The sequence below is a fragment of the Roseateles sp. P1_C1_2 genome (assembly GCF_056406535.1).
Genome location: NZ_JBFUAB010000023.1, coordinates 57414 through 115084 on the forward strand (window position 1 = coordinate 57414; position 57671 = coordinate 115084).

Consider the following 57671-nt stretch of genomic DNA (forward strand, 5'->3'; position numbering starts at 1 on the left):
CCAGTCCCATCGCGCCGAACTCGCCCGTCGGCCAGGCGATGCTGAACACGGGCTGGTGCAGGCCGCCCGCAGCCAGCGCCATCGCGCCCAGGCCATAGGTCTTGCGCAGCACGACGGCGAAGAAGGGCACGCGCAGTGCGCCGGCGGTGACGAAGAGGCGGCTCACATGGCGCACCTGGGCCCGGGCTTCTATGTCGGGCCCGACCATGAAGCCCGGCGTGTCGATGAGGCTGACGATGGGCAGGCCATGCGCGTTGCAGAGCTGCATGAAGCGCGCCGCCTTGTCGGCCGCGTCGGCATCGATGGCGCCGCCCAGGTGCAGCGGGTTGCTCGCCAGCACGCCGACGGGTCGGCCTTCGAGGCGCGCCAGCGCCGTGTGGATGCCGGCGCCGAAACCGCTGCGCAGGACCAGCACACTGCCCGCGTCGAACAGCGCCTGCAGTGCCGCGCGGCTGTCGTAGACGCGCAGCCGGTTCTCGGGCACGACATGGCGCAGCGCGCGCGTGTCCGGCGCCGTCCACTGCGGCATGCGGCCCTGGAAGAAGGACAGATAGTGCTTCGCGGCGGCGACTGCGGCCGCCTCGTCGTCCACCAGCACGTCGATGACGCCGTTCGCATGCTGCACGCTCGCCGGGCCGATCTGCTCGGGCTTGAACAGGCCCAGGCCGCCGCCCTCCACCATGGCCGGCCCGCCCATGCCGATGTTGCTGGCGCGCGTGGCGATGATGGCGTCGCTGCAGCCCAGCAGGGCCGCATTGCCGGCAAAGCAGCGCCCCGCGGCGATGCCGACGACGGGCACGCGGCCGGACAGGGCCGCGTGGCTGGCGAAGGTAGGCACATGCAGGCCGGCGACGACGGGCATGTCGGTGTCACCTGGCCGGCCGCCGCCGCCTTCGGCGAACAGCACCAGGGGCAGCTGCTGCTCGGCGGCGATTCCCAGCATGCGGTCGGTCTTGGCGTGGTTGCGCGCGCCTTGGGTGCCGGCCAGCACGGTGGCGTCATAGGCCATGACGACGGTGCGTGACTTCTCCTCGCCGAAGGCGCCGCCATTGACTGCGCCGATGCCGGTGACGATGCCGTCGGCCGGCGTGTTGGCGATCAGATCTTCCGCGCTGCGGCGGCGCGACTGGGCGGCGACGGCCAGGGCGCCGTATTCGATGAAGGAGCCGGCATCGCAGAGATCGGCGATGTTCTCGCGCGCGCTGCGCAGGCCCTGGGCATGGCGTTTGGCGATGGCATCGGGGCGCGCGGCGTCCACCGTGAAGGCACTGCGATCGATGAGACGTTGCAGGTCGGGACGGACGTGGTCGGGGTCGCTCGCCGCCCTGCCCGCCTCGGTCGGCGTGGCGTCGTCGTCGTCGGGCTCCAGCACGATCAGGCTTTGACCGACCTCGACGATGGCGCCCACGGCCGCGGTCAGCGCGGCGATGCGACCGGCGCGCGGTGCGGCGATCACATGTTCCATCTTCATGGCCTCGACGATGCCCAGTTCGGCACCGGCCGCGACGCGATCGCCGACGGCGACGCTGAACTGCAGCAGCCGGCCCGGCGTGGCGGTGGTGACCGCATGCGGGTCGGCGAACTCGCTCTCGACAGTCGGCAAAAGTTCGGCCAGATGCTCTTCGAGCCAGCCGGTATGCAGCTCAAGCCCTGCCAGTTCGGGTCGCAAGGCCAGGCGCCGCAGCAGCTCGACATTGGTGGCCACGCCTTCGACGCGGCATTCGGCCAAAGCCCGCTGGGAGCGCCTGAGCGCGTCCGCGAAGCGCGGACCGCGCACGATGAGTTTGGCAAGCAGGCTGTCGTAGTTCGGCGCGGGTGACATGCCAGCGACGGCATGGGTGTCGACGCGAACACCAGGGCCGGCGGGCAGGTCCAGGCGTGACAGTCGGCCGCCGAGGGCTTCGGCATTGAGGCGCCACTGGATCGCAAAGCCCCGGGGCCGTGGCGCCGTGGCCAGGCCCAGCTCGGCGAGGCTGCGGCCGGCGGCGATCTGGATCTGCAGCTGCACGAGATCCAGGCTGGTCACTTCCTCGGTGAGGGTGTGCTCGACCTGCAGGCGCGGGTTGGTTTCGATGAAGGCGAACTCACCACGGCCCAGGTCGACGAGGAACTCGAAGGTTCCCAGGCCGCGGTAGTGCACCGCGCTAGCCATGCGCAAGGCCGCATCGCTCAGCCGCCCGCGCATGGCATCGTCCAGCACCGGGCTGGGCGCCATCTCGACGAGCTTCTGGAAGCGCCGCTGCAGCGTGCAGTCGCGCTCGCCGAGGGCCAGCACCGCGCGGCCGTCGCCGATGACCTGGATCTCGATGTGCCGGGCACTGCGCATCAGGCGCTCGGCATAGACGCCGTCGATGCCGAAGGCCGCGCGCGCTTCCGAGCGGCAACGCTCATAGGCGGCAGCGAGATCGCCGGCGCGGGTCACGGCCCGCATGCCTCGGCCCCCTCCGCCGGCGATGGCCTTGAGCAGGATGCCGTCACCGCCTTGGGCGTCGAGGAAGGCCTGCGCCTGTTCCAGCGTCAGCGCGCCTTCGCTGCCCGCCAGCACCGGCACGCCGCATTGCTGGGCCAGGGCCCGTGCACGCGCCTTGTCGCCAAAGAGTTCGAGCTGATCGGGTGTCGCGCCGATGAAGACGAGACCGGCCGCTGCGCAGGCGCGCGCGAAGTCGGCCCGCTCGCTGAGGAATCCATAGCCCGGATGGACGGCGTCGCAGCCGGTGCGCCTGGCAATGGCCACCAGACCATCGACATCGAGATAGGCCGCGGGGCCGCTGCCCGACAGCGCGACGACCTCGTCGGCCATCGCCGCGGCCGTGTCATCCACCGCGTGCACGGCCACGCCGCGGCTGCCCAGGTCGTGCAGGGCGCGCATCACGCGCAGCGCGACCTCGCCGCGGTTGGCGACGAAAACTTTCGTAAAGGCGGGCATGAGTGGAGCGGCCATGGACAGAGGGAAAACGGCTCGGGCCATCCTAGTCGGGGGGCTGGCGACGCCCTGTCCGCGGGATGACACCCAGGCGAAACCTCGCTTCGTGCCAGGACAATCCGCGCCCCATGAGCCGACTCCAACAACTCCAGGCACGCATTCCCGAAGGGTCTGCGGTGCTGTTCCTGATCCAGGTCTTCGCGACGCTGGGCTTCGCCGTCCTGCAGTTCACGCTGACGCTGTACACGACGCGCCATCACGGTTTCACCAGCGAGCAGGCCGCGTTGATCACCGGCGTGTTCGGCGCCTTCAACTACGGGCTGCATCTGTTCGGCGGCTACCTGGGCGGGCGCTTCCTGAGCAACCGCAACCTGTTCGTGGGCGGCATGCTGCTGCAGGTGCTGGGCTGCGGCACCGTGGCCGGCGGCAGCCTCGAAGGCCTGTACTGGGGCATGGCCCTGTTCCTGACCGGCTGCGGCCTGAACGTGACCTGCGTGAACATGATGCTGACGCAGCGCTTCAAGCCCGAGGACAACCGCCGCGAGGCCGCCTTCCTGTGGAACTACGCCGGCATGAACGTCGGCTTCTTCATCGGCTTCACGGTCTCGGGCGTGTTCCAGCTCAGCGAGGATTACTCGTCGCTGTTCTGGTTCGCGACGCTGGGCAATGCCGCCGCAATAGTCGTGGCGCTGATCTTCTGGCGCACGCTGGCCGATCGCAGCACGCCCCTGGCCCAGCGCCGCGGTGTCGACTTCTGGGGTCGCTTCGCCATCGGCTGCGCCGTGCTGGTGGGCCTGGTGCCCGTGTTGGTGTGGCTGTTGAAGCAGCCCGGCGACACCTCCATCGGCATGAAGGCTTTCTGCGCCCTGGTGGCCGTCGTCCTGATCGTCATGACCCTGCGCCATCCGGTGCGGGCCGAGAAGCAACGCATGCAGGCCTATCTGGTGCTGACGGCGGGCTCGCTGGTGTTCTGGTCGCTCTACCAGATGGCACCCAACGGCCTGCAGCTCTATGCGGTGGGCAATGTGCTGATGAATGTCTGGGGCGTGCCCGTGGCGCCGCAGTGGGTGCAGAACATCAACGCCTTCTCCATCGCCATCGGTGGGCCGCTGCTGGCCTGGCTGTTCGCCCGCTGGCGCGAGCGCGGCTGGCCGGTGGACATCCCGATGCAGTTTTCCGCCTCGCTGGTGCTGATGGGCCTGGGCTTTCTCGTGCTGCCCATCGGCATCCACTTTGCCGACGGCTCGGGCAAGTCGGACTTCTTCTGGCTCTTCCTCAGCTATGTGTTGCAGAGCGTGGGCGAGCTGCTGATCTCGCCCATCGGCTACGCCATGATCGGCCGCCTGGCGCCCCGGCAATACCAGGGCGTCATGATGGGCAGCTGGATGCTGGTGACGGGCCTGGCGTCGCTGTTCGCCGGCGACTTCTCGGGCGTGGTGTCCCAGCCGGTGGACGGCTCGCCGCTGACGACGAATGCGGCCTATGCGACGCTGTTCACGCAGCTGGCGGTGGGCAGCTTGATCACCGGGGTGGTGCTGTTCGGCCTGAGGCCGTGGCTGAGGCGTTTGATCGACGGCGACACCGCCCAGCCCTTGGCCGCCTAGCCTTCAGCCACCTGTCTGCGGCGCCGCTTTGACGCCCGTCAACTGATTTGCGCATTGCTTGCTTGAAACTGGGGTGTAACGTCAACAGGCAGCGCCGTTAGGCACGGCGCCAGCCCGATGCAGTCCGGACGGCGCAAGATTCACCAAGACGCTGCCTGACTGCGCATCCCAGGGGAGGCGCGTCATGAGGTTGCGGACCAGCTTCGAGGCCAAGGTGCTGCTGGCCTTCGGCATGGCGATGCTGGTTGTCGCCGCGCTGTGTGCCGTCACCTGGGAGCTCGCGAGCGAGGCTGGCGAGGCCGCGCGGCGGGTGGAACGCACCGCGGCCGTGTTGCATGAGCTGGCCCAGATCCGTTCCATGACGTTGCAGGCTGAACTCAGCACGCAGAGCTACCGCATTTCGGGGGACGAACAGCAGCTGGCTGAACGCGACGCGGCCATGACCCGGCGTGAGGCCGTGATGCTGGGACTGAGACGGCTGATGCAGGACAACCCGACCCAGCAGGCGCGCTGGACGGAGCTGCGGGCGGTCATCGACGAGCGCATCGCCCTGTCAAGGCAGATCGAGGCCATGCGCAAGGCCCAGGGCGTGGCGGCGGCCAATGGCCTCGTCGCCACCTTTCCGCTGAAGGAAACGCGGACGCGCACGCATCGGCTGCTGGACGCGATGGAGCAGGACGAGCGCGAGCGGCTCGACCGGCACAGCGCCGAACGCGAGAGGACGGCCCGGCTGATGCGCCTGTTCGGCGCCGGGGCGGCGGCCCTGCTGTCGGCGCAACTGATCGTGACCTATCTGATGTTGCGGCGCCAACTGCGCGAAGCAGCCTGGGGCCGGCGCCAGCTGGAAGAAAGCGAGGAAAGGTTGACCATCACGCTGCTCTCCATCGGTGAAGCAGTGATGGCCACCGACACCGGAGGGCTGGTCAGCCGCATGAACCCCGTGGCCGAGCGCCTGACCGGCTGGCCGGCGGCACAGGCCCTGGGCCGGCACGTGCAGGAGGTGTTCAGCGTCAGCGAGGAGAGCGGTGGCCCGCCGATCACCTGCCCGGTGTCCGAGGTGCTCAGCGGCGGCATGGCACAGAGCGGCGAGCGCGACGCGCTGCTGCTGGCACGGGACGGCAGCACCCGCCCCGTCTCCATGAGCGTCACGCCCAAACGCGACCTGGCCGGGCGGCTGCGCGGCAGCGTGCTGGTGTTCCGCGATGTGACACTGGAGCGGCAGGCCCAGCGCAGCATCGAGGCCCAGAACGAATGGCTGACCGAGCGCGTGCAGGAACGCACCGCCCAGCTGAGGCAGAGCGAGACGCATCTGCGCAGCGTGGCCAGCAATGTGCCCGCGCTGATCGCCTATGTCGATGAGAGCCAGCACTATGTCTACGCCAACCAGCAGTACCGTGATCGTTTCGCGCCGGACCGCGACGACATCGTCGGCTGCTCGGTCCGCGAGATCCTGGGCGATGCCCGCTACGCGATCGCCGCGCCGCTGATTGGCCAGGTGCTGCGGGGCGAGCCACTGACCTATGACTGGGAGCCATTCCCCGGCGTCTGGCAGGTCATCAGCTATGTGCCTCAGCGAGACACCGACGAGCGTGTGGCCGGCTACTACGTCATGGGCACCGACATCACGGAGCGCAAGCGCGCCGAGGCCCGCATCCATGCGCTCAATGACGAACTCGCCCAGCAGGTGCGCGACCTGGAACGTGTCAGCCGGGCGCTGCGCACCCTGAGCGCGGGCAACCGCACCCTGCTGCGCGCCCAGGACGAGGACGATCTGTTGCACAGCATGTGCCATGCCATCGTCGCAGGAGGTGGCTATGGCTTGGCCGTCATCTGGTATCGCGGCGACGCTGCCGCCCCGACCCTGCAGCCGGTCGCCGAATGCGGCTATGAGGGTGGCCTGGCCGCCCTGCGCCTGCTGAAGGTCAGCTGGGCCGACGACGAATTCGGCTCCGGTGTCGCCGGCGTGGCCACGCGCACCGGCGCCCTGTGCGTCGTGGGCGACATGCGACAGGACAGCGCCTATGCCGCCTGGCAACGCCATCTCGGCCCACACCGGTCCGCGATCGGCCTGCCGCTGCGCGTCGGCGAAGACGTCATAGGCGCCCTGGCCATCTACGACGCCGAGGCCGAGACCTTCGATGCCGACGAGGTCACGCTGCTGACGGAGTCGGCCGGCGACCTTGCCTTCGGCATCGCGACACTGCGCGCTCGAGTCGAGCAGGAGCGCACGCGTGCCGCCATGGTCCGGCTGATGCATTTCGATGCCCTGACCGGCTTGCCCAATCAGGCCAGTTTCTCTGCGGCGCTGGAGAAAGCGGTCCGCCGGGGTCAGCCCTTTGCCGCGCTGCAGACCAATATCGACCGGCTGAGGGAGGTGAACGATGCCCTCGGCTTCGCCCATGGCGATGCGATGCTGCGTGAGTTCTCGGCCCGCCTGCAGCAGGCCACACCACCGCAAGCCCTCGTGGTGCGGCTGCGCGGCGACGAGTTCGCCATCCTGCTGGGTGATGCCGACAGACAGGCCGCTTCGGCACTGGCGCGCCAGCTGGACGAGGCGCTGTCGCAGCCCTTTCATGTCGCCGACATCCCGCTTGACGTGTCCTTCAAGACCGGCATCGTGCTGTTCCCCGAGCATGGTTCGACGCCGCACGACGTCTTCCGGCACATGGACATCGCGCTGCACCAGGCCAAGCAGCGCGGTGCCAAACACGCCTTCTTCGACGCCGAGCGCAATCGCGATCAGCCCAGCCGGCTCAGCATGGCCTCGGAGCTCAAGCGCGCCATCGACAGCGATCAGCTGCGGCTGTATCTGCAACCCAAGGTCGACATGCGCAGCGGCCAGGTGTGCGGCGCCGAAGCGCTGGTGCGCTGGCAACACCCCGTCCGCGGCCTCGTGCCCCCCGGGGAGTTCATCGAACTGGCGGAACACACGGGCCTGATCAAGCCGCTGACCGAATGGATGCTGGCATCGGTGCTGGGGCTGAATCGCGGCTGGGCGCGCCAGGGTTGCGCCTTGCCCATCGCTGTCAATCTGTCGGCCCGCAATCTGCGCGACGACGATCTGCTGGACCTGATCCAACGCTTGCTGTCCGACTTCGGGACCGAGCGCGGGCTGCTGGAACTGGAGATCACCGAGAGCACCTTGATGGAGGACGCCTCCTTCGCGCTGGCCGTCCTGCATGATCTCCGCGAGCTCGGCATTCCCCTGCACATCGATGACTTCGGCACAGGCTATTCCTCGCTGAGCTATCTGCAGCGCCTGCCCGTCGAGTACATCAAGATCGATCAGTCCTTCGTGCGCGACATGTCGCGTAGCAAGGACTCGGCCACCATCGTTCGCTCGACCATCGACCTCGTGCACGACCTCGGCCGCCTCATCGTTGCGGAGGGCGTCGAGACCGCGGAAGACTGGGAGCAGCTGGCCCGGCTGGGCTGCGACACCGCCCAGGGCTATTTCATCGCCCGACCCATGCCGGCAGCCGAGTTCCAGGCGTGGCGGCAAGGCTTCGTGCCGCCCGCCACACGAGTGGGTTGATCACGCCTGGCGCGCGGCAAGCTCTGCCTATCAACGCATCTGCCAGCTCAGGCTGACGAACCAGCTGCGGCCGCGCGGGTCGGTGTAGGTCGGGTCGAAGGTCGACAGGAAGTAGTAGGACTGGTTGCTGAACGGCGGTGCGGTGTTCAGCAGGTTCTGCACGCCGGCGCGCACGCTGAACTGCCTGCTGAAGCGGTAGCTGGCGCTGGTGTCCCACAGCGAATAGGCCTTGACCTTGCGCGGCGCGGTGTCGGGCAGATAGCTGTCGTCGGTGTAGCTGGAGAAATAGCTGTTGCCCAGCGTCAGCGACAGCGGGCCGAAGTCCCAGTCGCCCGACACGCGGTGGCGCCAGCGCTGGATGACCTGGTCCTGCAGGAAGCGGCCGGCGTTCTCCAGGAAGCCCTCGGCCTGGCCGAACTGGCGCTTGTATTCGATGACGTAGGTGCCGCTGAAGTTCAGCCCCACGCGACCCATGTCGCTCGCGGCCGAGCGCCAGCGTGCATCCAGGTCCAGGCCCGAGGTCTTGAGCCCGCCCTGGTTCTCCTTCTTCAGGATCAGCGTCGGGTAGTCGTCGGCCGGGTCGCGCTGGATGTAGCTCGCATAGCGCGTCGGGTTCTCCAGGATGATCTTGCCGGACAGGTCGCTGATGACATCGGTCTTGGTGATGCGCCAGTAGTCCAGGCTGATGGTGCTGTCCTTGACCGGCTCGAAGACGATGCCGGCCGAGGCCTGCTTGCTCTTCTCGGGCTTGAGGTCGGGGTTGGCGACCTTCTGCGTCGGGTACTGGTCGAAGGCGTCATACACCTTGTCGTAGAGGAAGGCCGGGCTGGTGCCGTAGCTGGTCGGACGGTAGAGCTCGCTGAAGGATGGCGCGCGGAAGCCCGTGCCGGCCGAGGCGCGCAGCACCAATTGCTTGCTGGGCTGGTAGCGCAGGCCGAGCTTGGGGTTCACGGAGCTGCCGACGCCCTCGTAGTGGTCGGCACGCAGCGCTGCCTGGATCTCCAAGGTCTTGGTCACCGGCGCATTCAGCTCAACATAGGCCGACGCGATATTGCGGCCATAGCTGGTGGCGACCAGGGCTGGCGCCGTACCGGATGAATCGCGGTCGCCGCCGATGTTGTTGCCCACCAGCAGGGCCGAGGGCGCGAACTTCTGCGTCTCGCGACGCAGTTCGGCGCCCAGGGCCAGGCCGAGTTCGCCGCCTTCCAGCTGGGCCAGCGTGCCGGTGATCTTGAAGTCCAGGCCCGAGGTGGCGCCCTCGCCGCGGCGGGCGACGTCGTCGATGCGCAGCGACTGGATCAGCGCCTGGCTGCCCGCGGGCGAAGGGCCGAAGGGGTTGACCTTGCCGTCCTTGACCGCCTGCAGCAGCTCGTTGAACTTGAAGTAGCCGTTGACATAGCGGTCCTTGACCTCGTTTTTCGCATGGCTGGCGCCGGCCGTGTAGTCCCAGTCACCGAACAGCGTGCCCTTGGCGCCGACAACGAAGCGGCTGGCGTCGCTCGTCACCTCGTTGGTCCGGTTGCCGAGCTCGGTGGCGCGGAAGCGCACTTCGAAGCTGCGGCTGTCATTCACCGCCTTGGGCAGGAAGGGGTTCACCGCGGCCCAGGTCACGCCGCTCAGCGTCGTCGGGTTGGGCGACAGCACATAGGTCGTCTCAGCGCGCGCCAGCAGGGCTTCGGCAAACAGCTGGTGGCCGCCACCGACGTCCACCACGCCGCGCGTGACGAAGGAGGTCTTGTCGGACTTGGGATAGATCTCGGTGTCGGCCATGTAGTCATAGCCGCAGGCCTCGGCGCCGATCTGCGTGGGCGCGTAGACAGAGGCCGGCGGGTTGCAGGTCGGTGCGAACAGGTTGACCGTGCGCTGCGTATAGGGCTTGCCGTTGAAGAGGTAGCCGGCCGCGTTGATGGCGGCAAGCTGGGCCGCGCGTGTGGACGCCGTGCCCGACAAACGGATGTTGCCGGGGTAGGGGCGGCTGGACAGGTAGTAGGGCACCGTGCTGACCAGGGGGCGCTGCTGGATGAACTCGCGCTGCGTGGAGCGCAGGGCATCCAGGCGCTGCACGTCCAGCGTCGCGAAGACGTTGTAGCCATCGCGTGCCAGCTCGCCCACGCCACCGCTGACGGTGAAGGTCTTCTTGCCTGCGCCGCCTTCCTTCGTGCCGGAGGCGTAGGCGTTGACGTCGATGCCCTGGTAGTCCTGGCGCGTGATGAAGTTGATGACGCCGCCGATGGCGTCGGTGCCGTAGATGGCCGAGGCGCCGTCCTTCAGCACCTCGACGCGCTGGATGGCACCAGCCGGGATGCTGTTCAGGTCCACGCCGGCCGAGTCGCCGGGCGAGGCGAAGTTGGCGAGGCGGCGGCCGTTCAGCAGCACCAGCGTCGACGACACGCCGATGCCGCGCAGGTTGGCCCCGTTGAAGCCGCGCTGGCCGCCGGAGTTGTCGGTGATGGACGCACCGTCGCCCAGGTTGGCGGTGGCGGCACTGATGTTCTTCAGCAGCTCGGCGGCGGTGGTCACGCCGGACTTGGCGATGTCTTCGCGCTTGATGGTCTGCACCGGCAGCGCCGTCTCGGCATCCACGCGCTTGATGCTGGAGCCGGTGATCTCGACGCGTTCGAGCTTCTGGTCTTGTTGTGCCTGTGCAGGCAGGGCCACGGCGCAGAGCATCAGGGCGGCGTGTGCCAGCGGGTGCCGGATGAAGGAGCGGGTCATGAAGAAGGCCTCGTTTTGAATGGATGGGAGCGGATGCCATTCAGGTTAGGGAGGCGGTGCAGGGCTTGCCTATGGGGTTTCGGCGTGGCGGTCGCTTGCACGCAAATGCGCGTCGCTTCTCGGCAAACGAGGTGCGCAACGCCGCAACAGCGCTTGCCTACAAGCGACATGCAATTGCGTCCGCCGCGCGAGCCCGGTCCAACCCGCTGGTTCAGCCGCGCAAGCGCTGCCAAGATCGGGACATGAGATTCCTGACCCGCTTTCTGCTTGTCGCACTGTGGTGCGCCACCACCGCCCACGCCGGCACGGCCATCGTCATCGGTGGCGCCTTGAAGAACGACAACGAGGCTGTCTGGCAACGCGTCGTCGAGGAAGCCGGTGGCGCCGGCGCGCCCATCGCCGTGTTCGCCACGGCCGCGGCCAACCCCGAGCGCAGCGCCGGCCTCATCGTGGCGGCACTGAACCGCCACGGCGCCAATGCCGAGGCCATTCCCGTCGCGCCGCGCCAGAAGGACATCGACCTGCAGGCCAACCTCAACGACCTCAAGCTGATCGCCAAGGTCGCCGCGTCCAAGGCCGTGTTCTTCTCGGGCGGCGCCCAGGAATACATCGTCGACACGCTGCAGCCCAAGGGCGAGCCGACGGCCATGCTGAAAGCCATCTGGCAGGTCTTCGACGGCGGCGGCGTGGTGGCCGGCAGCAGTGCCGGCGCGGCCATCATGAGTCGCATGATGTTCCGCGACGCCGGTGACAACATGCAGATCCTCAAGGGCCAGTGGCGTGAAGGCCGCGAATACGACCGCGGCCTGGGCTTCGTCGGGCACGACCTGTTCGTCGACCAGCACTTCCTCAGGCGCGGCCGCATCGGCCGCATGCTGCCGGCCATGCGCGCCTTCGGCTACACGCTGGGCCTGGGCGTGGAGGAGAACACGGCGGCCATCGTCAAGGGCAGCGAGGTCGAGATCGTCGGCGCGCGCGGCGCCCTGCTGGTGGACCTGTCCGAGGCCACGGCCGACACCAAGCTGCCCGCCTTCAACCTGCGCGGCGCCCTCATCAGCTACCTGGACCGCGGCGACAAGCACAACCTCAAGAGCGGCGTCACCACACCCGCCGCCCACAAGCTGCGCGACCAGAAGATCGACCCGGCCGCGAGTGACTACAAGCCCTATCTGCAGAACGAGAACTACTTCCTCGACATCCTGGCCGACAACACCATCGTCACCGCCATGGCCCAGCTGCTGGACGGCCGCGCGCCCGAGGTGCGCGGCCTGGCCTATCGCGTCAGGCCCCGTCCCAACGACCTGTCGCCCGAGCTGGGCTTCGAGTTCCGCCTCTACAAGGGGCCGGGCCTGGTGGGCTGGTTCAGCGGGGCGCTCGGCGGCGAGGACTACACCGTGCTGAAGGCCCGCCTGGATGTCATCCCGGTGCGCATGGCGACGCCGCTGTTCACGCCTTTGACCCCGAACTGACATGCGCAGCGTCCACCACGAACTGCCGGCCGCCAGCGCCGGCACGCAGCGCCATGTCCGCAGCCTGCATTTCGGCCGCGGCGAGTCGGGGCGCAAGGCCTATCTACAGGCCTCGCTGCATGCAGACGAAGTGCCGCCGATGCTGGTCGCCCAGGCTCTCATCGAGCGTCTGGTGGCACTCGACGCGGCAGGTGCGATTGCCGGCGAGATCGTCCTTGTGCCCATGGCCAATCCCATCGGCCTCGCCCAGGACGTGCAGGGCTCGGCCTTCGGCCGCTTCGACCTGGGCACCGGCGTCAACTTCAACCGCCAGTTCAAGCATCTGACGGCGGCGCTGATCCCGCTGGTCGAATCGCAGCTCGGCGCCGATGCGGCAGCCAACACGCTCGCCATCCGAGCCGCCTGCCTTCATCTGCTTGAAGCCTGGCGTCCCAACAGCGAAGCAGAGGCTTTAAAGCGCCTGCTGCAGACCCTGGCCATGGACGCCGACCTGGTGCTGGACCTGCACTGCGACAACCAGGCCGTCATGCATGTCTACACCGGCACGCCGCAAATCGAAGCGCTGCGGCCGCTGGCCGGCTATCTCGGCGCCCAGGCGCTGCTGTTCAGCGCGGTGTCGGGCGACGACCCTTTTGACGAATCCATCTCGCGCATCTGGTGGGAGCTGGCCGCACATTTCGACGGCCGCTTTCCCATCGAGCCCAATGCCTGCCTGGCCGCCACCGTCGAGCTGCGCGGCGAGACCGAGGTCACGCATGAGCTGGCCGAGCACGATGCCGACGCGCTGATCGCCTTCCTGCGCCATCTCGGCCATGTCGACGGCCTGGCGCCGCCGCCGCCACCCACCTGCGAGCCCACACCGCTGGAAGGCGTGGAGCCCATCACCGCACCCACCAGCGGCATCGTCGTCTTCAACAAGGCGCCGGGCGACTGGGTGGAGGCGGGCGAACTGGTCGCCGAGGTCATCGACCCGCTGACCGATGAGCGCACGCCGCTGCACGCCCGCGCCAGCGGCCGCTGCTTCGCCCGCAGCGCCCGCCGCTTCGCCACCCGCGGCATGCGCCTGGCCAAGATCGCCGGTGCTACCGCCTATCGCAGCGGCAAGCTGTTGAGCCCATGAAGCTGCGCCTGCCCAACACCTATGTGCTGCTGTTCGCGCTGCTGGCACTGATCGCGGCGGCCACCTGGATCGTGCCCGGTGGGCGCTTCCAGACCGAGCTGGTCAACGGCAAGACATTGATCGTCGCCGGCAGCTTTCATCTCATCGATGCCAAGCCCCAGGGCCTGACGGCACTGCTGACGGCGCCCATCAAGGGCTTTGTCGAAGCGGCGTTGATCATCGGCTTCGTGTTGATCGTCGGCGGCGCCTTCGCGGTGCTGCAGCGCACCGAGGCCATCGACGCGCTGATCAAGTCCGTCGCCCGCGCCCACAGTCGTTCGGCCCTGGTGCGCTTGGCCGTCATCCCGGTCTTCGTCACGCTGTTCTCGCTCGGTGGCGCCAGCTTCGGCATGGCGGAGGAGGCCATCCCCTTCGTGCTGATCTTCATCCCGCTGGCACTGGCGCTGAAGCTGGACACCCTGACCGGCGTGGCCATCCCCTTCGTCGGCTCGCAGGTGGGCTTTGCCACGGCCTTTTTGAACCCCTTCAACGTCGGCGTGGCGCAAGGGATTGCCGGCGTGCCCATGTTCTCGGGTCTGGGTTATCGCGCGCTGTGCTGGGTCATCGCGACGAGCGTCACCATCGCCTTCCTGATGTGGTGGGCCGCGCGCATCAAGCGCTCGCCCGAGCTGAGCCCCAGCTACGTCATGGACCAGGAGCGGCGCAAGACGCTGGACCTGGCCCGCTTCGAGGCCTTCACCGGCATGAGCGGCCGCCATCGCGCGGTGCTGTGGCTGTTCGCCGGCACGCTACTGGTCATGATCGGCGGCGTCGTCGGGTTCGGCTGGTACATCGAGGAGATCGCCGCCCTCTTCCTCGTCATGGCCGTGGCTGTCGGTGCGGTGGCCAAGCTGTCGGCAGACGACTTCATGGCCGCCTTCCTGCACGGCGCGCGCGACCTGGTCGGCACGGCCTTGGTCATCGCGCTGGCCAAGGGCACCGTCATCCTGATGCGCGAGGGCCAGATCATCGACACGCTGCTGAACGCGCTGGCGCCGCTGGTGGCGTCCAGCACGCCGGTGCTGGCGGCGCAGAAGATGTTCGCCATCCAGTCGCTCATCAATTTCTTCATCCACTCCGGCACCGGCCAGGCCGCGCTGACCATGCCCATCATGGCGCCGCTGGCCGACCTCGTCGGCGTCACGCGCCAGACCGCCGTGCTGGCCTTCCAGCTGGGCGAGCTGACCACGCCCATCATCCCGACCTCGGGCATCACCGTCGGCGTACTGGCGCTGGCCGGCGTGCCCTTTGGCCAGTGGGTGCGCTGGATGCTGCCGCTGCAGGGCCTCTACCTCGTCATGGCCCTGGCCCTGCTGGCCTTCCCTGCACTGACGGGCTGGGTACAGTGAGCGCATGACGCCACCCGTCCGCCGCATCGGCCTGCTGCTGGAGCCGGGTTTCCCGCTGCTCGCGCTGGCTGCCGTGGTGGACAGCCTGGAGGCCGCCAACGAGCTGCAGGACGAGGCCCTGTACCGCGCCGAGGCGCTGTCGATGAGCGGTGGGTTGATCACTGCCCAGGGCGGTGTGATCGTGCAGGCCGGCTGCGCGGCGCCACCGGCCGACTGGCATGCCGTCTTCGTCATCGCCGCCGAGCCCACGCCACCTGATGCAAGCGCCCTCGCACTGCTGCGCCGCTGGGCCACTCACGGCGTCGCGCTCGGTGGCCTCGGCGCCGGCGCCGCCTGGCTGGCCGCCGCCGGCCTGCTCGACGGCCAGCGCGCCTGTGCCGACTGGCCGCTGCTGGACGGCCTGGCCGATGCCCACGCGGGCGTCGCCTGGGCCCAGGGCCTGTGGGACATCAATGCCGCGGGCGACCGGCTGAGCGCCGCCGGTGCGGCCGGCATGGACCTGTGCTGCGCCTGGTTGGCCGCCCAGCACGGCGAGCGCCTCGGCCAGGAGCTGCTGCAGGCGCTGGGCCTGGCAGGCCTGCGACCGCGCGACGAGCGTCAGCGCGGCGGCTACAGCGAACAGCGCGGCGCCGGCAGCCCCAAGCTGGCCGAGGCCCTGGCGCTGATGGAAGCCAACCTCGGCGAGCCGCTGCCGACCGAGGAGGTGGCCACGCTGGTGGGCGTGTCGCGCCGCCAGCTGGAGCGCCTCTTCAAGCAGCACCTGGACACCCTGCCGTCGCGCCACTACCTGGAGCTGCGCCTGGCGCGTGCGCGACGGCTGCTGCAGCAGAGCTCGCAGTCCATCCTGCAGATTGGCCTCTCCTGCGGCTTCTCGTCGGGCCCGCATTTTTCGAACGCCTACCGCGCCCACTTCGGCCGCACGCCGCGCGACGAGCGCAGCCAGCGCGCCCAGGCCTGGCGCGCCGAACCTCTTTCCGGAGACCGCCCATGAACACCCTGCTGCTGCGCCCCGTGGCGGCGGCCGACCTGCCCGACCTGCTGCGCATGGCCGCAGCCAGCGCCGACGGCATCAGCTCGCTGCCCAACGACGAGGCCAAGCTGCGCGCGCGCATCAGCGCCTCGCTGCAGTCCTTCGCCAGCCCCGACGACGCCAGCGGCGAGGAGACCTATCTCTTCGTGCTGGAAGACGCCGGCCGCATCGTGGGCTGCTCGGGCATCGCCGCCAGCGCCGGCTTCTTCGACCGCTTCTACAGCTATCGCAACGAGTTCGTCGTGCACGCCAGCACGGCCCTGGGCGTGTCGCAGCGCATGCACACCCTGCACCTCTGCCACGACCTGACGGGCACCACGCTGCTGACCTCCTTCTATCTCGAGCCCGACTACGAACAGGGCCCCGCGGCTCAGCTGCTGTCGCGCGCACGCCTGCTCTTCATCCGCGGCAACGCGGCGCGCTTCTCCGAGCGCATCGCGGCCGAGAGCCCCGGCATCACGGACGTGGCCGGCCAGAGCCCCTTCTGGGACGCCGTCGGGCGGCGCTTCTTCGGCATGGCCTACCCCGAGGCCGAGGCCATCATCGGCGGCCGCAGCCGCGCCTGCATCGCCGACCTGATGCCGCCCTCGCCCATCTACGTGGCCCTGCTGCCCGAGGCCGCGCAATGGGCCCTGGGCCAGCTGCATCCGGTGGGCGAACTGCCCTTCTCGGTGCTGCAGGACGAGGGCTTCGACGCCGACACCTATGTCGACATCTTCGACGGCGGCCCGACGGTGGAGGCGCCGCTGGCATCGCTGCGCAGCGTGAGGCTGGCGCGGGACGTCCTGGTGCAGGACGGCCCAAGCGGCCCTCGCGAGTGGGCCTTGGTGGCCTGCACGGAGCGCGCGCGGTTTCGCGCCGTGCTGGCCGAAGTCGGCCACGATGTGGATGCCGGCACTGCGGCCCGCGTGGGCGCCCAGCCCGGCGAGCGCCTCGTGATGACGCCGCTGCAGGCAGAGGTGACAGCATGAGCACCGTGCAAGTGACCCAGGAAGCCACCGGCCTGCGACTGACGCTGAACGGCGCCAGCGCCCTGCTCCTGCCCCGCATCGGCTTGAAGCTGCCGCGCTATCACTTCCGCCTCGGCCGCGTCGTGCATGCGGCCGCCGAACTGGACCTGTTCCGCGTGCAGACCACGCTGCTGCTCGGCAACGACCACACCGGCGCCGCGGAACTGACGCAGTTGCAGCCGACGCCCGAGTTGCCGCAACTCGTCGCCGCGGCCCAGCAGCTGCTGCGCGACCGACCCGCCGACTTCGGTGACACCGTGGTCTGCGAGCTGCCCGGCTGGCGCGACGCCCAAGGCCACTCGCCCTTCTGGCAGGCCCTGGGCGCACGCTTCTACCCCGGTGACCCGGCCGAGGCCGAAAGCCGCCTGGGCCCCGACTGGCGCAGCCATCTCGCGGCGCTGCTGCCGCGCCAGACGGTCTATCTGTCCTTTCTCGGCGAGCAGGCGGAAAGCCATGTGCTGGATGTGCCCGACACGCACAAGCCTGTATTGGCCGCGTTGAAGGCCGCGGGCTTCCAGCCGCCGGTGCATGCACGCATCGACGATGGCGGACCGGTGCTCGCCTGGCGTGCCACCTAAGGGCCCACCCGCTCGGGACATTCCCGGCCCCGGCACAGCGACGCAAGTCGGCGTCGCCCCGCTGCAAGTCACCGCCTTCCGCCGACACGCCCGCGTCACTACCGTGCGTTCAGGGTTCGAGGTCGCCATTCCGGCGCCACCCTCCTCCGCTTGGAGAGCACATGAAATCAGTCGTGGGCATCGTGTTGTGCGGCCTGTTGGCCGCGGCCTCCTTGCCGGCTGCAGCCGGCAAACTCTTCCTCTCCGGTGGCGCCTATGAAGACGCCAACACCGACCTCTTCGTCAACGGCCTGCGCAAGGCCACCGGTCGCGACACGGGCTTCACGCCCAACATCAACAGCACCAGCAACTGCGGCAGCAACTGGGCCACCACGGCCTGCCCGCGCATCGCCGTCATCACGGCCGCCAAGGACAGCTACGCCACCGGCCTGGACGCCTTCAACAACGACATCCCCGCCAGCGGCTCCACGCCGCTCAAGCGCGGCTACTACAACCTCTTCCAGACCCACGGCTTCAGCCCGAAGTTCATCACCGCCCACGTCGACAACTACGGCGTTCACACCAGCAGCAGCACGCCCGAGGGCCAGGCCAATATCGCCATCCTCAACCAGGCCGACGCGGTGTGGTTCGTCGGCGGCGACCAGGCCAAGATCATCCGCACCCTGCTGACCGACAGCGGCGCAGACACGGCCCTGGCCGCCGCGCTGCGCAGCCGCTGGAGCAATGGCGGCGGCAGCATCGTCATCGCCGGCGACTCGGCCGGCAACCACGCGCTCAACGTCAATATGCACGCCGCCGGTGTCAGCTACGGCTACCTCTACTACGGCGCCGACCTGCCCGACACCCCCGTCACCGGCTACGCCACGCTGGGCGACACGCGCGACGGCACCAGCGCGCTGCGCTACCTGGAGAACGGCGCGACGATGAAGGCCCTGGGTTATCTGCCCGCCGGCATCCTGAGCGACACCCATTTCGACAGCCGCTCCGGGCGCCTGGGCCGCCTGGCCGCCGCCTTGCGCGACCTGGGCGTGGCCCAGGGCTTCGGTGTGGACGAGAACACCGGCGTGGTCGTGGACACCTCGGCGCAGACAGCAACGGTCTACGGCACCAACAAGCTGCTCGTCATCGACACGGCCGGCGCCAGCGTGCAGACCGGCAGCTACTACAAGGTCAACGGCCTGCGCGTGAGCCTGCTGACGCCGGGCGACAAGTACAACTGGTCCAGCAAGGTCGTCACCAGCAGCAAGAGCGCCATCGGCACGGCCTACTACAGCAGCGCCTACAACTCGGCCAACATCTTCGCGGCGCTGGAGACCTCCAAGTCCCTGACCCGCACCGTCGACCAGACACCGACGGTCAACACCGGCACCGCGCCGGTGCCGGTCTACGGCAGCGGGCCCAACTACCCCGGCGGCGCGCCCGTCATTCACCTGCGCTTCACGCGGGATGGGAGCAGCAAGGGCTACTACGGCAGCGGCAAATACACGGTGGACAAGGTCAAGGTCGACATCTACTGAGGACCGCCCGCCGCGGGCGAATGCAGGGTAGGCTGCATGCATGACGTCCGCCCGCTTCGGCACCCGCCTGCTGCGCCGCTCGATGCTCGGCTTGCTGGCCGCCGTGGCCGCGAGCGCGGCGATCGCACAACCGATCGAGGCGGGAACGGCTGCTCCCAGGCGCATCGTCTTCCTGGCCCAGGACTTCCGCAACGGCGGCATCACCACCGTCTATCGCGGCTTCGAGCAGGCCTGCCAGGAGCTCGGCTGGGCCTTGCGCATCGCCAACGGCAAGGGCGACAAGGCGACGATCCGGCGCCTGTTCGATGAAGCCCTGAAGGACCGCGCCGACGGCATCGTGCTGGGTGGTTTCGACGAAGGCGACATCGCCGACCGCCTGGCGGCGTCCTCGGGCCCGAAGCCCGTGCTGGTCGGCTGGCATGCGGCCGCGCGCCAGGGGGCGACGCCCTATCTGTTTGCCAACGTCAGCACCGATCCCCTGGTCGTGGCCGACATGGCAGCGGCCCTGGTCACGCCGGCGCCTGGTGCCCAGGCCGGCGTCGTCATCTTCAACGACGGCCGCTTCGACATCGCCAACGTCAAGACGCTGCGCATGCGCGAGGCCCTGTCGCGTTGTGCCCATTGCGAGCTGCTGGCCGTCGAGGACCTGCCGATCTCCAATGCCGGCAAGGAGATGCCGGCCGCGCTGGAGAAGCTTCAGAAGCGCTTCGGCAGGCGCTGGACCCATGTGCTGGCGATCAACGACGTCTACATGGACTCCATGCACTTCCCGCTGCAGGCCCTGGGCCGTGGCGACATCGTCGGCATTGCCGCCGGCGACGGCTCGCGAACGGCGCTGAGCCGCATCCGCTCCGGTCGCTCACAGCAGCTGGCCACCATCGCCGAGCCCACCGGCCTGCACGGTTGGCAACTGGCCGACGAACTGCGGCGGGCCTTCGCCAAGCAAGCTCCCAGCGGCCGCGTCGCCCGCCCCATCACCGTCACGACCGAGCTGCTGCGCCAGCTGGGCCAGCTGGAGGTCGACGACCTGCTGCCCTATCGGGCCGAGTACCGCCAGCAATGGTCGGCCAGCCCGCCGAGCGCGGCGAAGACGCCTTAACCGGGAACGGTTGCCCGCCGGCTGGCATTCAAGCAGCTCAAAGTCCTACAACGGCGCGCCTGCGCCGTAGGCATCGTCTGGGGGCGCTCACCGTTGAGCGCCAAGGCCCCAGGGACGAAGTCATCGCCGCACCCATGAGCTTCTGGATCTCCACCCCCTTTTCCCAGGAGCCGCGGATCGTCCTGGTCCGCTGGCGCGCATGGGAGGTGCAGGTGCCCAACTACGACGCGCCCACCTGGCACCTCGTCGGCTACCTCGAAGACGAAGGCTGCGCCAAGGTGTCTTCCGCCGCGGCCTTCGTGCACATCGATACCGAAGAGGTGACGACGAAGACGGGGCGCACCTATGTGCTCAGCGGTCCCTCCAGCATCGACGCCGATGCCGCCCGGCTCTGGGACAGCTGGCGCAAACAGCATGGCGCCGTGGTGCTGCGGGAGGTCACCACGGACGTGCTCGACGGGCGTCAGCCGATGGCTGTCAACCTGATCAGGCAGCCCGATTGATGGGTCGCTCTGCAGCTCCATGGACTCAGGCGGCCCGCGCTGCGTGACGGGCTTGCATGTGCTGGCGCAGGGCAAGGGCCTCGCCCGTGCGGCCCGTCGCCTCGGCCGCGCGGATGGCGAGCGCGTAGGCGCGCCGCGTCGGCCGTTCGCGCAGATTGGCCTGGGCCCAGGTCCAGGCGCGCTGCGGATCGCGGCCCGCGCCGAGGTAGAACTCGGCCGCATGGTCGGCGAAGGCCTCGGGATGGCGGGCCAGCAGGCTCTCGTAGCGGCGGCGTGCGCCGTTGATCTCGTCCTGGCCGCGCGCCACCTCGCCCCGTCGCACATGCAGCTCGCCCAGCAGGGCCATGGCCTCGGGCTCGTCGGTATAGATGACAACCTGCAGCAAGCGCGCCTCGGCCGCGGCCTCATCTCCTCGCGCCAGCTCGATCTCGGCCAGATGGATGCCGGCTGCCGCGTAGCCGGGCAGCAGGCGCAGGGCCTCGGCGTAGAAGGTCGCGCCGCGAGCCGGGTCGCCGCCCTGCTCGGACCACATCAATCCGCGGGCGAAGGCAAGGGCGGCAGCCGGAAAGGGCAAGGTCGTGTCCAGCTCGCGCAGGGCCTGGGCGTAAAGGCGGTCGGCCTCCTCCAGCCGGCCGACGGCGGCCAGGCCGCGAGCCAGCGCGCAATGGCTGGTGAAGCCGGGCTGGCGTTCGGCCTCGGCCTGCAGCGCGGGCAGGGCCTCGGCGGCATGGCCGGTGGCCACCAGCAGCGTGGCACGCTGGGCCGGCGTGGCGCCGGCGGCGTCGAGGTCGACCCGGGCGTCGGCAAAGCGATGCGCGGCCATGCGGGCCCGTGCACGGCGCAGGCGATCGGCAGTGCTGTCGATGCTCGCCTCGGTCATTGCGGCGGCGCGGTCCAGCACCCGGTAGTCGGCCAGGAATTGCAGGCGCAGCAGCCACAGCTCGAGCGCGGCGGGATCGTCGGCCTGGCGCTGCAGCTGATCGTCGAGGTTGGCCAAGGCGATGGCGCCCTGGGTGGTGGTGGCTGGCGGCGTGGCGCAACCGGCCAGCAGCGCGGCGGTGGCCAGGGTCAGAAGGGTGGTGCGGATCATGGTGGGGACAGGAAAGGAAAGGCCGTGGTGGAGTGCTCGTGGTCGTCCTGCGTGACGCCGTCGTCGGCGACATCGGGCGTGCCACGGATCAGCAGCGAGCGGAAGACGCCATTGACGTTCTGCAGCGGGGTGCGCCCGCCACAGTCGCCCAAAGGCGGCGCGCCGAAGGCGTTGCGCTCGACGGCGAGGTAATGCAGGCAGCGTGTCTGGCGGCTGTCGACCCAGAGGCGGTCGTCGGCCAGCAGCTCGGCCAGGCGCTTGTAGCGGGCGGGCGTGCCGTCTTGCGGATCGGCCAGCCACTGGTTGCCGGCCACGCCGTCGAAGCTGTCGTAGAGGGCCAGGTTGCGGCCGATCTCGGTGGCGAAGCCTTGCCAGCCGGTGGAGTCGGCGCGGTTGTAGGCTTCCTTCAGCAGGTTGGCGATGTCGTCGTCGCCGACGGTGGCCAGCAGGGCGTTGCCGGTCAGCGCGCGGCCCATGCGGTCGATGGGCGCGCCGGGAGGCGGCGGCTCGCCGGCCGGCACGGCCTGGCGGCGCTCGGTGCGGCCCCAGACGGCCAGCAGCGGCCCGCCGCTGTTGACGAGGTCGAGGTCGACCGACACGACGATGGCCGAAGTTGTCCAGCCGGCCAGGAAGTTGCGGGCCGGGCCGCCCTGGGTCTGGCTCCAGAGCTCGGGGATGCGCTTGAGCGTCTGGGCATCGAAGCGGCGGAAGCCACTGGCGTCCTGCGCGGCCTGGCCGCTGCGGATGGCATCGCCGGCCGCGTTCAGCGCGCTGCGCGTGCCACGCACATTGTTGAAGTAGGGGTCGTCGCGCAGGCCGGCGAAGACGCGCAGGCGCCCGCTCCGGCTCGCCAGGCCGTCGGGGCTGCCCGCGTCGCCCTGTAGGCGGTCGGCACGGCCGGCCCAGCAGCTGGCGGCGCCTGCGGCGTCGAACTGGCAGACCAGGCGCGTGCTCGCGGTGGTGCGGCCCAGGGCTTGGCCGCTGTCGACGTGGAAGACGTACTGGACCTGGTCGGAGAAGCGCTTGCCGACGATGTCCATGACGAGATTGAGGCGCTTGCCGTCGGCCGCGGTCCAGGCGAAGAGATCGCCGATGTCGGCGGCCGGGTCGGCGATGAGGGTGGGCGTGTCCAGGTGGTCGGCGGCAAGGGCGGGTGCGGCGGCCAGCATGGCCAGCCAGGCGAGGCGGGAGAGGAGGTGTTTCATGGCACGAAGCCTAGGGAAGGCGGCCGCAGAAAACTTGGCAAAAACTGCGATGCCTGCTGACAGGACCTGCACACCCGCCCTCCTACGATGCGGCCATGTCCCTGCCCCAGACCGCCCCGCCCCAGGCCGAACGCCGCTACCGCCCCGTGCAGCGCGGCGCCGGGCTGCGGTTGATGCATTGCCAGTGCCGCGCCGGCCGCGGCGAGCGGGCGGTCGACGAGGCGCATCCCGCCTTCTCCATCACGCTCGTCGAGCGGGGCCAGTTCACCTATCGCACCCGCGCCGGCGGGGCCCTGCTGAGCGCAGGCTGGCTGATGCTGGGCAACGTCGGCGAGGGCTACGCCTGCTCGCACGAGGACAGCGATGGCTCAGGGGACGACTGCACGGTGCTGTCGCTGTCGCCGGCCCTGCTGGAGGAGTCGTTGGGCGCCCTCGGTGTCGCCCGGCGGCCGGGCCACTTCACCCGGGCCTGCCTGCCACCGTTGCCGCGCGTCGCGGGGATCTTCCATGGGCTAGCCGCCGACGGTGACGAGGGTTTTGCGCTGGAGGAGGCGGCCCTGGCCATCGTGGCGCAGGTGCAGCGCGCCCTGGTCGACGGCGAGGCGCCGGCCGCCCTGCCGCGGCAGGACGAGCGCGCACGCGCGGCGGCGCATTGCATCGAGACGCGCAGCGCCGAAGTACTGACCCTGGATGAGGTCGCCGAGGTCGCCGGCTTGAGCCCCTTCCATCTGCTGCGGGTGTTTCGCCAAGCCATCGGCGTGACGCCGCACCAGTACCTGATGCGCATGCGGCTGATGCATGCGCTGCGGCTGCTGCGCGACACGCGCCAGCCGGTGACGGAGGTGGCCTACGACACCGGCTGGGCCGATCTGTCGAATTTCAACAAGGCCTTCCGCCGCGAGTTCGGCTGTTCGCCGCGCCGGCTGAGGAGCGCGGACCGTCGACAGCTGTTGCTGCAGGCCTGAGCCAGCCGGTTGCCAGCGGATGCTGCCTGGCTTGACCCACGTCAAGCCACCACATGCCACGCCGCCCGACTGCGTCCTAGGCGCCGCCGAGCTCGTCGAAGAAGCGCCAGGTCTCGGCCCCATCGAACTTGCGCACCTTCACCGCGGCGACCAGCGCCGGGTCGAAGTTCGCCAGATTCACGCCGTGCTTGCCGCCGGGGGTCGGTTCCACGGGCTCCCAGTGCGTGACGCAGCCACAGGTGGCGCAGCGAATGGTCCGCAAGGTCCTGTCGCCCCAGACGTAGGCCATCGTCGCCTCCGGGTGGCCCGTGATGGCCACGGTGCCGAACTCGAAATAGGCCCAGATGCCGCCGACCCGGCGGCACAGCGAGCAGTTGCAATCGGTGGCCACGGTCGGCGTGGACGGCAAGGTCAGGCGGACGGCGCCGCAGTGGCAGGAACCCTGGTGCATCACCGCCCCCTCAGCCGCACTGGCCCACATAGCCGCAGGCCGTGCAGAAATCGCAGCCATCCTTGTGGATCATGGTCGCGTTGCCGCACTCCGGGCAGGGCTTGCCGGCCTGGACCTGCAGCGTGCCGGCGGCCGCGGCGAGCTTGGGCGCCGGCGTCTGCAGCAGGCCCATGTCGGTCAGCGGCTGGCCAGCTTCGTCGAGGATGCCGAGCATGGCGTAGCGGTGGATGACGAGGCGGGCCACATAGGCCACGGTGGACGGCCAGATCTGCTGGCGGCGTTCACCGCTCAATGACGGCACCGGCGCCATGAAATGGCCCAGCGGCTCGCCGACATTGAGCAACTTGCGCAGTTTCATCGCGATCCAGCCCGGGTCCATCACGCGCATGTCCAGCGACAGCAGGCGCGCCAGGCCGTCCAGGGCCTTGGGGTAGTTGCCCGAGAAACCCATGGCGCAGGGGCGCGTGACACTGCCACCGTCCGGTGTGGGCAGCACCACTTCCTTCAGCGTCAGCGTGAACTGCTCGTTGGTGGCCGGGTTGTCCACGTCCACCGCCCAGGCCAGCGTGCCGGACACACCGGTGCGCGGCTCGTTGCGGCTGAACATGGCATCCACGACCGGCGTGGCGCCGCCCTCCTGCAGGGCGCCGAGTTGCTCGCAGCGCCAGCGGATGACGGCAGCCGTCGCGGCGACGACGCCGGGGAAGAGTCGCTTCTCGCCGCTGGGCGGCATGGGCATCTCGAAGGCACGCTCCTCAGCAACGGTGGCGAGCGCGTCGAGCTTGAGGCGCAGCCAGGCAGCGTCGTTGGTGCGCAGGTCCATGGACAGCGTCTTGGCCAGGGCCGACAGGCCGCGCGGCTGCTCGGCGCCATTCACCCAGACCTCGAAGGGCAGGTTGCGGCCGAACAGGCCACCGTCCGGGCCGTCCAGCGGCAGCTCGCCAATGAAGAGGGCGAAGTCGCCATGCGGGTGCTGGATCAGATAGCTCCAGGCTGGGTTGCCGCCGGGCATCTCGGGGCGGCCGGGCCAGCGCAGCGACGCAACGACGGCATTGGGCAGGCGCTCGACGCGCAGGCGCTGGTTGGTGCCATCCACATCGGCCCGCAGGGGCTCGGGCTGCTTGACCTCCGGCGTCACGCTGAGCACCGAGCCGAGCACGCTGTTGGGCCGGTAGGTGGCCAAACCCTTGAGCTTGCTCTGCCAGGCCTGGATGTAGAGGTCCTGGAAGTCCTCGTAGGGATAGTCGGCCGGCACGTTGACCGTCTTGCTGATCGACGTGTCGATATAGGGCGCGACGGCCGCGACCATGGAGGCGTGGTCGGCCGCACTCAACTCCAGCGCGGTGACGAAGGCCTCACTCAACGGCGCATCGGCGCCGAACAGGTGGCGATACAGGCGCCAGGCATGGTCCTCGACCTGGTACTCCTTGAAGCCGCCGCCCTCGGTCTGCGGCAGGCGCTTCTTGCGCGTGTAGGTCCAGGAGAAGGCCGGCTCGATGCCATTGCTCGCGTTGTCGGCAAAGGCCAGGCTGATGGTGCCGGTGGGCGCGATGGACAGCAGGTGGGAATTGCGCAGGCCTTGCGAGCGGATCTTGTCCTTCAGCCCCTGCGGCAGGCGCGACGCGAAGCTGCCGCCGGACAGATAGAGGTCGGCATTGAAGAGGGGGAAGCTGCCACGCTCGGCGGCGAGATCGCTGGACGCGGCATAGGACGCATCACGCATGAGCTCGCTGATATGGCTGGCCATGTCGCGCGCGGCCTGCGTGTCGTAGCGCAGGTTCAGCATGACGAGGGCATCGCCCAGGCCCGTGAAACCCAGGCCGACGCGGCGCTTGTTGCTCGCCTCCTGCGCCTGCGCGGGCAAAGGCCACGGCGTCACGTCGAGCACGTTGTCGAGCATGCGCGTGGCGACGGCCACGACCTCGGCAAAGCCGGCTTCGTCGAACACCGGCTTGGGCGAGAAGGGGTCGCGCACAAAGCGCGTCAGGTCGATGGAGCCAAGGCAGCAGCAGCCGTAGGGCGGTAAGGGCTGTTCAGCGCATTGCCCAGTGACCAGGCCATTGAAGATGACGGTGTTGCCGTCGGGCTGGGTCGTGTCGTAGACCGGCTCGACACCGACTGCTTCGATGGACGCGATCTTCGCTGCGAAGCGCTGGCTCTTCAGCAATGCCTTGCCATGAACCCAGGCCTCGTACTTCTCACGCTTGGCTGGCAGCAGGAAGCCGACTTCGCGCATGAAAGCCTCGCGCGACTCGCCATCGATGATGAGTTCGTGCAGCGTCTGGCAAAGATAGTCGCGCCGGCCGCCATAGCCGTCCGGCAAGCTGCGCGCGCCGCCCTGACGCCGTTCATGGATACGAGAGAACACACCGAAGTTGGCCAGCAGCACCTGTACGTCCTGCAGCAGACGCCGATGAAGGGACGACAGCCGCACCGAGCAGCTCTGGCTGAACGACGACACATTGACCGTGCCGTCGGTCTGGAACAGCCCGCGCAGATAGCCGCGCATGCAGTCCTCGCTGCCCTGCCAGACGACTTCGGGCACGGCCAGCTTGGTCTTCGCGTTGAAGCCATAGCCGTCCAGCACGCGGGCCAGCATGATGGAGCGGATCATCACCAGATTGCGTTCGGCAATGGCGACCGGCTTGACGTGGTACTCACGCGGCGCCTGGGCGATGCCAGCAATCAAGGTGTTGACGAAGCTGGCGATGCCGTCGGCGAGCTGGCGCTCTTCGTTCCACAGGTTGACGACTGCGGCCTGCTCGCCCTTGCCGCGGTTCGTGAAATGGCCGTCGCCGGTGATCAGGCCGAGCAGGGTGCCGAGAGCCTCGCTGCCCTGGGCACCAAACTGGCCCTTGCCGGACTGCACCCACAGCTCGTCGCCCGGCTTCAACTCGGACAGCTTGAGCTTGCCGCGTGCTGTGTAGAACTCATGCCAGGCCGTGGCCTTGATCTCATAGCCTTCTGCCGTCGTGACCTTGAAGACCTCGGCCTGCCCGGCGCTCAGGAAGGCCGGCACGGCGGGGCGAACCACGGTGCCGCGCTCTTCGGCGCCCAGCGCGCGTCGGTCTACCGTGCAGTCCAACGCTGCGCCATTGGCTTGCAGCCAAGCGATGGGCACAAGGCCGTGCTGGGTGGCCAACCGCGTGTCACCGGTCACGCATGGGTTGGTCGCCGCAATCGTCTCGCAGTAGTGCAGGTTGTTGTCGGCATTGATGCGGTCCAGGAAGAGCACGCCCGGTTCGGCGTGGTCGTAGGTGGAGCGCATGACCTGGTCCCACAGCTCGCGGGCGCGCACCTTGCGGTAGACCCATTGGCCGTCACCGCGCTGGTAGGCGCCGGCTTCGATCTGCTCGGCGCTCGGTTGCGCGCGGTGGGCGAGTTCCACCGTACCGTCGGCCTGCACCGCCTCCATGAAGGCGTCGGTCACGCCGATGGAGATGTTGAAGTTGCGCAAATCGCCCTGGTCCTTGGCGTGGATGAAGGCCTCGATGTCGGGGTGGTCGCAACGCAGCACGCCCATCTGCGCGCCACGGCGGCTGCCGGCGCTTTCCACCGTCTCGCAGCTGCGGTCGAAGACGCGCATATAGCTGATGGGGCCCGAGGCGTGGCTGCGCGTCGAGCCCACCCAGGCGCCCAGCGGGCGGATGCGGCTGAAGTCGTAGCCGACGCCACCGCCGCGGCGCATCGTTTCGGCGGCTTCGGTCAGCGCCGTGTAGATGCCGGGCACGCCGTCCTCGGGCGTGGCGATGGAATCTCCCACCGGCTGCACGAAGCAGTTGATGAGGGTGGCCGACAGCTCGGTGCCGGCGGCGGACATGATGCGGCCGGCCGGCACGAAGCCGCGTTGCTGGGCCTCGAGAAAGGCGGCCGCCCAGCGCGCGCGGTCGGCGGGTTTCTCGGCCTGGGCGAGGGCCCGGGCGACGCGTTCGCGCAGCTCGTCGGGTGTCTGCTCGCCCCCCTTGGCGTACTTCTCGATGAGGACTTCGCTGGAGATGTCCTGTACGGACAGTTCGTTGGTGGTGCTCACACTAGGCCCCGGAAAATGCTGTACAAAAATACAGTCTACGCCTGCCGGCGCGGACGCTCAGAACGGATTGATGCTCTTCTCGCGCCGGTAATGGACATAGCCGACGCTGGCCCCCGCGCGCAGGCCCACGCCCAGGCGGATGGGCGCCAGCGTGATGCCCTTCAGGCGCTGGTAGTTGATGCCGGCGCCACCGATGTAGTAGAGGCTGCCGTCCACGCCCGGGAAGCGCTGGTAGATGGCGCTGGCCTTGGGCAGGTGGTAGATCAGCGTGAAGACCTTGGACGCATTGCCGCCGACGTCGAAGCCTATGGACGGGCCGGCCCAATAGACCTTGGACGACCCACCGCCCTTCATCAGCAGTTCACCGTCGCCATAGCGCAGGCCGACGGTTACCGCACCGCTGGCTTCCTCGCCCCTGATGTAGGCATTGGGCCGGCCCTGCTCCTTGAAGGCCTTCTCGATGACCTTGGCCAGGCCTTCCGTCGTCTGGCCGAAGAAATCGGTTGCAGCCTTGAGGACGGACTCCTCGTCATAGGTGCTGTCCTTGTCGTCCGCGGCAAAGGCAGGCAAGGCCGCTGCGGACGCCAGGGCGGCGAGGTGTTGCAGATGCTGGCGTCTATCGATCACTGCAGCGCTCCTGAGGGCCCTCATTGAGGGGTCAGCATAAACAAAGCAGCGTGAAGTTTGGCCGCCCGTTGCCCCTGCACACAACCTAGACTCGATGGTCATGTCGTCCAATCCCGACCTCCAGCGGCTCTCCGCCGCCCTCGAATACGCCGACCTCGCGGCCGGCCTCTATCTGGCGGGCGGCGCCGACCAGGCCGCGCGCCTGCTGGCCGCCGCGGCCGAGCAGCAGCTGGGCGACCTGGTGCGCCTCATCGACGCCCCCAGCGCGACGGTCGACACCCGCGAATTGCTGGCCCGTATCGCCCGCGCCCACCGGCCGGCCGTCGTCGCGCCGCGCCAGTCCCAGGACCGCAGCTGGGACGACTCCCCGGTCGAGGTCGACGGCACGCGCGACGAGATCGTCGCCCTGCTGCGCGCCGCCTGGTTCATGCTGGAGGCCATGGGCCTGGCCTCGCTGGCGCCCGACCGGCTGCAGCAGGCCGTGGACCACAGCACCGTCTTCAGCAGCAGTGCTGCGCTGGAGCCTTTCGTCTAGGATCAGCCGAGGTTCATCGCCTCCGCCGCCGGGAGATCATCATCAGCAACGAACGTCGCCAATTCGCCCGCGTCGCCTTCGCCTCAGGCGCCGAGCTGATCACGACCCAGGAGCATCTGCTCTGCCAGGTGCTCGACATCTCGCTGAAGGGCGTGCTGCTGCAACTGCCGACCGGCCACCCGCCCCAGGTCGGCATGCCCTGCCTGGTGAAACTGCCTCTCGGGGCGGGGGCCACGGCTGACGTCGTCATCTCCATGGCCGGCGAGCTGGCTCATGTCGAAGGCAGCCACGCCGGCGTGCTGTGCCGCAGCATCGACATCGAGTCCATCACCCATCTGCGCCGCCTCATCGAGGTCAACCTCGGCGACCCGCTGGCGTCGGAGCGTGAACTCAAGGCGCTGATTGCCGCAGCCGGCAGCCCCTGAGGCCAGTTCGTCGCATCCCACCCCGGGCGGCGGTGGCCCACCGAGAATCGCCCGAATGGAGGACCTCAGCCCGCTGCAAGCCTTTCGCCGTGTCTGCAATCTGCGCATGCTGGCCGGCGTCTACTATTTCTGCCTGCTCTATGCCATCTCGCGCGCGCTGACCTGGTTCGGGGAAGGCGATGGCGGCCTGGACGAAGCCCTCTTCGATCTGATCCGCTTCAGCCGCCAATGCCTGCTGACCGGCCTCTCCCTGCTGCTGATGGTGGGCCTGGCCGAGGCCCTGCTGGCCGGCCGGCGCTGGAAGCTGCCCGCCGCGCTGACGGTGCAGGCCCTGGCCGTCGGCCTCGGTGCGGCCCTGGGCACCTGGCTGCGCTATGCGGTCTCTTCCATGGGCGACCCCAGCAACAAGGTCAAGGCCGGCTGGGTCATCTCCACCATCTCGCTGTGGGCCCTGCTCGGCGGCATCGCCTATGCCTTGCTGCTCGTCAGCCGCGCCCAGCGCCAGGGCCGCGATGAGCTGACCCGCCTGTTCCGCGAGCGCGAGGCCCTCAAGACCCAGCAGACCGAGGCCCAGCTGTCGGCGCTGAACGCGCAGATCGAACCCCACTTCCTGTTCAACACGCTGGCCAACGTCAAGCGCCTGTACGAGACCCAACCCGAGCGCGGCCGCAACATGCTGGTGGCTCTCATCGCCTATCTGCGCGCCGCCCTGCCCGGCATGCGCCGGCATGAGTCCACGCTGGCCGACGAACTCGAGCTGGTGCGCCACTACCTCGCCATCCTGCAGATGCGCATGGGCGAGCGACTGACCTTCGACATCACCGCAGCGCCCGACTTGCTGGAGGCCCGCCTGCCGACGCTGGTGCTGCCGACCTTGGTGGAGAACGCCATCAAGCACGGTCTCTCGCCCCTGCCCGAGGGCGGGCGCATCGTGATCCGCGCCAGCCATGCGGCCGATGGCGGCCTGACCGTCGAGGTGGCCGACAACGGCCAGGGCTTTGGCTCGGCCAGTGGCGGCGCTGGCGTGGGCCTGGCCAACACCCGGGCCCGGCTCGCCGGCCGCTTTGGCGACGCCGCCACGCTGGAGCTGGAGGCCGCCCAGCCGCGCGGCGTCATTGCCCGCGTGCACCTGCCGTCAGAGGCCCTGGCATGAAGCTGCCCCTCGTCCAGTCCTGCGCCGCTGCACACGGGCAGGCCCAGCCGGTCTTGCAGACCGCGCAGCCGACGGAGCGGCTGCTCTTCGGCTGGCACGACAAGTCCTCAGGACTTGCCCTGTCCGGCCTCAGCCCCCGAGGGGACGGCGATGCTTGCCGGATCAACGGGCAAGCACATCGCCAGACGGGCCGGCTCGGGAGCGGCCCAGCGCTCGGCCCGCGAAAGCAGCTGGAGTCCACGAGATGATCCGGCATGTCTGGCAATCCTGGCGCTCGTTGCGCTGGCCTGAAGCCCTGGTCTTCGTCAGCGCCGGCCTGCTCTTCGGCGCCATCGACCTGACCTCCCTGCTGGAGCTGCGCGTCGGCGACCAGCTGCTGCCGGTGATCGCCCGCCAGCTGAGCCTGCCCCTGGTCAGCTGCGCCGTGCTGCTGCTGTGCTGGCTGCCGGCCGCGCGCAGCCACCCGGCGCACCCGGCGCGGCGCCAGCGCCTCGTGGCGGCCACGGCCCTGGGCGCGGTGCTGTCCATGGGCGTCATCTACCCATTGGCTGGCGCCCTGCCCTGGCCGTCGCTGTGCGACGTCTATGCCCAGACCCACGGCAAGATGAAATGCTCGTTGTTCCGCATCAACGCCATCGTGGGCGACACGCTGTGGGTCTTCATGCCGGCGCTGATGATCGTCGGCGTGCTGGAGTTCCGCACGCTGCGGCGCCGCCAGGACCAGGCCGCCCAGGATCTGCTGCGCGAGCACAGCCAGCTGCGCCGCCATGCGCTGGCCTCGCGCCTGGCCGCGCTGCAGGCCCAGGTCGATCCGGCCCTGCTGTTCGACGCCCTCGTCTCCGTCGAGCAGGCCTATGGCCGCGAAGACACGACCGCCAGTGCCCGCCTGGAGCGGCTGATCCGCCACCTGCGCGTGGCCCTGCCGCGGCTTCGCGATGCCGGCGCGACGCTCGGCGGCGAGGCCGAGCTGATCGCCAGCTACCTCGACCTGCTGCGCGACCTCAACGGCGACCCACCCGCCTTCGACTGCGAGCTGGGCTCGCGCGGCGCCACCCAACTGCCGCCGATGCTGCTGCTGCCGCTGGTGCAGCGGGCGGTGCGCCTGGGCCACCCCAGGAACTGCTGGCTGCGGGTCGATGGCAGCATCACGCTGGGCTTCGACCAGGACGGCCTGTGCAGCGATGACGCCGACCTCGCCTCACTGCGCGAGCGCCTGGCCGTGCTCGGCGCGAAACTGCTCTGCCGCACGAGCGCCGACCGCACCGAATTCATCCTGGACTTACCCGCATGAGCCTTTTTGCACCCACGGCTGTGGTGGCCGAGGACGAAGCCGCGCTGCGCGGCGAACTCGTCGAGCAGCTCGGCAAGCTGTGGCCTGAGCTCAGCATCGTCGGCGAGGCGGCCGATGGGCTGGAGGCGCTGCGCCTGCTGGACCGGCACCAGCCCGACATCCTTTTCCTCGACATCGAAATGCCTGGCGCCACCGGCATCGACGTGGCCCGCCAGGTCAATGGCCGCGCCCATGTCGTCTTCGTGACCGCCTACGACCAGTACGCCATCGCCGCCTTCGACCAGGGCGCCGTCGACTACCTGCTCAAGCCGCTGGCCGGCGCGCGCCTGTTCACGGCCATCTCGCGGCTGAAGGCGCGGCTGGGCCAGGCACCGGCCCAGCTGGGGGGCGTGCTGGATGAACTCGTTGCCCGGCCCGCGGCCACGCCCTCGGCGGCGCGGGCGCCGCTGCGCTGGATCAATGCGTCGGTGGGCCAGACGCTGCGCCTCATCACCGTCGACGAAGTGATGTTCTTCCAGAGCGACAACAAGTACACGCGGCTGGGGCTGAAGGACGGCGAGGCGCTGATCCGCAAGCCTTTGAAGGAGCTCATCGACGAGCTCGACCCGCAGCAGTTCTGGCAGATACACCGCTCGACGCTGGTCAACGTGAACTCCATCGCGTCAGTCAGCCGGGACTTTCGGGGGCGCATGCAGATCAAGTTGAAGCACGGCACCGAGATGCTGTTGGTGGCGGAGAGTTGTGCGCATCTGTTCAGGCAGATGTGAGGTTTGGTTTGGTTGGGTTGCTTTTGCGTAGAGCGCTGTTGCTCGATGCATTGCCGGGAGTCCGTCCCGGCGGCCGGGTAACTTTCTTCTGCGGGGCCAGAAGAAAGTCACCAAAGAAGAGGCCCTGAACCGCACACGATCGCGGCGCCGCCACCAGCGGCGCGCGAAAACAGCCCAATGCAGCGCCGCCCGAGCGGCGCGGCTGTTCGGTATTTGCCGGGCGCCGGCGTGCAGCCGCGACTTAAGCGGCGTGAAGGTCCGAGCTGCGGTGGTCTGGACAAGTGGTGGGCGAGAGCGCAGCGGTTCGCGTCGAGGTGCGGCCCGGTTCGAGCAACGCGAGCGCCTCATCCCGCTCGAGTGCGGATTGCATTGAGCGCTCCTCTTTTGGTGACTTTTCTCTGGCGCGTCAGAGAAAAGTTACCCGCCCTCGCGGGGCGGATTCCCGCGGCACTGCACGCGAGTCATGAGGACCGCAGCAAAAGCATCCCACACAACACAACGCGGGCATGATGGGTCATGCCCAGCCCCCAGCAGCTCCGCGGCGCCAGCCGCCTCGCCATCGACGCCACCACTGGCGTGACGAATCTCGTCGAGGCCATGCATGCCGAGATCTCACGACTGCCGCTGACCAAGCAGCGCGAGAGAACCTCCGGCATCACCGGCCTTGTCTACCGCAGCGTGCGCGGCGTGACCCAGTTGGTCGGCGGTGGCCTCGACCTGGCGCTCGGCGCGCTGACCCCACTCATCGGACAAGCCGACGCCGACCGCGCCAACGCCGTGCAGGCCGCCTTGAACGGCGTGCTGGGCGACTACCTCGAGGACGCCGCCAACCCGCTGGCCACGACGATGAGCCTGCGCCCGCTGGTCGACGGCGCCACCGGCCCGCCTCTCGTCATGCTGCACGGCCTGTGCATGAACGAGGCGCAATGGCGCCGCGACGGCGCCGACTTTCCCGCCGCGCTGGCCGCCCTCGGCTACCAGCCGCTGGGCCTGCGCTACAACAGCGGCCGCCCCATCTGGCGCAATGGCAAAGAGCTCGCCCAGCTGCTCGACGACGTGCCTGGCCCGCTGACGCTGCTCGGCCACAGCATGGGCGGCCTGGTGATCCGCAGCGCCATCGCGCAAGCCGGACGACGGCGCTGGCTGAAGCGCCTGCAATGCCTCGTCACCTTGGGCACGCCACACCAGGGCGCGCCGCTGGAACGCGGTGGCCAGCAGGTGCAGCAGTTGCTCAACGTCAGCGCCTATTCGCGCCCGCTGGCCCTGCTGGCCGCGCGGCGCAGCGCCGGCATCCGCGACCTGCGCCATGCCAGCCTGATCGAAGCCGATGCCGGCAAGGCCAGCGTGCTGCCGCTGCCGGAAGGCGTGGCCTGCTATGCCGTGGCGGCGACGACCTCCAAAAAGCCCAGCGGCTCGCCCGCCCGCTGGCTGGGCGATGGCCTCGTGCCCGTGGCCAGCGCGCTGGGCCAGCACCGCTCGCCGGCCCGCCGCCTGGCCTTCACCGACACCGCCCTCTTCACCGGCCTGGGCCATCTGGCCCTCCAGACCGATGCCGCAGTACTGAAGCAACTGCAAGACTGGCTGCAACCATGCGATTGATCCCGCGCCTGCTGATGAGCCTCGTGCTGCCCATCGCTCTGTCGGCGTCCGCCCAGACGCTGAGCTTCCTGCAGATCCTCGACCGGCCCGACCGCCCGCAGCCCGATATGCGCCTGGCCTATGGCGATGCGCCGCAGCAGTTCGGCGAGCTGTGGCTGCCCAAGGGAAAAGGCCCGCACCCGGTGGCGCTGATGATCCATGGTGGCTGCTGGCAGTCCAGCCTGCCGGGGCCCGAGCTGCTGGCCTTCCAGGCCGATGCGCTGCGCGCCGCCGGCGTGGCCGTGTGGAGCATCAGCTACCGCCGCGTCGGCCATGCGGGCGGCGGCTATCCCGGCAGCTTCGATGACGTGGCCCGCGGCACAGACCGGCTGCGCGTGCTGGCCCAGCGCTACCCGCTGGACCTGAAGCGCCTCGTCGCCACCGGCCACTCGGCCGGCGGGCACCTGGCGCTGTGGGCCGCCGCCAGGCCGCGAATCACCGCAGGCCCGTTGAAGGCCGAGGCGCCCCTGCCCATTCCCGCCGTTGTCGCCGTGGCCGGCATCCCCGACCTGGCCTTTGCGTCGCGCACCAAGCTCTGCGGCGCGTCGGTGGATCAATTGCTGGGCGGTGCGCCGACCCCAGCCCTGCTGCAGGACACCTCGCCACTGGCCCTGCTGCCGCTGCACCTGCCACAGACGCTGATGCAGGGCGCGCAGGACCGCATCGTGCCGCCCGCCGCCAGCGACGACTACCGCGCCAAGGCGGCTGCACTGGGCGACAAGGTGGAGGTCGTCACGCTCGACGATGCAGGCCACTTTGAACTCATCGCGCCATGGACACTGGCCGGCCGCCAAGTGGTGGAGCGCATCGTCCGGGCCCTCCCCTAGGACCTCGCGGCCATACCAGTTTCGGCGGCCCCACAATGCCGCTCGCTGGCCATCAACACCCCTTGCCGCCATGACGCTCTCCCCGATCAAGCCTCCGCCCCGGCCCCGCCCTGCGGCCCTGCTCGACCTGTCGCCCGACTGGCTGCTGTGGCTGGCTGACAACCGGCTCTGGGACTGCGCGCCCGCCTCCATGCTGGACACCATGGTCACGGCCGGCCAGGACACCGAGACCGCCGCCGCCGCCATAGGCCAGATCGACCAGGACCCGGTCTTCCAGGCCGCGCGCCGCCATCAGCAGATGCTGCGCAAGCTGGAGTCGGTCTGCAACAACCTGCAGAAGGTCTGGCAGCAGGACCCGGGCTATGCCGTCGTCGAGAAGCGCCGCGGCGTCGTGCGCGACGAGTTCCTGGAGAAGTATGTCTACGGCTGCCGGCCCGTCGTGCTGACGGACGTGGCCGAGGACTGGCCGGCCATGAAGCGCTGGTCGCCGGCCGACCTGAGCAAGCGCTTCGGCCATCTCGAGGTCGACGTGCAGGTGGGCCGCAACACCGACACGCTGTTCGAGCAGAACAAGGAAAAACTGCGCCAGCGCATGAAGGTTTCGGAGTTCGCCGACCTCGTCGTCAGCGGCGGCGCCACCAACGACCACTACCTGACGGCCAACGACGAGATGCTGCGCCGGCCCGAGTTCATGCCGCTGCTGCAGGACATCGGCCGCATGCCGCCCATCTGCGACCCGGCCCTGCTGCACACCGCCGCCTCCTTCTGGTTCGGCCCGGCCGGCACGCGCACGCCGCTGCATCACGACACGCTGATGCTCTTCCACACGCAGGTGGTCGGCCGCAAGCGCTGGCGCTTCGTGTCGCCGCTGCAGACGCCCCTGCTCTACAACCGCATGGGCGTCTACAGCCCCATCGACCTCGACGCCCCCGACTACAACCGCTACCCGCGGCTGCGCGAGGCCGTCGTGCTGGAGACGGTGCTGGAGCCCGGCGACACCCTCTTCCTGCCGCTGGGCTGGTGGCACCAGGTGTCGTCGCTGGAGATGAGCATGTCCTTCTCGTACACCAACTTCGACGCCGGCGTGCCCAACGAGTTCAGCTACGAGAACCCGGCCATCGGCAACTGGTAGCTCAGGGGCGTTCCGCGCGAGGAAAGCTGCACGCATCCTTTTTTCCAAAGACAACGGCAGCGGTGCGCGGCGGCGGGCGGCACCATAGACTCTCCCAGCGGGGCAGCCCAAGGCATCGAGGGCGCGCATTCGCCGGCTATGGCGCAAAGACATCTTCGAACGGACCGGTCTCGCATCGGAAGGACTGCGATGCGATCCGCTGCGCGGCTTGCGGCCGCCGTGTTGGCCGGATGCACGGCCTTCGGCATGCCGGTCGCCGGCCTGGCTCAGGCGCCTGCGGCGGCAAGTGCGGCTTCCGCTCCCGGTGCCCAGGCGCCCGCCCTGGACATCGCCGAGCTGAAGGCCAGGATCGCCGCGGACGATCGCCGGCGGCCTGCCGCTTCGATAGCACTGGCCCAACAGGCGCTCGCCGCAGCCGGGCTGGCGCCCGAGGATCGCCGCTGGCTGCGTACGCGCCTGGTGCGCGACCTGGAGCGCCTGGACCGGACGGAGGAGGCCGTCGCCCAGGCCGGCATCGGCCGGCGGGAGGCCCGCGACGAGCAGGAACGGCTGCATTTCGACCGGTTGGAGATGATGGCGCTGGTGGATGCGCACCGCCACGATGACGTGCTCAAGCGCTACCAGCGCGTCGCGCCCCGGCTGCCAGCGCTGGCGAGGGACGCAGCGGATGCCGACGCGCGCCTGATAGCGGCGGACATCTGGCGGCTTGCCGGCATGGCCACGTTCGGCGTCGGCCGGCTGCCCGAGGCCACGGAGCTGTTGACGCAGGCCTTGCGCATCCTCGATGAGCGCCCCGACGCCGTCTACGAGTTCGCGCAGGCGCTGACTTACATGGCCCTCGTGCATTCGCGTTCCGGTCGCGTCGACGAAGCGTTGCGCACGGTGCAACGGGCCATCGACGTCTCGGAGGCCGCAGGGGATCGCTCCGCCCTGTCCAGCTACTACCTGCGCAAGGGTTATTTTCTCGGCCTGCTCGGGCGCCCCGACGAACAGCACGAGGCGCTGCTCAAGGCCCGGGCCACCGCGCGGGACGAATTGAGGAACTACAACCTCGCCGTCGCAGCGACCAACCTGGCCGACGTCGCCCTGCAGAAGAAGGACTACCGCGCCGCGCTGAGCTATGCCGAGGAGGCCATGCCCCTCGTCGAACGCACCGGCGACAAGGAGTCACTGTGGATCTGCTGGGTCAACAAGGGCATTGCCCTGAACCGGCTGGGGCGGCCCGGCGGCCTCGATTGGATACGCAAGGCCATCGCCGCCTTCACCGCCACACCCGGCATGGCCACCAACGCGGCTGACGTCCAGGGCCTGCTGGCCGAGGAGCTGGCCTTCGCCCACGACTACCCGCAAGCCTACGAGGCGGCGATGCAGTTCAAGCGCCTGAGCGACGAGGTGCGCAAGGCCGCCGACCACAAGCGCATCGCCGAGGCGCAGGCCGCCTATGAGGCCGACAAGCGCCAGCGTCAGATCCAAGCGCTGGAGCATGAGCAGCAGTATCAGCAACGCTTCCACTGGCTGCTGGCGCTGGCCGCCGTGGCCGGGCTGGCGGCGGCCATCGTCGCGGCCGTCAGCCGCCATCACGTCAAGCGGGCCTACCAGGCGATGCGCGATATGGCGTTCTCGGACCCCCTGACCGGCCTGCGCAACCGCCGCCACCTGGTCAGCAGCGTGCAGGACGACCTGGCGCAGGCACGGCGCCTGCGCGCCAACGCGGGTGACGCGCCGGCCAACGCCGACGTCGTCTTCATGATGATCGACATCGACCACTTCAAGGCCGTCAACGACGTGCACGGCCACGCGGCTGGCGACGCGGTGCTCAGGCAGTGCGCCACCGTGCTGCAACGGCAGCTGCGCGAGTCCGACACCCTCGTGCGCTGGGGTGGCGAGGAGTTCCTCGTCTTCGCCCGCCAGGCCAATGCCGGTGAGATCCACGTACTGGCCGAGCGACTGCGCGCCAGCATCGCCGCCCACGACTTCGTGCTGGACGATGGCCAGGTGCTGCGCAAGACCTGCTCCATCGGCTACGCCTGCCACCCCCTGCGACAGGATGTCGAGGGCGCCGCGCCGGCGGACTGGAACGACACCGTGGCGCTGGCCGACCAATGTCTCTACGTCGCCAAGGCCAGCGGCCGTGACCTCTGGGTCGGCATCACCGACCCGGATGCGCGAAGAGCCCGTGAGCACCCGGATTTCCGGGAACTGCGGGCCGGGATCGACGCCGGCGTCTGGACGCTGCGGAGCAGTGACGGGCGCGAGATCGTCTGGCCGGCGTCGTGAAGCGCGGAGTGGAGCCCCTCGAGGACCTGGCGCCGCGCGGTCAATGACCTGTCGGGTCATGTCGCCGGGTTGACGCCAGGGCTAGTCTTCGCGCCGCAGAATCGGCCGCAAACCACGAAAGACCAGCCATGCCCGAAAGCCACTACCGCATCTGCCCCCTGTGCGAGGCCTGCTGTGGCCTGGAAGTGAAGACCGAGGGCGCCAAGGTCATCAGCATCCGCGGCGCCGACAACGACGTCTTCAGCCATGGCTATCTCTGCCCCAAGGGCGTCAGCCTGAAGGACCTGCACGAGGACCCCGACCGCCTGCGCACGCCGCTGATCAAGCGCGACGGCAAGTTCGTGCCGGCGAGCTGGGATGAGGCCTTTGCCGAGATCGAGAAACGCCTGCTGCCCGTCTGGCGCGAGCACGGGCCCGACTCGGTGGCCATGACCATCGGCAACCCCGCCGCGCACAAGGTGAGCCTCCTGGCCTACACGCCGCGCCTCGTGCGGGCCCTGGGCACGCGCAATGCGTTCAGCGCCTCGACGCTGGACCAGATGCCCAAGCAGCTCAGCGCCGGCCTGATGTTCGGCCACTGGCTGTCCATCCCGCTGCCCGACATCGAGCGCTGCGACTACCTGCTCATCCTCGGTGGCAATCCGATGATCAGCAACGGCAGCCTGTGGACGGTGCCCGACTACCGCGGCAAGGCCAAGGCCATGCGGGCGCGCGGCGGGCGCATCGTCGTCGTCGACCCGCGCCGCAGCGAGACGGCCGCGGCGGCCGACGAGCATCTGGCCATCCACCCGGGTGGCGACGCACTGCTGCTGGCCGGCATCGCGCACACGCTGTTCGACGAAGGGCTGGTGAAGCTCGGCCGCCTGGCAGAGCACATCAACGGCCTGGAAGAAGCCCGCGCCGCCGTGCTGCCCTTCGCGCCGGAGGTGACGGCTGCGGGCTGCGGTATCCCCGCCGAGACGCAGCGCCGCATCGCCCGCGAGCTCGCCAGCGCGCCGCATGCCGCCGTCTATGGCCGCATCGGCACCTGCACGACGCGCTTCGGCACCGTCAACTCCTGGCTGGTCGATCTCATCAATGCGCTGACCGGCAATCTCGACCGTGAAGGCGGCGCGATGTTCGCGAAGGCCGCGGCCTTCGCGCCCAACACCCAGGGCAAGCCGGGCAGCGGCAAGGGCATCACGACCGGCCGGCGCCACAGCCGCGTGTCCGGCGCGCCCGAGGTCTTCGGCGAGCTGCCCATCACCGTCATGGCCGAGGAGATCGAGACGCCAGGCGAAGGCCAGATCAAGGCGCTGATCACGATCGCCAGCAACCCCGTGCTGTCGGCGCCCGGTGGCCCGCGCATCGCCAAGGCCCTGGACAGCCTGGACTTCATGCTCAGCATGGACATCTACGTCAACGAGACCAGCCGCCACGCCGACGTCATCCTGCCGGGCCTGTCGCCGCTGGAGGATCTGCACTACGACGTCGCCTTCCCACAGCTCAGCCACCGCAACCACGCGCGCTTCTCAGGCCCGGTGTTCGATGCGCCGGCCGGCACGCCGCAGGAATGGCAGACCATCCTGCGCCTTTGCGCCCTGCTCGAAGGCCGCGGCGTCGATGTGGACGTGGCCCAGCTTGACGACGAAGCCATCGAGGCCGATGTGAAGCGCTTTGCCGGCGACCAGACACCCGCCGTGCTCGCCGCGCTGCAACCCTGGCGCGGCCCCGAGCGCCTCATCGACCTGCAACTGCGCGTCGGCCCCTATGGCGACCAGTTCGGCCGCAAGCCGGATGGCATCAACCTGGCCAAGGTCAGGGCCGCCAGCACGGTCGAAGGCGGTGGCATCGACCTCGGCGCCTTGACCGCCCGCATCCCCGAGATCCTGCGCACGCCCAGCGGCAAGATCGAACTGGCGCCGCCCTCGGTGCTGGCCGACCTCGCTCAGGTCAAGACCGAGCCGGCGCCCGAGTTCAGCCTCATCGGCCGGCGCGACACGCGCTCGGGCAACAGCTGGATGCACAACCTGCCGGTGCTGGCCAAGGGCCCGGACCGCTGCACGCTGCTGGTCAACCCAGGCGACGCGGACCGCCTGGGCCTGGCCGAGTTCGCCAAGATCAAGAGCGCGGTCGGTGAGCTGATCGCGCGCGTCGAGCGCAGCGCCGACATGAGCCCCGGCGTCGTCAGCCTGCCGCATGGCTGGGGGCATGACCTGGACGGCGTGGTGCTCGGCGTGGCGCGCGAGCGGCCCGGCGTCAACATGAACGAGCTGCTGGACGACGCGGCGCGCGACCCACTGTCGGGCAACGCCGTGCTGTCCGGCGTCGCTGTCGAGATCGCGCCCGCATGAGCTGGTTTTTGTGTCCCCTGTGACACAAAGCAACGACACGGCAGTAACTCACGAAACCCAGACTGGCGGGGTCGAAAGCTCACGCCGCCCGCCGAGGCAGAAGTCACGTACGCACCGCACCGAGGCGCGCGTGCCGACACCCCGGCGCCTAGACTGAACCTGTTTCACAACCCTGAGGGCAAACCCGTCGAAAGGCGGGGACGCAAAGCCACCGGCCTACAGCACTTGCAGCACGCAAGTGCCACGGCAGCGGGGCCGCCAAGACCCAAGGTCTTGATCGGCGTGGCCCTCTTTCGTACGAGAACCCGGCCATGCGCAGTACCCGTCACCTCTCCTGGACTCTCAGCCTGCTGACCGCCGCGGCCCTGACCGCTTGCGGTGGCGGTGCCAGCGACAGCCCGACCGTCCAGGTCAACGAGGCGGCCTCGGTCATCAATCTGAGCGTGGACCTTGACGAAGGCGCCGCAGCCGCCGCCAACGTCGTCGCGCAGCCGACCTTCCACACTGCCGCCGTCGACCTCGAAGAACCCGACAACGGCGCCGCACCGCATCGCAGCCACGCGCTGGCCAGCATCGCCACCAAGGGCCTGACGCGCGACCGCCTGGATGACACCATGCGCCCCCGCGCCTTCTCGGCAGGCGCAGGCGAGGCCGCGCCCATGGCATCGTCCACCGCGGTGACGACCTACACGCCGGCCCAGATCCGCGCGGCCTACGCCCAGCCAGCCCTGCCGGCCAGCACCGCCGGCCTGACGGCGGCCCAGGCCGCCCAGCTCGGCGCCGGCCAGACCCTCTACATCGTCAACGCCAAGCACGACCCCAACATCGCGGCCGAGCTGGCCGCCTTCAACGCCAAGTTCGCGCTGCCGACCTGCTCCTCGCGCACGCTGGCCGCCAATGCCAGCCTGCCGCTGGCCAGCGCGTCCAGCACCAGCTGCGAACTGGTCATCGCCTACAGCACCAGCGCCGGCGCCCTGACCGCCACCGCCCCGGCCTACGACAGCGGCTGGGCCACCGAGATCGCACTCGACGTGCAATGGGCCCACGCCACCGCACCGCTGGCCCGCATCGTCCTCATCGAAGCCCCCGACGCCGGCGTGGCCAGCCTGTCCAAGGCCGTCGCGCTGGCCAACAAGATGGGCGCGGGCGTCGTGTCCATGAGCTTCGGCGCGGCCGAGGGCAGCTGGACGTCGAGCTACGACAGCGCCTTCGCCGGCACCGGCATGAGCTACCTCGCCGCCACCGGCGACGACGGCGCGGCTGTGTCCTGGCCCTCGGTGTCGACCCGCGTCGTCGCCGTCGGCGGCACGACGCTGAGCTACAGCAGCGGCACCCGCAGCGAAACCACCTGGAGCGGCACCGGCGGCGGCACCAGCGCCTATACCGCCCTGCCCAGCTACCAGAGCGGCACCATCGGCGGCTATGCCAAGCGCGCCGTCGCCGACGTCGCCTTCAATGCCGACCCCAACTCCGGCCAATACGTCGCCCTGATCAGCCCGGGCACGGCGACGACGCGCTGGGTCAGTGCCGGTGGCACCAGCCTGGCCACGCCGCAATGGGCCGGCCTGCTGGCCGTCGCCAACGCAATGCGCGCCGCGTCAGCCAAGGCCCTGCTCGGCCAGCCGCACGCCGCCCTGTATCAACAGATCGGCGCTGTGCCGACGACCTACGCCGCCGCCTTCAAGGACGTGGCCACGGGCAGCAACGGCAGCTGCACCAACTGCACGGCCAAGACCGGCTATGACACCCAGACCGGCTGGGGCACGCCCAACGTCAGCGCGCTGTTGACCAGCCTGAGCGGCGCCAGCGTGTCGACCTCAACGACCACGACGACGACGACGACCAGCGCGCCCAAGCTGACGACCACCAGCCTGAGCGGCACCGCCGGCAAGGCCCTGTCCGCCACCATTGGCTACTCGGCGCCGGGCGCTACGTCCTTGAGCATCAGCATCAGCGGCGCCCCCAGCGGCATGAGCTTCTCGGGCAGCAGCAATGGCATCGCGGTGAACTGGGCCAGCCCGGTGGCCGGCCGCAGCAACCTCGTCATCACGCTGAAGGACAACCTGGGCCAGACGACGGCCGGCACGGTGGCCGTGACGATCAACGCGCCCTGAAACAGCCCCTAGCATGCGGGCTCCTCATCCAGGAGCCCCCATGCGCCGTCTGCTGATCGCATCCCTGCTCGCCGTCGCCTTCGCCGCGGCGAATGCCGACACCACCTCCGCCGGCCACACCTACTCCCCGCCGGAGGCCTTTGCCACCAGCGCCACCGGCGCGGTGCTGAAGTTCAGCGCCCCCGAGGGCGACGCCAGCGTCATCGTCGTGGACCTGGCCGCCGCCAAGGACGCCCCCGACGCCATCGCCCAGGCCTGGGCCCAGGTCGATCCCGGCTTCAAGCGCACGCTGCGCCTGGCCACGCCGCGGCCCAGCCGCAATGGCTGGGTCGACCAGCAGGTCTACGACTACGAGACCTCCCCCAACGAGAAGCTGGTGCTGCAGGCCATCGCCCGGCGCGCCAGCACCGGCGACGGCAAGGCCTGGGTCGTGCTGCTGCTGCAGGCCTCAGAGGCCACGCTGGAAAAGCGTGGCGCGCCCGTCGGCAAGTTCTTCGCCAGCCTGCGTCCCAAGGGCTATGAGCGCGAAAGCTTTGCCGGCAAGCCAGCCAAGCCGCTGACGCCCGAGCGCGTCGAGCAGCTCAAGGCCTTTGTGGCGGAAGGCATGAAGCAGCTCGACGTGCCCGGCGTGGGCCTGAGCTTCATCAACGCCAACCAAGTCGTCTGGGCCGGTGGCCTGGGCGTGCGCGAACAGGGCAAGCCCGCCCCGGTGGACGGCGACACCCTCTTCATGGCCGCCAGCAACACCAAGGCGATGACGACAGCGCTGCTGGCCCGCGCCGTGGACGCCGGCAAGCTGCGCTGGGACCAGCCCGCCGCCGAGGCCTATCCGGGCTTCAAGCTGGCCGACCCCGAAGTCACCAAGAGCGTGCTGGTCAAGCACCTGGTGTGCGCCTGCACCGGCATGCCGCGCCAGGACCTGGAGTGGCTGTTCGCCAGCGGCAAGGCGCCGGCCACCTCCACCTTCGACCAGCTCGGCGCGATGAAGCCGACCAGCAAGTTCGGCGAGGTCTTCCAGTACAGCAACCTGATGGTGGGCGCCGGCGGCTATGTCGCGGCCAGCGCGCTCAAGCCCGGCAAGGAGATCGGCGCGGCCTATGACGAGGCCATGCAGGAGCTGCTGTTCGGGCCGCTGGGCATGAGGAGCACCACCTTCGACTACGCCAAGGTGCTGCGTGGCAACCACGCCATGCCGCACGGCGACGCGCTGGACGGCAGCACGCGCCGCGCCAGCATGGACCTGAACTACACCATCATCCCGGCCCGCCCCGCCGGCGCGGTGTGGACGACGCCGCGCGACTTCAGCCGCTGGGTGCTGATGGAGCTCAACAAAGGCAAGACACCCGAAGGCCAGCCGCTGATCGGCGAGGCCAACTGGGCCGAGCGCTACAAGCCCCAGGTCATGGTCGGCGAGGACGTCACCTACGGCATGGGCCTCATCGTCGACAAGCAGTACGGCATCACCGTCGCCTCACATGGCGGCGACATGCTGGGCTTTCACTCCAACATGATCTGGCTGCCCGAGTACGGCATCGGCGTGACCATTCTGACCAACGCCGACGCCGGCGTGCTGCTGCGCGGGCCGCTGCAGCGCAAGCTGCTGGAGGTGCTGTTCGATGGTCGACCGGAAGCCGACGACAGGCTCAAGGTCTCCATCGCCAACCGCAAGGCCGAGGCCGCCAAGCTGCGCGAGCTGCTGACGCTGCCAGTTCCCGCCGCCGCGATCAAGCCACTGGCCACCAGCTATGTGAGCCCCGAGCTGGGCCGCATCCTGGTCAGCAAGAAGGGCGGCCAGGTGCGCTTCCAGTTCGACCACTGGAACAGCGAGGTCGCGCTGCGCAAGAACGAGGACGGGACGCAGAGCTATATGACCATCGACCCGGGCATCGGCGGCATCGAGTTCGTGCGCGACGACAAGGCTGCGAAGCCGACGCTGATCCTGCGCGACGCGCAGCACGAGTACCGTTTCGTGGCGGCTAAGGCCAGCTGACCCGGGCCACGAGGCCGCCGCCATCGCGCGGCAGCAGGCTCAGCCGAGCGCCTTCGGCACGCGCGATGCGCTCGACGATGGCCAGGCCCAGGCCCGAGCCCGGCTTGCCACCGCGCGACGCGTCGCCACGCTGGAAGGGGCGCTTGAGTTCATCCACCCGGCCCGGCGCGATGCCGGGGCCGCGGTCGCGCACTTCTATCCACGCTGCACCACCCTCCTCGCCGCAGGCCAGCTCGATGGGCGGTGCGCCGTGGTTCTGCGCATTGACGATGAGGTTGAGCACGAGGCGGCGCAGCGCCTGCGGCCGTGCGCGCCGACGCACCGACTGCCCTTGCGCCAACAGCGGTTGCGGCAGGCCCGGCGCCAGTGCCAGCGTTTCGGCCAGAAACTCGCGCAGCTCGATGTCCACGGCCGGCAGTTCCCGCTCGGCTGGGTGGGCGGCGCGCGCGTAGTCGAGGAACTGCGTCAGCAGGCCGTCCAGGCCGTGCAGGCTGCGGTCCAGGGTGTCGAGCAGCTCCTTGTCGCCCTGGCCGCCCTGATCGAAGGAACTGCGCAGCAGCTCGCTGGCGAGGCGTATCTTGGCCAGCGGCGTGCGCAGGTCGTGCGACAGGCCGGCCAGCATCAGCAATCTCTCCTCCTCGTCGCGCGCCAGGGCCTCGGCCATGTCGTTGAAGCCGCGTGCGAGCGCCGCCGTCTCGGCCGGGCCATCGGTGGGCAGCAGCAGGCGGCGCTGGCCGGCGCCCACGGCCTTGGCGGCATCGACGAGGCGTTGCAAGGGCCGGTTGATGCGGCGCTGGATCAGCCAGGCGCCCAGCAGGGCTAACACGCCGCTGACGCCGCTGGCGATCAGCCAGGTGCGCGCAAAACGATGGGCCGGCTGCACCGAGGGCACGACAAGCCAGAAGGACTGCATGTGGACAGCGATCAGGCCGTTGGCTTCACGCCGCCATTCGAGACTGGCGGGCGCCTGGCCCAGTTGCGCGGCCAGCTCGGCCAGGAAGGCGCGCTCCATCAACGAGGTGCGCTCGGGCATGGCTTCGGTCGGGCCCGAGGCCGCGCGGGCATTGAAGCGCGCGACGAAGCCGGCACGCTGCTCCTCGGGCAGCAGGTGCAATCCTTCGGCCACGGCCTGCAGGCTGCGCGCCGTCGCCTCGGCCGACTGGCGCAGCCGCGGCTTGGCGACGAGTTCGCGATAGGCCAGCGCATTGACGATCTGGCCGACGACGATCAAGCAGACGATGAGCCAAAGGTTGCGGCCGAACAGCGTGGCGAGGCCGAACTTCATCGCTCGCCCGGCTCCACGATGAAGACATAGCCGAGGCCCCACACGGTCTGGATGTGCCGCGGCGCGCTGGGGTCGTCCTCGATGAGGCGGCGCAGCCGCATGATCTGCACGTCCAGGCTGCGGTCGCTGACGCCATGCTCTTCGCCATGGGCCAGCACCAGCAGCTTCTCGCGGCCCAGCGGGCGGTTGGGCTGGCTGGCGAGAGCCCGCAACAGGTTCAGTTCGACGGTGCTGATGTCAACCTCGGCGCCATCGCGCTCCAACCGGCGCTGCGTCGGGTAGAGCGTGAAAGCGCCGAAGCACACCGCCTCCTCGCCAGCCGGGCCAAGGTGGGCGCCTAGCTGTTGCTGGCGGCGCACCATGGCCTGGATGCGCGCCAGCAACTCGCGTGGCGCAAAGGGCTTGGCGAGATAGTCGTCGGCGCCCATCTCCAGGCCCAGCACGCGGTCGACGAGGTCGCCGCGCGCCGTCAGCATCAGGATGGGGATGGTCTCGCCCTGGCCGCGCMGGCGGCGGCACAGCGACAGGCCGTCCTCGCCGGGCATCATCAGGTCCAGCACCAGCACATCAAAGCGCTCGCGCGCCAGCAGCTGCGCGGCTGCGGCCGCACCCGGCACGGCGCGCACCGCGTGGCCCTGCTCGGTCAGGTAACGCTGCAGCAGGCCGCGCAACTCGGCCTCGTCGTCGGCGATCAGGATGCGACTCATGTCCGGATGTTAGGGAGGAGGCCGGCCCCCACCTTGCCGGAAAACGATGACAAATCCTTGCAAGCCGCGGATGGCGTCAGACCCTGCAAGCACTGCAACCCGGGCCGCAACCTTTGCGCTGCCAGCGGTGGGCAGCATGGGTCCACCTCAAACGGAGAACGCCATGCGCCCCATTCCCCTGGCCCTGTTGATCGCAGCCCCGCTCGTCGCCCACGCCGAGCCGACGCCACTGCAGCGCGCCGGCGCCGCGCGGCTGACGGCCGAGAAGTCCGCCGCCTGCGTGGCCGCCCAACCCTTCTACTGGGAGATCGGCAACGCCACCCAGCCGCTGGTCGGCGGCAAGGCGGGCGACAACGCGCCCGAGCGCAGCACCGAGATGGCGATCGCGTCGGCATCGAAATGGATCTACGGCGCCTTCGTCGCCGAGCGCCGCCAGGGCCAGCTGACAAGCGAGGACGTCAAGTTCCTGCACTTCCAGTCCGGCTACACCTATTTCCATGTCTGCCGGCCCAACCAGAGCGTGGCGGCCTGCCAGGAGGGCCTGATCAACGGCCGCGGCCGCCAGAACCCGGCGACCGAGGGCCGCTTCGACTACAACGGCGGCCATATGCAGAAGCACGCGGTACTGATGGGCCTGGGCTCGCTGGGCCCTGATGGCCTGGCAATGGCGGTGCGGCAGACGCTTGCGCCCGCCTTGGGTGCCGACTGGCGTTTCGACTACAGCCAGTCTCAACCCGCCGGTGGCGGCAAGACCTCGGCGGCCGACTACAGCCGCTTCCTGCGTGCCCTGCTCGACGGCAAGCTGCAGCTCGGCCCCTGGCTCGGCAAGGAGGCTGTCTGCACCAACCCGCAGACCTGCCCGCGCGAGGCCGTGAAGACGCCCATCCCCGAGACCGAGAGCTGGCACTACAGCCTCGGCCATTGGGTGGAGGACGACCCGCAGGTCGGCGACGGCAGTTTCAGCAGCCCGGGCGCCTTCGGCTTCTATCCCTGGGTCAGCGCCGACAGGCGCTTCTACGGCATGGTCGCGCGCGAGCAGCGCCACGGCGTCATGAGCGGCGACCCGGGCGACAAGCCGGCGGTGGCTTCGGTGAGCTGCGGGCGCGAGATCCGCGCTGCATGGATGGATGGGCAGCCGCGCCGGTGAGCATGGACACAAGCGGTCTTGAGGACCGCTTGTGTCTCGCGCAGGCCAAGGCTCATGGCCTTGGCCTCAGAGCTTGCTGTCAGCGCTGTCACTTGATGCGGTCGGTCTCCAGCGCGACGCGATCGACGGTGCCGTCGACATTGCGATACAGGCGCAGTCGACGCATGCCGTCGGCGCTGACGAGCAGCTCGGCGTTCCGGGCCTGCCAGGTCTCGAGGGGCGCCTCGTCGAGGCCGACGCCCAGATGGCGAATGCCGACGACGACGCGCAGGGTGCGGCCGTCTTCCAGCACGTATTCGCCGTGGGCTTCGCGCAGCACGGTACGGCCGACGACGCCAGGCACGGTGGGTTCCTGGGCACTCGCGGGCGCGGTCAGCGTCAGGGTTGCGAGCAGAGCGGCCGACAGGGTGAGGGGTCGCAGATTCGTCCAGGTCTTCATGGTGAGGTACTCCTTAGGTTCCCCGAGGCCAGTCGCCTCGGCAATCTCTCTTTTGCAAACGCCATGCCAGGCTGGGAGCGCAAACAACTTCACGCTTTGACGTCGTTTCAATCAGGGTTCGCCCCAGGTTTGGGCTTGTTCGCCCCGCATCGCGACACCGTGCATCGCGATGGCGCGGGGCTTGACCCTCACGCAACGTCAGGGTCCATGATCCGGCCCGTCGTCAAGGAGAGCCCCGACATGGACTACACAGTGGGAGAGCTGGCCAAGCGCGCCGCCCTCACGGTGCGCACCCTGCACCACTACGAAGAACTCGGCCTGCTGCGCCCCTCGGGCCGCAGCGAGGCGGGCTATCGCCGCTATGGCGAGGCCGACGTGCTGCGCCTGCACCGCGTGCTGGCCCTGCGCGATGCCGGCCTGTCGCTGAAGGAGATTGCACCGCTGCTGGACGGCGAAGCGCCCCAGCCGCTGGCCGCGGTGCTGCAGGCCCAGATCGAACAGGTCGAGGCCCAGTTGCAGGCGCAGGAGAGTCTGCTGCTGACGCTGCGCAATGCCGCCAAGCGGCTGGAGCTGCAAGGCGACGGTGGCGATGCCGTGCAGGTGCTGCTGGATGCGATGGCCATCCGCCGCGTGCACGAGCGCTGGTTCAGCCCCGAGCAGCTGCGCGCGATGCGCCGGCAATGGGAGGCCATCCCCGAGACCGAACGCGATGCCGTCGAGCTGGAGTGGCCGCGGCTGATCGCCGAGGCTCGGGCGGCCATGGAGGCCGGCGTGGACCCGGGCATGCCCGAGGTGCAGTCCCTGGTGCGGCGCTGGCTGCTGCTGCAGAAGCAGTTCCTGGACGTCGCGCCCGGCATGAAAGACACCATGCAGCGCATGTATGCCGCCGAGCCCGAGCTGGCGCGCCAGTCCGGCGTGACGCAGGAACTGCTCGCCTATCTGCGCCGGTCCAAGGAAACACTGCCCCCGCAGGAGAGGTCATGAGCAACCCGCGCCGCGAGCTGTTCCGGAACGCCAACTTCCGCTGGATCATCGGCGGCGGCCTGCTGTCCATGCTGGGCGACCAGTTCACGCTGCTGGCCCTGCCCTGGCTGGTGATGGCGCTGAGCCGCGACCCGCTGGTGCTGGGCACGGTGCTGGCCCTGGGCAGCCTGCCACGCGCCATCTTCATCCTCGTCGGCGGCGCGCTGGTGGACCGCTACTCGCCCAAGCGCGTGCTGTGGCTGACGAAGTGGATCAACGCCGCGCTGCTGGGCCTGCTCAGCGCGCTGACGGCCACCGGGTCGATCACGCTGCCGGGCGTCTATGCGCTGACGCTGGCCATCGGCCTCGCCACCGCCTTCAGCTACCCCGCCGGCAGCGCCATCCTGCCGCGGGCCGTGCCGGCCACGCTGATCCAGCCCGCCAACGGCGTGCTGATGGGCGCGCGCCAGCTCGTGCTGCTGCTCGGCCCGGTGCTGGCCGGCCTGCTCGTCACCTCGGGCAGCGACCCCGCCCTGGGGCTGGCCGGCCTGGCCTGGGCCTTCGGCTTCGATGCCATCAGCTTCGCCGTCTCGGCCTGGACGCTGTCGCGCGTGCAGACCTGCGCGCCACCGGCCCAGCCACCCCAGGCCGTCTTCGCAGCGATTGCCGAATCGCTGCGCGCCTGCTGGCAGGACCATGAACTGCGCGCCCTGTTCCTCTACTTCGCAGCCATCGCCTTCTTCGTCGGCGGCCCCATCCAGGTCGCATTGCCGGTGCTCGCCGCCGAACGCCTGCCCGGCGGCGCCGCGGCGCTGGGCGTCATGCTGGCCGTGCACGGCCTGGGCTCGCTGGCCGGCATGGCCGTGTCGGGCCTGAAGCCGAACTGGCGCCTGTCCACGCTGGGCGGCACCGTGCTGCTCATCGACGGCATCGCCGCCGGCGTCTTCCTGGCCTTCGGCCATGTGCATGCCGCCTGGCAGGGCGCGCTGCTGCTGTTGCCCCTGGGTGCGCTGGCCGGCTTCGTGCAGGTGGCCGTCTACAGCTGGCTGCAAAAGCGCATCGCGCCCGAGATGCTGGGCCGCTCGATGGCCTTGTTCATGTTCATCGTCATGGGCCTGGCGCCGCTGGCTTCTGCGGCCGCGGGGGCGGCGCTGCGGGTGCTGGACGTGACGGCGCTGTTCACGGCCGCGGCGCTGTGCCTGCTGGCCGTCGTCGCGCTGGGCGCGTTGATGACGCCGATCCGGCGCATCGCCTACCTCGAAGCGAATCCCGACCGATGAGCGGGTCGAAAAAAAGCCCGCGCGGCATGCACCGCGCGGGCTTCTTGAACCGGAAAGCCGGAAGGATCAGGCGCGGCGGCGGCGGGCGGCTGCGCAAACACCCAGCAGCGAGGCGGCGACCAGGGCCAGCGAGCCCGGCTCGGGCACGACGTTGTCGCTGAAGGCGGCGCGGAAGACCAGGTCTTCGCCGTTGGGCTGACGCGACGACCAGCCGACCGAACCCAGCGGAGAGTTGGTGTTGCCGAAGATGAATTCACCGCCGGTGTACTTGTCGACACCGCCGAACTGCGTGGCCAGCACGGTCGCGCCGCTCAGGGTTTGGCCGACGGCGTCGAGGACGAAGAACAGCACATCGCCATCGGCGACGGCCAGGTTCAGGTTCACGTCGAAGTTGATGGCACCGCCACCTGCGTGGTTCAAGGTCTGCGAGAAGAGCTCGTTGACAGCGTCGGGACGCGCACCGGTACCGGGCAGGCCGGCAGCCACGCCGGTCGTGATGCGCAGCTTGAAGCTGCCGCCTTCGGCGTCGTTGACCGTGAAGCGCAGGCTGTCGAACATCGTGCCGTCGGCCGTGATGGACTGGGCGTAGTACTGCGAGCCACCCGAGCCGAACGTGGACTGGTTGAAGTTGCCAGCCAGGCCGTAGAGGTCGATGACGCCGGCTTGGGCGGACAGGCCAGCGGCCAGCAGGCTGAGGGCGGCGACGGATTTGGAGAAGAAGTTCATTGGTGATGCTCAGGTTGAACGGTGACAGGCATTGCCGTAAGCACTATTCGGGCCACAAGTCCATCCCATTGTCACGCTTCACTTTTCTCCCCCATCGGGGCGATGCGTCGCCGACCGATGTAAAGCGCGCCGTCACCCGTGGACAAGGGTTGCGGCCGTCCATCCGTGAACTCGTGCACGCAGCGGCTCAGGCTTCGACGATCAGCTGCACATTCAGGCGGCCGGCCAGATTGACCGCCCGCAGGAAGATCTTGAACTGCTCCACCGCGCTCGAGGCGGACTCGGGCTCGGCGCCCAGCCTGGCCAGACCCAACAGCCGTGTATAGAGCTGCGCCTGCTCCGGGGCTATCGATTCACCGAAGGCCAGCATCTGCAGCAGCTGGCTTGAAGTGAGCTGCGTCTTGGCGCCGAACCAGCCGCCCCACTTCCTGACCGCGGCCTCCCTGCGCTCGAACATGCGCGCACGTGAGCGCTGCTCCTCCACCAGAGCGCCGTCGATGCCGAGGTCGGCAAGGTGCTTGAGGAGCACGGCCAGGTTGGCGTCCTTGGCGTCGTCGGGCAGGCGCGCCAGCAGCCAGTCCTCGACTTCCTTGCGGATGGGGGTGTCCACCTTGCCGATGCAGCCGAAGGAGCGCCCCGACACATTGGCCGGGCAGCCCTTGCATTCGCCGTCCAGTTCGCTGAGCGGCTCGGTCATCTCCTGCAGCTTGCCGACCGTGACCTGGGTCTGGATGACCGTGCCATCCGGACGCTTGACGGCGATCTCGACGGTGCACTTTGTGATCAGCGTCTCTTCGTCGGCGTGGGGGAACTTCTCGCGGAAGCGGGCGATGGCGACTTCGGCGCTGCCCGCGTGCCTGACCATGGAGCGCAGCTTCACCTCCGGCGTGTGCCGCCGGGCTGAACAGGGTTTCTGCAGCGCGAATTCGATGGCCATTCAACCCTCCGTGGCTCGTCGGCCTTGTTTGCGGGAAGTTTCGATGAAGGTACCGGATTTCGCCCCCCGCATGCAGGTGGTTGCAAGCGGCGCGAAAGCCCTCGCTACCGGCTTCGCAAATACCCCGAGCCGTTCAGACCCGCAGCAGCGGGTCGTCCAGGGCCTGGGCAGCGGCCTTGGCGCGTTGCTTCTCGACTTTGTCAGCGGCGCAAGCCTGCACGAACTCGCGCGACGCGCCGCCCAGACCCGCCAGCAGGCGCAGACCCAGCTTGCCGACGCCCGGCGCACGGGCCCCATGTTCGGGGATGCGATGCCAGGCGGCCTCGGTCAACGATCGCCAGACAGGAGCCAGCGCCTCGTCGGCGATTCCGCGGTCAGTCCTGCTCCACAGCAGCAGGCCGAGCAGCAGGCTTTCGCTGTCTTCGCCCAGCACGGCGCCGACGCCGCGGCGCATGCGCGTGGTGGCCCATTCGGTCTTGCCGCTGTGGTGTTCGAAGGCGCGCAGGCGATCCAGCACCCAGGCCTGCCAGCCCGCACGGTGCTCGGCCGGCAGCGATTCGACCTGGGTGGTCAGCGCTGTCAGCGCCTTGGGCTTGGTCGTGACGCCGTCTTCCAGCCAGGCCTGCAGCGCAGGGACCAGCGCCTCTCGCAGCAAGGGCTCGGCCTGTTGCCAGGCTCCTAGCGCCGGCCCGCCCCAGTCGTCGGCCTCCCAATCGACGGGCAACCGACCGGTGACGGGATCGCGGCGCAACCACCGGCGCCACGCGCGCACGGCAGCCTTGTCATCGGCAGCAAGCGACTGCTCGGGGTAGGTGGCAATGCGGGCGCGCGTCGCTGCATACGTCCCTGCCTCTACTTGGGCCGCATATGACGTCCGCTGCTCCAGCAGCATCTCGTAGAACGTGTCGTTCGGGTCCAGGGGACGGGCATACCGTTCGGCAAGCGCGCGGTCGGTCGCATCCCATCGAGCAAGCATCAAAGGAGACAGACCCTGCATCCAGGTTTGGATGCCGTCGCGCAGCGCGGGGTTCTGCGGCTGCTTGACGATCCACGCGGCCAGCTTGGCGAAACCCCAGGGGTAAGCCGCCGTCACCATGTCCTGATGCAGCCGGGTCTGGAGCGCGCCGAGAACCGCGAGAAGCGCAGCCGCCTGCTGCAGCGATGCCAGGGTCGGCAGCAGCGCCCGCAACAGCTCGTTCACCGCTTCGTCCGGTTCGAAGTCGAGCGCGCTCTCCTGCAGCGGGTCATGCCGGGCCTGGGCTTCCAATGGCACCAGGGTCTGCAGCAGACCGAGCAGCACGGCCTCACGCCCGGCGCCATCCAGCGCAGCCACGCGGACACCGCTGGGGAGGTCGACGAGGGGCTTGGGTTCTTCGCGCCAGCGGGCTCGCCACTCGGCCAGCCATGCGGCGGCAAGCAGCGCGGGTTCTGGCCGATCGGCATCAAGCTGGGCCATCAGCTCGGCGGCCTCAGCGGCGTGGCGAGCGTCTTCAGCAGCGGCCTCGGCTTCCTGACGCAGGGTCCAGTTGTCCTTCTTGGGCGGCGTGCCGACGGGCAGGAGCTTGCAGTTCACGCCCAGAGGTTCCAGCCATTCGCACAGGCTCTGGACGTCGGAGGGATACAGATCGGCCCAGGCTGCCTGCTTGGCCACCAGCAGGCGCTCGACGCCTGCGACGCCCTCCAGGACCAAGGCGGCCGCAATCCTTTCCTGCACGCCGGGGCTGGCCATGGCGTCATCGTGATCACGCACCGATACCACCGACGCATGCTTCAACATCCACGGCACAGCCCATTGGTCGACCGCCACCGACAGCGTCCGAGCCAGCGCCGGCAGGTCTTCGCTCGCGCCGATCTTGATTTCGAATCCGGCCAGCAAATGCCCGTCGGGCGCGAAATTCTGCAACCGCTCGCGCAACTGCCCGAATTCCTCGCCGAGCTTGTCCAGCAGGTCGGCCAGCCATTCCTCGCCAGGACGCGTCGCCTCGACGCGCTGAATGGCCGGGAACTGCAGCGCCACATTCACATAGAACTCGCCGCTGGCACCCGAATTCCATGAGCCGGACTGGAAATTGATGATCTGCCAATGCCGATCCACGCCATCACCAGCTTCACGCAACAGGTTGCGTCCCTTGCGCTTGAAACCTTGGGCCGCCAGGGATTGGGCCAGACACTTGGCCAGATAGTCGATCTTCAGGCCGACCTTGTCGTCAGGGGCCGGGCAGGCCAGTTCCTTTGCCATTCTGTGATCCTCCGTGGCGGCATCCGGCCATGGGAGCCCGGCCTTAACGCCCCGCAAGCAACGTCGCCACTTCCGCCGCCGACCTCACTCCCAGCTTCGCAAAAACCCTGGCCCGGTGCACCTCCACCGTGCGCACCGACACGTTCAGCTCGTCGGCGATGACCTTGTTGAGCTTGCCGGCCGCCACCCGCGTCATGACTTCGCGCTCGCGCTCCGTCAGGCTGGCCAGCCGCGCGCTGCGCTCGGCCGCCTGGGCGCCCTCGGCCTGCATGGCTGCGTCCACGGCCAGCGCCTGTTCGAGGCGGTCGGCCAGCGCGTTGTCGCTGTAAGGCTTCTCGAGGAAGTCGAAGGCACCTTTCTTCAGCGCCTCGACGACCATGGGGATGTCGCCGTGGCCGGTCAGGAACAGCACCGGATTCCTCAGACGGCGCGCCAGCAGCTCGTCGTGCAGCCGCGTGCCGCCCATGGGCTCCATGCGCACGTCGAGCAGGAAGACACCCCGCGGCGTCCCTTCGCGGTCCAGCATCTCCAGCAGCGCCGGACCGCTGTCGAAGGCCCGCACATTGAGGCCGCGCGAGCGCAGCAGGAAGGCGAGCGCATCGCGCACGCCGGGATCGTCGTCGACGAGGTGGACCGCGGCTTCAGCCATTCACCGTCTCCCTGCTCAAAGGCAAGCTGAACGAAAAGAGGGCACCCCCAGCCGCTGCCTCGTTCGCATCGAGCACGCCCTGGTGGGCCTCGATGATGGAACGGCAGATCGCCAGGCCCATGCCCATGCCGTCGGCCTTGGTGGAATAGAAGGCCGCGCACAGCTGCTCGACGCGGCGGCCTGCCAGGCCGGGGCCGTTGTCCTGCACGTCGACGCGCACGAAGTCGCCAGCCACGCGGCTGCTGACGGCGATGCGCCGGCCGCTCTCGCGGGCCTGCAGCGCGTCGGCGGCGTTGCGCACGAGGTTGATGACGACCTGCTCGATGAGGACGGCGTCGGCCAGCACGGCGGGCACGCCCGGCGCGAGGGTCACATCCAGCGCGACACCGCGGCGCTGGCAGTCTCGCTTGAGCAGTTCGATGGCGGCGGTGATGACCTCGTGCAGGTCGCAGTGCTCGTGGCGCGGCTCGCGGCGGGTCAGGAACTCGCGGATGCGCGCGACGATGCGGCCGGCATGCGTGGCCTGCTGGCCCAGGCGCTGCAGGGCGCCCAGCACGAGTTCGTCCTGCACGCCGAGCTTGGCCAGCGAGTTGGTGATGCCGGCGCCATAGCTGGCGATGGCCGTCAGCGGCTGGTTGAGCTCGTGAGCCAGCGTGGAGGCGATCTCGCCCAGCATGGTCAGGCGCGCGTTGTGGGCCAGGGTCTCGACCTGGCGGCGCTCGCGATCCTCGAGGCGCTTGCGCTCGGTGATGTCGATGATGCTGCCCATCCAGCCGATCTGGCGGCCACCGGCGTCCACCAGCGGCGACTCGAACACCATCACGTCGACCATGCGGCCGGCGCTGTGCCGCCAATGCGCCTCATAGCCCTCGCGCGGCGCATGGCCGGCGAGGTTGCGGCGGTTGCGCTCGCTGATTTCCTCATGCGCGTCCGGCGGCCAGTAGGGCATGGGCGGCAGCAAGCCGACGAGCGCTTCGGCCGGCAGGCCCACCATGTCGCAGAAGGTGCGGTTCACATAGAGCAGGCGGCCGTCGAAATCGCGCGCGCGCAGGGCGACCAGCGCCGAGTCCTCCATCGCGCGGCGCCAGGCGGCCTCGGTGCGGCCGGCCACCTCGGCGCGCTGCACCTGGCGCATCTGGCGGCGCAGCAGCCAGCTCGCGACGGCGATCAGGGGCAGGAAGCCGGCCACCAGCACCCAGGCCAGCGGCCGCACGCCATTGACGACGGGATCACGCACCGTCAGCTCCAGCGCGGCGTCGGTCAGGGTCGCCTGCGTCAGCGGGCTGGCGCGCAGCGGGCCGGTCAGCGCGACGCGATAGCTCGGCCGCTGCGCCTGGGCCGCGCGCAGCGGCGACTCGGTGCTGGAGGCGATGACCTGGTCGGCGCTGTCGACGAGCTGCACATCGTATTTGCGCGCCAGCCACCAGGGCACGCCGCGCTTGAGCAGCAGGGCCGGCGGGTAGCGCACCACCAGCGTCCCCTCGGCGCCCACCGGCGCCGTCAGGTGCAGGGACAGGCCATCCTCCAGCCGCCCGATGTCGCCGCGGCCCGAGACCTCGGCCATCACGCGGTTGCGCGCGTCCAGCCAGGTCACCGACTGCCACAGCCGCCGCAGGCCCGCGTTGACCTCGGCCTGGCCATCCAGCACCGCCTCGCTCGGTGCCTGGCCGACCAGGCCTTGGGCGAGCTGGCGCAGATGGCCCTGCTCGTCGGCGATGCGGTCGCGCAGCTGGGCCTCGGTGCTCAGCGCGTCGGAGATCAGCGTCTGGCGCTGCTGCTCCTGCTCCTCGGCCTCGTTGGCACGCACCCAGGCCAGCACGCCCAGCACGAAGACCAGCGACAGGGCCAGCGGGGCCAGCCACAGGCTGCGGTGCAGGAGGTCGCGCAAAGTCATGCCCGCAGTCTAAGAAGGGTGGAGGCCGCGCGAAATGTGGAACTCCACAACTTTGCGCCGGCGG

42 protein-coding genes and 1 riboswitch (1 of these 43 only partly in view) are annotated in these 57671 nt (G+C 69.4%); of the genes, 27 read left to right on the top strand and 15 right to left on the bottom strand.

Features of this window, described 5'->3' with window-relative positions; translation table 11 throughout:
* Positions 1-2941, bottom strand: partial view of a carboxyl transferase domain-containing protein gene (locus tag AC1D2H_RS22200; protein ID WP_478012480.1) — the 5' portion only. 245 nt of this gene lie to the left of the window's left edge; the window shows 2941 of its 3186 coding nt (coding positions 1-2941); its start codon is at positions 2939-2941; the stop codon falls past the left edge of the window.
* 110 nt (positions 2942-3051) lie between these two features.
* On the opposite strand from AC1D2H_RS22200, the gene AC1D2H_RS22205 reads away from it, so the two are divergent.
* A complete protein-coding gene (locus tag AC1D2H_RS22205; RefSeq protein ID WP_477937509.1) occupies positions 3052-4527 on the top strand; it encodes a peptide MFS transporter in 1476 nt (491 codons plus the stop codon).
* A 184-nt stretch (positions 4528-4711) separates the two neighbouring features.
* Entirely contained in the window at positions 4712-8062 is a 3351-nt protein-coding gene (locus tag AC1D2H_RS22210) for an EAL domain-containing protein (RefSeq protein ID WP_478012481.1), read from the top strand.
* Between the two features lie 30 nt (positions 8063-8092).
* Here the strand turns inward: AC1D2H_RS22210 and AC1D2H_RS22215 are convergent, their stop codons facing one another.
* Positions 8093-10777 carry a TonB-dependent receptor gene (locus tag AC1D2H_RS22215; protein ID WP_478012482.1) on the bottom strand — a complete coding sequence of 895 codons (2685 nt, stop codon included), beginning with the start codon at positions 10775-10777 and terminating at the stop codon, positions 8093-8095.
* A 242-nt stretch (positions 10778-11019) separates the two neighbouring features.
* Here AC1D2H_RS22215 and AC1D2H_RS22220 point away from each other — a divergent pair, with 242 nt between their 5' ends.
* The 9 genes from AC1D2H_RS22220 to AC1D2H_RS22260 all read left to right on the top strand — a co-directional run bounded on the left by AC1D2H_RS22220 (position 11020) and on the right by AC1D2H_RS22260 (position 20491).
* Positions 11020-12246: a cyanophycinase gene (locus tag AC1D2H_RS22220; RefSeq protein ID WP_478012483.1), complete on the top strand. Its 1227-nt coding sequence runs from the start codon at positions 11020-11022 to the stop codon at positions 12244-12246.
* A gap of 1 nt (position 12247) precedes the next feature.
* The gene (locus AC1D2H_RS22225; RefSeq protein WP_478012484.1) at positions 12248-13366 is read left to right on the top strand and encodes a M14 family metallopeptidase; all 1119 of its coding nucleotides are present in this window, start codon (positions 12248-12250) and stop codon (positions 13364-13366) included.
* The gene (locus AC1D2H_RS22230) at positions 13363-14754 is read left to right on the top strand and encodes a YfcC family protein (RefSeq protein ID WP_477937499.1); all 1392 of its coding nucleotides are present in this window, start codon (positions 13363-13365) and stop codon (positions 14752-14754) included. Before AC1D2H_RS22225 ends, AC1D2H_RS22230 begins: the two co-directional genes overlap by 4 nt.
* 4 nt (positions 14755-14758) lie before the next feature.
* A complete protein-coding gene (locus AC1D2H_RS22235) occupies positions 14759-15745 on the top strand; it encodes a GlxA family transcriptional regulator (RefSeq protein ID WP_478012485.1) in 987 nt (328 codons plus the stop codon).
* On the top strand, positions 15742-16755 hold the full coding sequence (locus tag AC1D2H_RS22240) for an arginine N-succinyltransferase (RefSeq protein WP_478012486.1): 1014 nt from the start codon (positions 15742-15744) through the stop codon (positions 16753-16755). Before AC1D2H_RS22235 ends, AC1D2H_RS22240 begins: the two co-directional genes overlap by 4 nt.
* Positions 16752-17372: an arginine N-succinyltransferase gene (locus tag AC1D2H_RS22245; RefSeq protein WP_478012487.1), complete on the top strand. Its 621-nt coding sequence runs from the start codon at positions 16752-16754 to the stop codon at positions 17370-17372. Before AC1D2H_RS22240 ends, AC1D2H_RS22245 begins: the two co-directional genes overlap by 4 nt.
* Before the next feature lie 161 nt (positions 17373-17533).
* Positions 17534-18889 (top strand): cyanophycinase, encoded by a 1356-nt coding sequence (locus AC1D2H_RS22250; RefSeq protein WP_478012488.1) that lies wholly within the window; start codon positions 17534-17536, stop codon positions 18887-18889.
* 40 nt (positions 18890-18929) lie between these two features.
* The gene (locus tag AC1D2H_RS22255) at positions 18930-19988 is read left to right on the top strand and encodes a substrate-binding domain-containing protein (protein ID WP_478012489.1); all 1059 of its coding nucleotides are present in this window, start codon (positions 18930-18932) and stop codon (positions 19986-19988) included.
* 134 nt (positions 19989-20122) lie between these two features.
* Entirely contained in the window at positions 20123-20491 is a 369-nt protein-coding gene (locus AC1D2H_RS22260; RefSeq protein WP_478012490.1) for a hypothetical protein, read from the top strand.
* Positions 20492-20516: 25 nt separating this feature from the next.
* Here AC1D2H_RS22260 and AC1D2H_RS22265 read toward each other — a convergent pair whose 3' ends face one another.
* A complete protein-coding gene (locus AC1D2H_RS22265) occupies positions 20517-21581 on the bottom strand; it encodes a hypothetical protein (RefSeq protein WP_478012491.1) in 1065 nt (354 codons plus the stop codon).
* Positions 21578-22786, bottom strand: a complete 1209-nt coding sequence (locus AC1D2H_RS22270) for a hypothetical protein (protein WP_478012492.1) — start codon at positions 22784-22786, stop codon at positions 21578-21580. The genes AC1D2H_RS22265 and AC1D2H_RS22270 overlap by 4 nt, the downstream gene beginning before the upstream one ends.
* A 95-nt stretch (positions 22787-22881) precedes the next feature.
* On the opposite strand from AC1D2H_RS22270, the gene AC1D2H_RS22275 reads away from it, so the two are divergent.
* A complete protein-coding gene (locus AC1D2H_RS22275; protein WP_477936276.1) occupies positions 22882-23751 on the top strand; it encodes a helix-turn-helix transcriptional regulator in 870 nt (289 codons plus the stop codon).
* 76 nt (positions 23752-23827) lie between these two features.
* On the opposite strand, the gene AC1D2H_RS22280 is transcribed toward AC1D2H_RS22275, so the two are convergent.
* From AC1D2H_RS22280 to AC1D2H_RS22290, 3 genes are read right to left on the bottom strand one after another with little or no spacing between them, the layout of a single operon-like run.
* Complete coding sequence (locus AC1D2H_RS22280) at positions 23828-24202, bottom strand: GFA family protein (protein WP_478012493.1); 375 nt, start codon at positions 24200-24202, stop codon at positions 23828-23830.
* Positions 24203-24212: 10 nt separating this feature from the next.
* Entirely contained in the window at positions 24213-28232 is a 4020-nt protein-coding gene (locus AC1D2H_RS22285; protein WP_478012494.1) for an LAGLIDADG family homing endonuclease, read from the bottom strand.
* Positions 28233-28289: 57 nt separating this feature from the next.
* Positions 28290-28859, bottom strand: coding sequence for a DUF1134 domain-containing protein (locus AC1D2H_RS22290; protein ID WP_477936270.1), 570 nt, complete (start codon positions 28857-28859; stop codon positions 28290-28292).
* Between the two features lie 100 nt (positions 28860-28959).
* On the opposite strand from AC1D2H_RS22290, the gene AC1D2H_RS22295 reads away from it, so the two are divergent.
* The 12 genes from AC1D2H_RS22295 to AC1D2H_RS22350 all read left to right on the top strand — a co-directional run bounded on the left by AC1D2H_RS22295 (position 28960) and on the right by AC1D2H_RS22350 (position 45341).
* Entirely contained in the window at positions 28960-29394 is a 435-nt protein-coding gene (locus tag AC1D2H_RS22295; protein ID WP_478012495.1) for a hypothetical protein, read from the top strand.
* Positions 29395-29435: 41 nt separating this feature from the next.
* A complete protein-coding gene (locus AC1D2H_RS22300) occupies positions 29436-29819 on the top strand; it encodes a PilZ domain-containing protein (protein ID WP_478012529.1) in 384 nt (127 codons plus the stop codon).
* Between the two features lie 55 nt (positions 29820-29874).
* Positions 29875-30972, top strand: coding sequence for a sensor histidine kinase (locus AC1D2H_RS22305; RefSeq protein ID WP_478012496.1), 1098 nt, complete (start codon positions 29875-29877; stop codon positions 30970-30972).
* 244 nt (positions 30973-31216) lie between these two features.
* The gene (locus tag AC1D2H_RS22310; RefSeq protein WP_478012497.1) at positions 31217-32263 is read left to right on the top strand and encodes a histidine kinase; all 1047 of its coding nucleotides are present in this window, start codon (positions 31217-31219) and stop codon (positions 32261-32263) included.
* Positions 32260-33030, top strand: coding sequence for a LytR/AlgR family response regulator transcription factor (locus AC1D2H_RS22315; protein ID WP_477936262.1), 771 nt, complete (start codon positions 32260-32262; stop codon positions 33028-33030). Before AC1D2H_RS22310 ends, AC1D2H_RS22315 begins: the two co-directional genes overlap by 4 nt.
* Positions 33031-33546: 516 nt before the next feature.
* Positions 33547-34629, top strand: coding sequence for a lipase family alpha/beta hydrolase (locus AC1D2H_RS22320; RefSeq protein ID WP_478012498.1), 1083 nt, complete (start codon positions 33547-33549; stop codon positions 34627-34629).
* The gene (locus tag AC1D2H_RS22325) at positions 34620-35495 is read left to right on the top strand and encodes an alpha/beta hydrolase (protein WP_478012499.1); all 876 of its coding nucleotides are present in this window, start codon (positions 34620-34622) and stop codon (positions 35493-35495) included. The genes AC1D2H_RS22320 and AC1D2H_RS22325 overlap by 10 nt, the downstream gene beginning before the upstream one ends.
* Before the next feature lie 70 nt (positions 35496-35565).
* Complete coding sequence (locus AC1D2H_RS22330) at positions 35566-36627, top strand: cupin-like domain-containing protein (protein ID WP_478012500.1); 1062 nt, start codon at positions 35566-35568, stop codon at positions 36625-36627.
* 189 nt (positions 36628-36816) lie between these two features.
* Complete coding sequence (locus AC1D2H_RS22335) at positions 36817-38904, top strand: GGDEF domain-containing protein (RefSeq protein ID WP_478012501.1); 2088 nt, start codon at positions 36817-36819, stop codon at positions 38902-38904.
* 128 nt (positions 38905-39032) lie between these two features.
* Positions 39033-41237, top strand: a complete 2205-nt coding sequence (locus tag AC1D2H_RS22340; RefSeq protein ID WP_478012502.1) for a molybdopterin-dependent oxidoreductase — start codon at positions 39033-39035, stop codon at positions 41235-41237.
* 167 nt (positions 41238-41404) lie between these two features.
* A riboswitch (cyclic di-GMP riboswitch) is annotated at positions 41405-41500 on the top strand.
* A 48-nt stretch (positions 41501-41548) separates the two neighbouring features.
* A complete protein-coding gene (locus AC1D2H_RS22345; protein WP_478012503.1) occupies positions 41549-43351 on the top strand; it encodes a S53 family peptidase in 1803 nt (600 codons plus the stop codon).
* A 40-nt stretch (positions 43352-43391) separates the two neighbouring features.
* Positions 43392-45341 carry a serine hydrolase domain-containing protein gene (locus AC1D2H_RS22350; protein ID WP_478012504.1) on the top strand — a complete coding sequence of 650 codons (1950 nt, stop codon included), beginning with the start codon at positions 43392-43394 and terminating at the stop codon, positions 45339-45341.
* Here AC1D2H_RS22350 and AC1D2H_RS22355 read toward each other — a convergent pair.
* Positions 45328-46626: an ATP-binding protein gene (locus AC1D2H_RS22355; protein ID WP_478012505.1), complete on the bottom strand. Its 1299-nt coding sequence runs from the start codon at positions 46624-46626 to the stop codon at positions 45328-45330. The genes AC1D2H_RS22350 and AC1D2H_RS22355 overlap by 14 nt on opposite strands.
* A complete protein-coding gene (locus AC1D2H_RS22360; protein ID WP_478012506.1) occupies positions 46623-47333 on the bottom strand; it encodes a response regulator in 711 nt (236 codons plus the stop codon). Before AC1D2H_RS22360 ends, AC1D2H_RS22355 begins: the two co-directional genes overlap by 4 nt.
* Before the next feature lie 163 nt (positions 47334-47496).
* Here AC1D2H_RS22360 and AC1D2H_RS22365 point away from each other — a divergent pair, with 163 nt between their 5' ends.
* The gene (locus tag AC1D2H_RS22365) at positions 47497-48480 is read left to right on the top strand and encodes a hypothetical protein (RefSeq protein ID WP_478012507.1); all 984 of its coding nucleotides are present in this window, start codon (positions 47497-47499) and stop codon (positions 48478-48480) included.
* A gap of 88 nt (positions 48481-48568) precedes the next feature.
* Here AC1D2H_RS22365 and AC1D2H_RS22370 read toward each other — a convergent pair whose 3' ends face one another.
* Complete coding sequence (locus AC1D2H_RS22370) at positions 48569-48919, bottom strand: hypothetical protein (protein WP_478012508.1); 351 nt, start codon at positions 48917-48919, stop codon at positions 48569-48571.
* A 240-nt stretch (positions 48920-49159) separates the two neighbouring features.
* Here AC1D2H_RS22370 and AC1D2H_RS22375 point away from each other — a divergent pair, with 240 nt between their 5' ends.
* Both AC1D2H_RS22375 and AC1D2H_RS22380 read left to right on the top strand, forming a co-directional pair.
* The gene (locus tag AC1D2H_RS22375) at positions 49160-49903 is read left to right on the top strand and encodes a MerR family transcriptional regulator (protein ID WP_478012509.1); all 744 of its coding nucleotides are present in this window, start codon (positions 49160-49162) and stop codon (positions 49901-49903) included.
* Entirely contained in the window at positions 49900-51162 is a 1263-nt protein-coding gene (locus AC1D2H_RS22380) for an MFS transporter (protein ID WP_478012510.1), read from the top strand. Before AC1D2H_RS22375 ends, AC1D2H_RS22380 begins: the two co-directional genes overlap by 4 nt.
* A gap of 66 nt (positions 51163-51228) precedes the next feature.
* Here the strand turns inward: AC1D2H_RS22380 and AC1D2H_RS22385 are convergent, their stop codons facing one another.
* The 5 genes from AC1D2H_RS22385 to AC1D2H_RS22405 all read right to left on the bottom strand — a co-directional run bounded on the left by AC1D2H_RS22385 (position 51229) and on the right by AC1D2H_RS22405 (position 57607).
* A complete protein-coding gene (locus AC1D2H_RS22385; protein ID WP_478012511.1) occupies positions 51229-51888 on the bottom strand; it encodes a PEP-CTERM sorting domain-containing protein in 660 nt (219 codons plus the stop codon).
* A gap of 187 nt (positions 51889-52075) precedes the next feature.
* Positions 52076-52825, bottom strand: a complete 750-nt coding sequence (locus tag AC1D2H_RS22390; protein ID WP_478012512.1) for a hypothetical protein — start codon at positions 52823-52825, stop codon at positions 52076-52078.
* A 133-nt stretch (positions 52826-52958) separates the two neighbouring features.
* Complete coding sequence (locus AC1D2H_RS22395) at positions 52959-55121, bottom strand: hypothetical protein (protein ID WP_478012513.1); 2163 nt, start codon at positions 55119-55121, stop codon at positions 52959-52961.
* Positions 55108-55713 (bottom strand): response regulator transcription factor, encoded by a 606-nt coding sequence (locus tag AC1D2H_RS22400; protein WP_478012514.1) that lies wholly within the window; start codon positions 55711-55713, stop codon positions 55108-55110. Before AC1D2H_RS22400 ends, AC1D2H_RS22395 begins: the two co-directional genes overlap by 14 nt.
* On the bottom strand, positions 55706-57607 hold the full coding sequence (locus AC1D2H_RS22405; protein ID WP_477936232.1) for a sensor histidine kinase: 1902 nt from the start codon (positions 57605-57607) through the stop codon (positions 55706-55708). Before AC1D2H_RS22405 ends, AC1D2H_RS22400 begins: the two co-directional genes overlap by 8 nt.
* Positions 57608-57671 lie beyond the last annotated feature (64 nt).

Excerpts from the sequence above, each read along its gene's own strand:
- AC1D2H_RS22235 (WP_478012485.1), top strand. The coding sequence starts at position 14,759 with ATGACGCCACCCGTCCGCCGCATCGGCCTGCTGCTGGAGCCGGGTTTC.
- AC1D2H_RS22265 (WP_478012491.1), bottom strand. The coding sequence starts at position 21,581 with ATGATCCGCACCACCCTTCTGACCCTGGCCACCGCCGCGCTGCTGGCC.
- AC1D2H_RS22280 (WP_478012493.1), bottom strand. The coding sequence starts at position 24,202 with ATGCACCAGGGTTCCTGCCACTGCGGCGCCGTCCGCCTGACCTTGCCG.
- AC1D2H_RS22340 (WP_478012502.1), top strand. The coding sequence starts at position 39,033 with ATGCCCGAAAGCCACTACCGCATCTGCCCCCTGTGCGAGGCCTGCTGT.
- AC1D2H_RS22215 (WP_478012482.1), bottom strand. The coding sequence starts at position 10,777 with ATGACCCGCTCCTTCATCCGGCACCCGCTGGCACACGCCGCCCTGATG.
- AC1D2H_RS22355 (WP_478012505.1), bottom strand. The coding sequence starts at position 46,626 with ATGAAGTTCGGCCTCGCCACGCTGTTCGGCCGCAACCTTTGGCTCATC.
- AC1D2H_RS22240 (WP_478012486.1), top strand. The coding sequence starts at position 15,742 with ATGAACACCCTGCTGCTGCGCCCCGTGGCGGCGGCCGACCTGCCCGAC.
- AC1D2H_RS22365 (WP_478012507.1), top strand. The coding sequence starts at position 47,497 with ATGCGCCCCATTCCCCTGGCCCTGTTGATCGCAGCCCCGCTCGTCGCC.
- AC1D2H_RS22380 (WP_478012510.1), top strand. The coding sequence starts at position 49,900 with ATGAGCAACCCGCGCCGCGAGCTGTTCCGGAACGCCAACTTCCGCTGG.
- AC1D2H_RS22295 (WP_478012495.1), top strand. The coding sequence starts at position 28,960 with ATGTCGTCCAATCCCGACCTCCAGCGGCTCTCCGCCGCCCTCGAATAC.
- AC1D2H_RS22400 (WP_478012514.1), bottom strand. The coding sequence starts at position 55,713 with ATGGCTGAAGCCGCGGTCCACCTCGTCGACGACGATCCCGGCGTGCGC.
- AC1D2H_RS22345 (WP_478012503.1), top strand. The coding sequence starts at position 41,549 with ATGCGCAGTACCCGTCACCTCTCCTGGACTCTCAGCCTGCTGACCGCC.
- AC1D2H_RS22225 (WP_478012484.1), top strand. The coding sequence starts at position 12,248 with ATGCGCAGCGTCCACCACGAACTGCCGGCCGCCAGCGCCGGCACGCAG.
- AC1D2H_RS22350 (WP_478012504.1), top strand. The coding sequence starts at position 43,392 with ATGCGCCGTCTGCTGATCGCATCCCTGCTCGCCGTCGCCTTCGCCGCG.
- AC1D2H_RS22205 (WP_477937509.1), top strand. The coding sequence starts at position 3,052 with ATGAGCCGACTCCAACAACTCCAGGCACGCATTCCCGAAGGGTCTGCG.
- AC1D2H_RS22255 (WP_478012489.1), top strand. The coding sequence starts at position 18,930 with ATGACGTCCGCCCGCTTCGGCACCCGCCTGCTGCGCCGCTCGATGCTC.
- AC1D2H_RS22315 (WP_477936262.1), top strand. The coding sequence starts at position 32,260 with ATGAGCCTTTTTGCACCCACGGCTGTGGTGGCCGAGGACGAAGCCGCG.
- AC1D2H_RS22370 (WP_478012508.1), bottom strand. The coding sequence starts at position 48,919 with ATGAAGACCTGGACGAATCTGCGACCCCTCACCCTGTCGGCCGCTCTG.
- AC1D2H_RS22310 (WP_478012497.1), top strand. The coding sequence starts at position 31,217 with ATGATCCGGCATGTCTGGCAATCCTGGCGCTCGTTGCGCTGGCCTGAA.
- AC1D2H_RS22260 (WP_478012490.1), top strand. The coding sequence starts at position 20,123 with ATGAGCTTCTGGATCTCCACCCCCTTTTCCCAGGAGCCGCGGATCGTC.
- AC1D2H_RS22245 (WP_478012487.1), top strand. The coding sequence starts at position 16,752 with ATGAGCACCGTGCAAGTGACCCAGGAAGCCACCGGCCTGCGACTGACG.
- AC1D2H_RS22375 (WP_478012509.1), top strand. The coding sequence starts at position 49,160 with ATGGACTACACAGTGGGAGAGCTGGCCAAGCGCGCCGCCCTCACGGTG.
- AC1D2H_RS22390 (WP_478012512.1), bottom strand. The coding sequence starts at position 52,825 with ATGGCCATCGAATTCGCGCTGCAGAAACCCTGTTCAGCCCGGCGGCAC.
- AC1D2H_RS22325 (WP_478012499.1), top strand. The coding sequence starts at position 34,620 with ATGCGATTGATCCCGCGCCTGCTGATGAGCCTCGTGCTGCCCATCGCT.
- AC1D2H_RS22305 (WP_478012496.1), top strand. The coding sequence starts at position 29,875 with ATGGAGGACCTCAGCCCGCTGCAAGCCTTTCGCCGTGTCTGCAATCTG.
- AC1D2H_RS22385 (WP_478012511.1), bottom strand. The coding sequence starts at position 51,888 with ATGAACTTCTTCTCCAAATCCGTCGCCGCCCTCAGCCTGCTGGCCGCT.
- AC1D2H_RS22275 (WP_477936276.1), top strand. The coding sequence starts at position 22,882 with ATGTCCCTGCCCCAGACCGCCCCGCCCCAGGCCGAACGCCGCTACCGC.
- AC1D2H_RS22210 (WP_478012481.1), top strand. The coding sequence starts at position 4,712 with ATGAGGTTGCGGACCAGCTTCGAGGCCAAGGTGCTGCTGGCCTTCGGC.
- AC1D2H_RS22250 (WP_478012488.1), top strand. The coding sequence starts at position 17,534 with ATGAAATCAGTCGTGGGCATCGTGTTGTGCGGCCTGTTGGCCGCGGCC.
- AC1D2H_RS22230 (WP_477937499.1), top strand. The coding sequence starts at position 13,363 with ATGAAGCTGCGCCTGCCCAACACCTATGTGCTGCTGTTCGCGCTGCTG.
- AC1D2H_RS22220 (WP_478012483.1), top strand. The coding sequence starts at position 11,020 with ATGAGATTCCTGACCCGCTTTCTGCTTGTCGCACTGTGGTGCGCCACC.
- AC1D2H_RS22330 (WP_478012500.1), top strand. The coding sequence starts at position 35,566 with ATGACGCTCTCCCCGATCAAGCCTCCGCCCCGGCCCCGCCCTGCGGCC.
- AC1D2H_RS22405 (WP_477936232.1), bottom strand. The coding sequence starts at position 57,607 with ATGACTTTGCGCGACCTCCTGCACCGCAGCCTGTGGCTGGCCCCGCTG.
- AC1D2H_RS22270 (WP_478012492.1), bottom strand. The coding sequence starts at position 22,786 with ATGAAACACCTCCTCTCCCGCCTCGCCTGGCTGGCCATGCTGGCCGCC.
- AC1D2H_RS22335 (WP_478012501.1), top strand. The coding sequence starts at position 36,817 with ATGCGATCCGCTGCGCGGCTTGCGGCCGCCGTGTTGGCCGGATGCACG.
- AC1D2H_RS22320 (WP_478012498.1), top strand. The coding sequence starts at position 33,547 with ATGCCCAGCCCCCAGCAGCTCCGCGGCGCCAGCCGCCTCGCCATCGAC.